This window comes from Lysinibacillus sp. fls2-241-R2A-57, assembly GCF_030209535.1.
GTDB lineage: Bacteria > Bacillota > Bacilli > Bacillales_A > Planococcaceae > Lysinibacillus.
In genome coordinates, this window is the sequence record NZ_JARVRU010000002.1 from 1 (window position 1) to 57,671 (window position 57,671).

General features: G+C 37.3%; 62 protein-coding genes, 1 pseudogene and 2 riboswitches (1 of these 65 running past the window's edge). Of the genes and pseudogenes, 19 read left to right on the forward strand and 44 right to left on the reverse strand.

All coding sequences use genetic code 11. From position 1 onward, the window contains the following. Nucleotides 1–92 precede the first annotated feature (92 nt). Complete coding sequence (locus QRN68_RS00060) at nt 93–359, reverse strand: YqkE family protein (RefSeq protein WP_285394480.1); 267 nt, start codon at nt 357–359, stop codon at nt 93–95. 24 nt (nt 360–383) lie between these two features. Next, a complete protein-coding gene (locus QRN68_RS00065; protein ID WP_285394481.1) occupies nt 384–1,568 on the reverse strand; it encodes an acetyl-CoA C-acetyltransferase in 1,185 nt (394 codons plus the stop codon). A gap of 217 nt (nt 1,569–1,785) precedes the next feature. On the opposite strand from QRN68_RS00065, the gene QRN68_RS00070 reads away from it, so the two are divergent. Further along, nucleotides 1,786–2,757, forward strand: a complete 972-nt coding sequence (locus QRN68_RS00070; RefSeq protein WP_285394483.1) for an alpha/beta hydrolase — start codon at nt 1,786–1,788, stop codon at nt 2,755–2,757. 50 nt (nt 2,758–2,807) lie between these two features. On the opposite strand, the gene QRN68_RS00075 is transcribed toward QRN68_RS00070, so the two are convergent. The 3 genes from QRN68_RS00075 to sirA form a co-directional block, all read right to left on the reverse strand. Then, nucleotides 2,808–3,278 carry an S-ribosylhomocysteine lyase gene (locus tag QRN68_RS00075; protein WP_285394484.1) on the reverse strand — a complete coding sequence of 157 codons (471 nt, stop codon included), beginning with the start codon at nt 3,276–3,278 and terminating at the stop codon, nt 2,808–2,810. A 154-nt stretch (nt 3,279–3,432) separates the two neighbouring features. Continuing rightward, nucleotides 3,433–3,651: a YneF family protein gene (locus QRN68_RS00080; protein WP_068983024.1), complete on the reverse strand. Its 219-nt coding sequence runs from the start codon at nt 3,649–3,651 to the stop codon at nt 3,433–3,435. Nucleotides 3,652–3,751: 100 nt separating this feature from the next. Beyond that, nucleotides 3,752–4,177: a sporulation inhibitor of replication protein SirA gene (gene sirA / locus QRN68_RS00085; RefSeq protein WP_053594363.1), complete on the reverse strand. Its 426-nt coding sequence runs from the start codon at nt 4,175–4,177 to the stop codon at nt 3,752–3,754. Between the two features lie 309 nt (nt 4,178–4,486). On the opposite strand from sirA, the gene QRN68_RS00090 reads away from it, so the two are divergent. From QRN68_RS00090 to QRN68_RS00115, 6 genes are all read left to right on the forward strand, one after another. Continuing rightward, on the forward strand, nt 4,487–4,840 hold the full coding sequence (locus QRN68_RS00090; protein WP_285394485.1) for a lmo0954 family membrane protein: 354 nt from the start codon (nt 4,487–4,489) through the stop codon (nt 4,838–4,840). Nucleotides 4,841–4,855: 15 nt separating this feature from the next. Continuing rightward, a complete protein-coding gene (locus QRN68_RS00095) occupies nt 4,856–5,494 on the forward strand; it encodes a PspA/IM30 family protein (RefSeq protein WP_285394486.1) in 639 nt (212 codons plus the stop codon). A 102-nt stretch (nt 5,495–5,596) separates the two neighbouring features. Beyond that, nucleotides 5,597–6,289 (forward strand): cell wall-active antibiotics response protein LiaF, encoded by a 693-nt coding sequence (gene liaF / locus QRN68_RS00100; RefSeq protein WP_285394488.1) that lies wholly within the window; start codon nt 5,597–5,599, stop codon nt 6,287–6,289. Continuing rightward, complete coding sequence (locus QRN68_RS00105; protein ID WP_285394489.1) at nt 6,286–7,323, forward strand: sensor histidine kinase; 1,038 nt, start codon at nt 6,286–6,288, stop codon at nt 7,321–7,323. Before liaF ends, QRN68_RS00105 begins: the two co-directional genes overlap by 4 nt. Further along, nucleotides 7,298–7,930 (forward strand): response regulator transcription factor, encoded by a 633-nt coding sequence (locus QRN68_RS00110; RefSeq protein ID WP_285394490.1) that lies wholly within the window; start codon nt 7,298–7,300, stop codon nt 7,928–7,930. Before QRN68_RS00105 ends, QRN68_RS00110 begins: the two co-directional genes overlap by 26 nt. 76 nt (nt 7,931–8,006) lie before the next feature. Further along, nucleotides 8,007–8,261, forward strand: coding sequence for a hypothetical protein (locus QRN68_RS00115; RefSeq protein ID WP_285394492.1), 255 nt, complete (start codon nt 8,007–8,009; stop codon nt 8,259–8,261). Here the strand turns inward: QRN68_RS00115 and QRN68_RS00120 are convergent. Together QRN68_RS00120 and QRN68_RS00125 are read right to left on the reverse strand one after the other, a co-directional pair. Continuing rightward, nucleotides 8,245–8,904, reverse strand: coding sequence for an HAD family hydrolase (locus QRN68_RS00120; protein WP_285394493.1), 660 nt, complete (start codon nt 8,902–8,904; stop codon nt 8,245–8,247). The two genes, QRN68_RS00115 and QRN68_RS00120, sit on opposite strands and share 17 nt — an antisense overlap. Nucleotides 8,905–8,917: 13 nt before the next feature. After that, nucleotides 8,918–9,907: a serine hydrolase domain-containing protein gene (locus tag QRN68_RS00125; RefSeq protein ID WP_285394494.1), complete on the reverse strand. Its 990-nt coding sequence runs from the start codon at nt 9,905–9,907 to the stop codon at nt 8,918–8,920. A 133-nt stretch (nt 9,908–10,040) separates the two neighbouring features. Between QRN68_RS00125 and QRN68_RS00130 the strand changes: the two genes are divergently transcribed. Next, the gene (locus QRN68_RS00130; RefSeq protein WP_285394496.1) at nt 10,041–10,388 is read left to right on the forward strand and encodes a hypothetical protein; all 348 of its coding nucleotides are present in this window, start codon (nt 10,041–10,043) and stop codon (nt 10,386–10,388) included. A 30-nt stretch (nt 10,389–10,418) separates the two neighbouring features. Here the strand turns inward: QRN68_RS00130 and tkt are convergent, their stop codons facing one another. The 4 genes and pseudogenes from tkt to QRN68_RS00150 all read right to left on the reverse strand — a co-directional run bounded on the left by tkt (nt 10,419) and on the right by QRN68_RS00150 (nt 14,412). Beyond that, nucleotides 10,419–12,413, reverse strand: a complete 1,995-nt coding sequence (gene tkt / locus QRN68_RS00135) for a transketolase (RefSeq protein ID WP_285394497.1) — start codon at nt 12,411–12,413, stop codon at nt 10,419–10,421. A 126-nt stretch (nt 12,414–12,539) separates the two neighbouring features. Continuing rightward, complete coding sequence (locus tag QRN68_RS00140; RefSeq protein ID WP_285394498.1) at nt 12,540–12,773, reverse strand: DUF896 domain-containing protein; 234 nt, start codon at nt 12,771–12,773, stop codon at nt 12,540–12,542. A gap of 618 nt (nt 12,774–13,391) precedes the next feature. Further along, nucleotides 13,392–13,730: pseudogene (locus QRN68_RS00145) on the reverse strand (metal ABC transporter permease); the annotation flags it as partial. A gap of 58 nt (nt 13,731–13,788) precedes the next feature. Continuing rightward, on the reverse strand, nt 13,789–14,412 hold the full coding sequence (locus tag QRN68_RS00150; RefSeq protein WP_285394499.1) for a CPBP family intramembrane glutamic endopeptidase: 624 nt from the start codon (nt 14,410–14,412) through the stop codon (nt 13,789–13,791). A 182-nt stretch (nt 14,413–14,594) separates the two neighbouring features. Here QRN68_RS00150 and QRN68_RS00155 point away from each other — a divergent pair, with 182 nt between their 5' ends. The 3 genes from QRN68_RS00155 to QRN68_RS00165 all read left to right on the forward strand — a co-directional run bounded on the left by QRN68_RS00155 (nt 14,595) and on the right by QRN68_RS00165 (nt 16,168). Continuing rightward, the gene (locus tag QRN68_RS00155; RefSeq protein WP_285394501.1) at nt 14,595–15,047 is read left to right on the forward strand and encodes a LytTR family DNA-binding domain-containing protein; all 453 of its coding nucleotides are present in this window, start codon (nt 14,595–14,597) and stop codon (nt 15,045–15,047) included. 5 nt (nt 15,048–15,052) lie between these two features. Then, the gene (locus QRN68_RS00160; protein WP_285394502.1) at nt 15,053–15,490 is read left to right on the forward strand and encodes a DUF3021 domain-containing protein; all 438 of its coding nucleotides are present in this window, start codon (nt 15,053–15,055) and stop codon (nt 15,488–15,490) included. Nucleotides 15,491–15,655: 165 nt separating this feature from the next. Beyond that, complete coding sequence (locus QRN68_RS00165; protein WP_285394503.1) at nt 15,656–16,168, forward strand: GNAT family N-acetyltransferase; 513 nt, start codon at nt 15,656–15,658, stop codon at nt 16,166–16,168. A gap of 126 nt (nt 16,169–16,294) precedes the next feature. Here QRN68_RS00165 and QRN68_RS00170 read toward each other — a convergent pair whose 3' ends face one another. Together QRN68_RS00170 and yneA are read right to left on the reverse strand one after the other, a co-directional pair. Continuing rightward, nucleotides 16,295–16,957 carry a YneB family resolvase-like protein gene (locus QRN68_RS00170; RefSeq protein WP_285394504.1) on the reverse strand — a complete coding sequence of 221 codons (663 nt, stop codon included), beginning with the start codon at nt 16,955–16,957 and terminating at the stop codon, nt 16,295–16,297. Next, entirely contained in the window at nt 16,954–17,268 is a 315-nt protein-coding gene (yneA, locus tag QRN68_RS00175; protein WP_285394505.1) for a cell division suppressor protein YneA, read from the reverse strand. The genes QRN68_RS00170 and yneA overlap by 4 nt, the downstream gene beginning before the upstream one ends. A 161-nt stretch (nt 17,269–17,429) precedes the next feature. Here yneA and lexA point away from each other — a divergent pair, with 161 nt between their 5' ends. After that, the gene (gene lexA, locus QRN68_RS00180; RefSeq protein ID WP_285394507.1) at nt 17,430–18,047 is read left to right on the forward strand and encodes a transcriptional repressor LexA; all 618 of its coding nucleotides are present in this window, start codon (nt 17,430–17,432) and stop codon (nt 18,045–18,047) included. A gap of 244 nt (nt 18,048–18,291) precedes the next feature. Here lexA and QRN68_RS00185 read toward each other — a convergent pair whose 3' ends face one another. From QRN68_RS00185 to QRN68_RS00200, 4 genes are all read right to left on the reverse strand, one after another. Then, nucleotides 18,292–19,014: a gamma-glutamyl-gamma-aminobutyrate hydrolase family protein gene (locus tag QRN68_RS00185; protein WP_285394508.1), complete on the reverse strand. Its 723-nt coding sequence runs from the start codon at nt 19,012–19,014 to the stop codon at nt 18,292–18,294. Nucleotides 19,015–19,048: 34 nt separating this feature from the next. Continuing rightward, a complete protein-coding gene (locus QRN68_RS00190) occupies nt 19,049–19,801 on the reverse strand; it encodes a prepilin peptidase (protein WP_285394509.1) in 753 nt (250 codons plus the stop codon). A gap of 336 nt (nt 19,802–20,137) precedes the next feature. Beyond that, nucleotides 20,138–22,255, reverse strand: coding sequence for a DUF2339 domain-containing protein (locus QRN68_RS00195; RefSeq protein WP_285394510.1), 2,118 nt, complete (start codon nt 22,253–22,255; stop codon nt 20,138–20,140). Between the two features lie 91 nt (nt 22,256–22,346). Next, nucleotides 22,347–22,598, reverse strand: coding sequence for a phage holin (locus QRN68_RS00200; protein WP_285394511.1), 252 nt, complete (start codon nt 22,596–22,598; stop codon nt 22,347–22,349). 327 nt (nt 22,599–22,925) lie between these two features. Between QRN68_RS00200 and QRN68_RS00205 the strand changes: the two genes are divergently transcribed. Beyond that, nucleotides 22,926–23,927, forward strand: coding sequence for an acyltransferase family protein (locus QRN68_RS00205; RefSeq protein ID WP_285394512.1), 1,002 nt, complete (start codon nt 22,926–22,928; stop codon nt 23,925–23,927). Here the strand turns inward: QRN68_RS00205 and QRN68_RS00210 are convergent. Then, nucleotides 23,921–24,556: a queuosine precursor transporter gene (locus QRN68_RS00210; RefSeq protein WP_285394513.1), complete on the reverse strand. Its 636-nt coding sequence runs from the start codon at nt 24,554–24,556 to the stop codon at nt 23,921–23,923. The two genes, QRN68_RS00205 and QRN68_RS00210, sit on opposite strands and share 7 nt — an antisense overlap. Next, complete coding sequence (gene queF, locus QRN68_RS00215) at nt 24,556–25,056, reverse strand: preQ(1) synthase (RefSeq protein ID WP_285394514.1); 501 nt, start codon at nt 25,054–25,056, stop codon at nt 24,556–24,558. Before queF ends, QRN68_RS00210 begins: the two co-directional genes overlap by 1 nt. Nucleotides 25,057–25,153: 97 nt before the next feature. Beyond that, a riboswitch (PreQ1 riboswitch) is annotated at nt 25,154–25,200 on the reverse strand. A 135-nt stretch (nt 25,201–25,335) separates the two neighbouring features. On the opposite strand from queF, the gene QRN68_RS00220 reads away from it, so the two are divergent. From QRN68_RS00220 to QRN68_RS00230, 3 genes are read left to right on the forward strand one after another with little or no spacing between them, the layout of a single operon-like run. Next, nucleotides 25,336–25,695 (forward strand): GntR family transcriptional regulator, encoded by a 360-nt coding sequence (locus QRN68_RS00220; protein WP_285394515.1) that lies wholly within the window; start codon nt 25,336–25,338, stop codon nt 25,693–25,695. Between the two features lie 3 nt (nt 25,696–25,698). Beyond that, nucleotides 25,699–26,565 carry an ABC transporter ATP-binding protein gene (locus QRN68_RS00225; protein ID WP_285394516.1) on the forward strand — a complete coding sequence of 289 codons (867 nt, stop codon included), beginning with the start codon at nt 25,699–25,701 and terminating at the stop codon, nt 26,563–26,565. After that, the gene (locus tag QRN68_RS00230; protein WP_285394517.1) at nt 26,562–27,239 is read left to right on the forward strand and encodes a hypothetical protein; all 678 of its coding nucleotides are present in this window, start codon (nt 26,562–26,564) and stop codon (nt 27,237–27,239) included. The genes QRN68_RS00225 and QRN68_RS00230 overlap by 4 nt, the downstream gene beginning before the upstream one ends. 67 nt (nt 27,240–27,306) lie before the next feature. Here the strand turns inward: QRN68_RS00230 and QRN68_RS00235 are convergent, their stop codons facing one another. Continuing rightward, the gene (locus tag QRN68_RS00235) at nt 27,307–27,864 is read right to left on the reverse strand and encodes a hypothetical protein (RefSeq protein WP_285394518.1); all 558 of its coding nucleotides are present in this window, start codon (nt 27,862–27,864) and stop codon (nt 27,307–27,309) included. 284 nt (nt 27,865–28,148) lie between these two features. Beyond that, nucleotides 28,149–29,504 carry a YjiH family protein gene (locus QRN68_RS00240; RefSeq protein ID WP_285394519.1) on the reverse strand — a complete coding sequence of 452 codons (1,356 nt, stop codon included), beginning with the start codon at nt 29,502–29,504 and terminating at the stop codon, nt 28,149–28,151. Nucleotides 29,505–30,142: 638 nt separating this feature from the next. Here QRN68_RS00240 and QRN68_RS00245 point away from each other — a divergent pair. Beyond that, a complete protein-coding gene (locus QRN68_RS00245; RefSeq protein WP_350224321.1) occupies nt 30,143–30,511 on the forward strand; it encodes a CotD family spore coat protein in 369 nt (122 codons plus the stop codon). Nucleotides 30,512–30,655: 144 nt separating this feature from the next. On the opposite strand, the gene glnA is transcribed toward QRN68_RS00245, so the two are convergent. The 3 genes from glnA to QRN68_RS00260 form a co-directional block, all read right to left on the reverse strand. Next, nucleotides 30,656–31,990, reverse strand: a complete 1,335-nt coding sequence (glnA, locus tag QRN68_RS00250) for a type I glutamate--ammonia ligase (RefSeq protein WP_285394521.1) — start codon at nt 31,988–31,990, stop codon at nt 30,656–30,658. A gap of 96 nt (nt 31,991–32,086) precedes the next feature. Next, nucleotides 32,087–32,461, reverse strand: coding sequence for a MerR family transcriptional regulator (locus QRN68_RS00255; protein WP_285394522.1), 375 nt, complete (start codon nt 32,459–32,461; stop codon nt 32,087–32,089). 157 nt (nt 32,462–32,618) lie between these two features. Next, nucleotides 32,619–33,869 carry a methionine gamma-lyase family protein gene (locus QRN68_RS00260; RefSeq protein WP_285394523.1) on the reverse strand — a complete coding sequence of 417 codons (1,251 nt, stop codon included), beginning with the start codon at nt 33,867–33,869 and terminating at the stop codon, nt 32,619–32,621. A 261-nt stretch (nt 33,870–34,130) separates the two neighbouring features. On the opposite strand from QRN68_RS00260, the gene QRN68_RS00265 reads away from it, so the two are divergent. Then, nucleotides 34,131–34,736 (forward strand): trimeric intracellular cation channel family protein, encoded by a 606-nt coding sequence (locus QRN68_RS00265; protein ID WP_285394524.1) that lies wholly within the window; start codon nt 34,131–34,133, stop codon nt 34,734–34,736. A 111-nt stretch (nt 34,737–34,847) separates the two neighbouring features. On the opposite strand, the gene cobT is transcribed toward QRN68_RS00265, so the two are convergent. Both cobT and QRN68_RS00275 read right to left on the reverse strand, forming a co-directional pair. Then, entirely contained in the window at nt 34,848–35,903 is a 1,056-nt protein-coding gene (gene cobT / locus QRN68_RS00270) for a nicotinate-nucleotide--dimethylbenzimidazole phosphoribosyltransferase (protein ID WP_285394526.1), read from the reverse strand. 115 nt (nt 35,904–36,018) lie between these two features. Further along, a riboswitch (cobalamin riboswitch) is annotated at nt 36,019–36,195 on the reverse strand. Between the two features lie 88 nt (nt 36,196–36,283). Next, nucleotides 36,284–37,033, reverse strand: a complete 750-nt coding sequence (locus QRN68_RS00275) for an ABC transporter permease (protein WP_285394528.1) — start codon at nt 37,031–37,033, stop codon at nt 36,284–36,286. A 350-nt stretch (nt 37,034–37,383) separates the two neighbouring features. On the opposite strand from QRN68_RS00275, the gene QRN68_RS00280 reads away from it, so the two are divergent. Further along, a complete protein-coding gene (locus QRN68_RS00280) occupies nt 37,384–37,812 on the forward strand; it encodes a HEAT repeat domain-containing protein (RefSeq protein ID WP_285394529.1) in 429 nt (142 codons plus the stop codon). 376 nt (nt 37,813–38,188) lie between these two features. On the opposite strand, the gene QRN68_RS00285 is transcribed toward QRN68_RS00280, so the two are convergent. The 18 genes from QRN68_RS00285 to QRN68_RS00370 form a co-directional block, all read right to left on the reverse strand. Next, the gene (locus QRN68_RS00285; protein WP_350224322.1) at nt 38,189–39,421 is read right to left on the reverse strand and encodes a M56 family metallopeptidase; all 1,233 of its coding nucleotides are present in this window, start codon (nt 39,419–39,421) and stop codon (nt 38,189–38,191) included. Further along, nucleotides 39,418–39,777 (reverse strand): BlaI/MecI/CopY family transcriptional regulator, encoded by a 360-nt coding sequence (locus QRN68_RS00290; protein WP_285394530.1) that lies wholly within the window; start codon nt 39,775–39,777, stop codon nt 39,418–39,420. The genes QRN68_RS00285 and QRN68_RS00290 overlap by 4 nt, the downstream gene beginning before the upstream one ends. A gap of 544 nt (nt 39,778–40,321) precedes the next feature. Next, entirely contained in the window at nt 40,322–40,624 is a 303-nt protein-coding gene (locus QRN68_RS00295; protein WP_285394531.1) for a rhodanese-like domain-containing protein, read from the reverse strand. Nucleotides 40,625–40,722: 98 nt separating this feature from the next. After that, complete coding sequence (hfq, locus tag QRN68_RS00300) at nt 40,723–40,953, reverse strand: RNA chaperone Hfq (RefSeq protein ID WP_285394533.1); 231 nt, start codon at nt 40,951–40,953, stop codon at nt 40,723–40,725. A 132-nt stretch (nt 40,954–41,085) separates the two neighbouring features. Then, the gene (gene miaA / locus QRN68_RS00305) at nt 41,086–41,988 is read right to left on the reverse strand and encodes a tRNA (adenosine(37)-N6)-dimethylallyltransferase MiaA (RefSeq protein WP_285394534.1); all 903 of its coding nucleotides are present in this window, start codon (nt 41,986–41,988) and stop codon (nt 41,086–41,088) included. Continuing rightward, the gene (locus tag QRN68_RS00310) at nt 41,975–42,892 is read right to left on the reverse strand and encodes an alpha/beta fold hydrolase (protein WP_285394535.1); all 918 of its coding nucleotides are present in this window, start codon (nt 42,890–42,892) and stop codon (nt 41,975–41,977) included. Before QRN68_RS00310 ends, miaA begins: the two co-directional genes overlap by 14 nt. A gap of 15 nt (nt 42,893–42,907) precedes the next feature. After that, nucleotides 42,908–44,542 (reverse strand): glycerol-3-phosphate dehydrogenase/oxidase, encoded by a 1,635-nt coding sequence (locus QRN68_RS00315; RefSeq protein ID WP_285394538.1) that lies wholly within the window; start codon nt 44,540–44,542, stop codon nt 42,908–42,910. Nucleotides 44,543–44,652: 110 nt separating this feature from the next. Continuing rightward, nucleotides 44,653–44,844 (reverse strand): FGGY family carbohydrate kinase, encoded by a 192-nt coding sequence (locus QRN68_RS00320; RefSeq protein WP_285394540.1) that lies wholly within the window; start codon nt 44,842–44,844, stop codon nt 44,653–44,655. Between the two features lie 52 nt (nt 44,845–44,896). Further along, nucleotides 44,897–46,762 carry a DNA mismatch repair endonuclease MutL gene (gene mutL, locus QRN68_RS00325; protein WP_285394542.1) on the reverse strand — a complete coding sequence of 622 codons (1,866 nt, stop codon included), beginning with the start codon at nt 46,760–46,762 and terminating at the stop codon, nt 44,897–44,899. A gap of 14 nt (nt 46,763–46,776) precedes the next feature. Next, nucleotides 46,777–49,344, reverse strand: coding sequence for a DNA mismatch repair protein MutS (gene mutS / locus QRN68_RS00330; RefSeq protein WP_285394544.1), 2,568 nt, complete (start codon nt 49,342–49,344; stop codon nt 46,777–46,779). A 120-nt stretch (nt 49,345–49,464) separates the two neighbouring features. Further along, nucleotides 49,465–50,085: an outer spore coat protein CotE gene (gene cotE, locus QRN68_RS00335; RefSeq protein ID WP_285394546.1), complete on the reverse strand. Its 621-nt coding sequence runs from the start codon at nt 50,083–50,085 to the stop codon at nt 49,465–49,467. 551 nt (nt 50,086–50,636) lie between these two features. Beyond that, complete coding sequence (locus QRN68_RS00340) at nt 50,637–51,074, reverse strand: YlbF/YmcA family competence regulator (protein ID WP_285394548.1); 438 nt, start codon at nt 51,072–51,074, stop codon at nt 50,637–50,639. Beyond that, nucleotides 51,075–52,619: a tRNA (N6-isopentenyl adenosine(37)-C2)-methylthiotransferase MiaB gene (gene miaB / locus QRN68_RS00345; protein WP_285394550.1), complete on the reverse strand. Its 1,545-nt coding sequence runs from the start codon at nt 52,617–52,619 to the stop codon at nt 51,075–51,077. Nucleotides 52,620–52,829: 210 nt separating this feature from the next. Beyond that, a complete protein-coding gene (locus QRN68_RS00350) occupies nt 52,830–54,080 on the reverse strand; it encodes a carboxylate--amine ligase (RefSeq protein WP_285394693.1) in 1,251 nt (416 codons plus the stop codon). A 169-nt stretch (nt 54,081–54,249) separates the two neighbouring features. Next, nucleotides 54,250–55,257, reverse strand: coding sequence for a histidinol phosphate phosphatase domain-containing protein (locus QRN68_RS00355; protein ID WP_285394551.1), 1,008 nt, complete (start codon nt 55,255–55,257; stop codon nt 54,250–54,252). Continuing rightward, nucleotides 55,254–56,039, reverse strand: coding sequence for a DeoR/GlpR family DNA-binding transcription regulator (locus tag QRN68_RS00360; RefSeq protein ID WP_285394552.1), 786 nt, complete (start codon nt 56,037–56,039; stop codon nt 55,254–55,256). Before QRN68_RS00360 ends, QRN68_RS00355 begins: the two co-directional genes overlap by 4 nt. Continuing rightward, complete coding sequence (locus tag QRN68_RS00365; protein ID WP_285394553.1) at nt 56,036–57,037, reverse strand: ABC transporter ATP-binding protein; 1,002 nt, start codon at nt 57,035–57,037, stop codon at nt 56,036–56,038. Before QRN68_RS00365 ends, QRN68_RS00360 begins: the two co-directional genes overlap by 4 nt. Beyond that, nucleotides 57,034–57,671, reverse strand: partial view of an ABC transporter permease gene (locus QRN68_RS00370; RefSeq protein ID WP_285394555.1) — the 3' portion only. 148 nt of this gene lie beyond the right edge of the window; only the last 638 of its 786 coding nucleotides appear in the window; the start codon falls outside the window, past its right edge; the stop codon is at nt 57,034–57,036. Before QRN68_RS00370 ends, QRN68_RS00365 begins: the two co-directional genes overlap by 4 nt.

Genomic DNA, 57,671 nt, shown 5'->3' on the forward strand with positions numbered 1-57,671 from the left:
CGGGGTTCGGGACTTACACCCTATAGTTCATACGCATGCCGGGCGCACCAAAAAAACAGTGAATCCGCAAAATTTGGATTCACTGTTTTTCTTTAAAATTTTGAGCCTTTATCGCCGTATTCGTTTAGAAGTTCTTCAAACGATTTGTTTTTTTCGCGTTGTTTGCGTTCAAAAGCTAGTTTTGCTTGGCGCTCTTCTTCGGCGGCCTGCTCTTTCGCTGTTAAATCTTGTTTTGCAGCTTTTAATTTGGCAAGTACGTCACCGCCAAGCTGATCCGCTAATGTAAGGGCATCCTGCTTTGGTAGGTTGGCTGTCATGCCATCATTTGCGTGTTGCTGCTGTTTGCGTTTCTTTCCCATTTGTAATTCACCTTCTTATCGACTTCACGGGCGCTTGATAACTGTTGCTACGCCTTGCCCTCCACCGATACATAGTGTTGCGAGACCTGTTTTTGCATCACGCTTTTCCATCTCATGTAAAAGCGTTACTAAAATACGTGCTCCACTTGCACCAATTGGGTGACCAAGAGCGATTGCTCCCCCGTTGACATTTAGTTTATCATGATTAAAGCCTAGTTCGCGATCTACAGCAATAGATTGAGCTGCAAATGCTTCATTTGCTTCAATTAAATCTATATTTTCTAACGTCACATCAGCCTTTGCCAATGCTTTCTTTACTGCCGTTACAGGACCAGTTCCCATAATAGCTGGGTCAACACCCGCGCTTGCATTCGCTGTAATTAATGCCATTGGTTGAATGCCGAGCTCTTCCGCTTTTTCTTTCGACATCACAACAACAGCTGCTGCACCATCGTTAATGCCAGATGCATTTGCTGCTGTCACAGAGCCTTCCTTTTTAAAGGCAGGACGTAGTTTAGATAGAGACTCAGCTGTAACGCCTTGACGCGGGAATTCATCTTTTTCGAAAACAATAGGATCTCCCTTGCGCTGAGGAATTTCAACTGCTACGATTTCATCATTAAACTTCCCTGCTGCAATCGCCGCTTCCGCACGCTGTTGTGAACGTGCTGCAAAAGCGTCTTGTTCTTCTCGAGAAACCTCATAGGCATCACATAAATTTTCTGCTGTCATACCCATATGATAATCATTAAATGCACACCACAATCCGTCATGAATCATCGTATCGACTACCTTTTGATCCCCCATGCGGAAGCCTTCTCGTGCATTTTTTAATACATACGGTGCTTGGCTCATATTTTCAAAGCCACCTGCAACGATAATATCCGCATCACCTGCTAAAATAGCCTGTGACGCTAAGTGAACTGCTTTTAGTCCTGAGCCACATACTTTATTAATCGTTAACGCAGATACTTCATGTGGTAAGCCTGCTGTAATCGCTGCTTGACGAGCTGGATTTTGACCAAGTCCAGCCGATAAGACATTCCCCATAATGACCTCGTCGACTTGTTCACCTGCTACGCCAGCACGTGCTAATGCTTCTTTAATAACAATACTCCCTAATTTTGTCGCTGGTACGTCCTTTAATGTTCCTTGGAATGAACCAATAGCTGTACGTACAGCACTCACTATTACAACCTCTTTTGACATCACTTTTCTCCCCTTTTCCCCGTTCAAAATCAACACTGCATGCATATGCTACTAGCAGATATATATATTTTAACAAATATTTTGACGATTTTCGATAGATAGAAATAATCGCACTTTTGCCAAAGATATTGTAAAATGTTGACGTGTTTTAAACAATCTCAGTTGGGAACATTACAAGTAAGAAAAATGGATACACAGGACGTTGGAGGTGTTAATAATGAAAAAGAAAATGCTTTTATTTTCAGGTATAACGACGACGCTTGCCGCAGCAGCAACAGGTCTGTTTGGCTTCGCGCTTTCCAATAAATTAATGTACATTAAGCAAAAGGATCCTGAATTTGTTCGTGAACGTGAAACGACTGCTAAACGTTTTGATGAAGCTTGGTACAATAAAAATTTAAAATGCGAATTAAATATTGACTCTCCTAATGGTTATACGATTCGTGGTATTATGTTTCAACCATTAGAAACAAATAATACAATCATCATTTGCCACGGGGTAACAGAAAATAAAATCAACTCCGTTAAATATGCCCGACTTTTTGAACGACTTGGCTACAATTCCGTTATTTTTGATCATCGTAGACATGGGGAGACAGGTGGGAAAACAACTAGCTACGGCTATTATGAAAAAAATGACCTTGACGCAGTTGTTAAAACTGTAAAAGCTATGATTGGGGAAAACGCCATTCTTGGTATTCATGGTGAATCGATGGGTGCCGCAACAATGCTACTATATGCAGGAACTGTAGAAGACGGTGCGGATTTCTATATTTCTGATTGTGCGTTTTCTGACTTTTCAATGCTGCTTAAACAAATTGCGAAGACAGAATTTAAATATGGCTCGATTATTCCAATTCGATTTGCAGATTTCTTTATTCGTTTGCGTGACGGCTATTCCTTTAAAAGTGTGACACCTGCTGAGGCTGTGACAAATATTGAAAAGCCCGTGCTCTTTATCCATAGTATTCCAGATACATTCATTCCGGCTTCCATGTCACTGGACTTATACCATAAAAAGACTGGACCAAAGAAACTGAAGCTATTTGATAACGGTGCTCATGCACAGTCCTTTAATGAAAATATGGCTGAATACGAGGATTTAATTCATGACTTTTTAGAAAATTTTATCTATCAAAAAATCAGTCGTGATTCTTCTTCGTCCAATGTCATTCCATTTCATTTTTAATGCATATGAAAAACCTTGCGAGCAATGGCGCAAGGTTTTTCCAATTGTTTTTATTCTGCAAAAACGATATGCCATTCATCACGTTTCGCTAAAAATTCTTTGGCCAACGCTTGCGCACCTTCCAGACTATGGCTCGCTGCCCACCCGCATTGAACTTCATTGCACGCAGGTACTGCAGTGGCTTTTGTTACGTCTATAAATGTTTTTTCCAAAATATTTAATAAATCTTCATAATCATTGTGATTTATAAGCGCTACATAGAAGCCTGTTTGGCAACCCATTGGACTGAAATCGACAATATGATCAGAGTAATTACGGATAATATCAGCCGATAAATGCTCTAAGGAATGTAATGCAGGCATTTCCATATGCTCTTTATTGGGCTGTTTAAAGCGAATATCATATTTGTATACTTCATCGCCATTTTTTCCTGTTTTCACACCTGCTAATCGTACATACGGTGCTTTTACTTTCGTATGATCTAAATCAAAGCTTTCAACATTTGTTTTTGCTTTCTGCAATGCACACAACTCCTTTATTTAGATTATTTCCATTATAACGAGTTTTCCGGTGGAATTGTATGATTTTTGCGAATTATTTAAATGGTTCGTAAATTAAAAAATGCAAAAAAACAACTAGCCAAGGCTTGGACTAGTTGCTCTTTAAAAATTCCTACTATTTTTGGAATTTATTCATTTGTGTCATCATTTGACGTACTTGCTTTTCAGACGGCGTACGACCCATTTGCGCCATCATCATACGAATCATTTGTTCGTTAATTGGTGGGTTTTCTTTTAAATATTTCATCATAGCTTTACGTGCGAAATAGAAACCAAGTGCTGCGCCCGCTGCTAACGCGATAATTACAATAATAATCCAGCCCCATGTAGGCATACAACCAACCTCCTCCACTACAATATACCGAGAAAAAAACTCTCCACGCTCCATTATACACCAAATTTTAGCGTGTTACTATATATTGTAGCGAATTTTCCTAATGCATTGTATACTTCATCGGCTTTAACCACCCACACTCATTATCTTGTTTATTAAAAGCAATAAAACGTTCGCTCATTTTCGCAAGCATCTGAAATAGATCCAAATCGAGCATGCGTGATCCTTCGCAATAGACACAAATTTTGCGTTCCACTAAATAAATAGCCATCTTTCCCTTTATAGGATGTTCTAAAAATAAAGCATTACGAGCCCTTTCTAAATGTGCATACTTGGAATCTAGTTGCGCCTCTAGCATAGCAGCAATCTCATCGAAGCGAACGGTTTCACATATATATGCAAGCTCTTTTAAGGATTTCTCGTTAGCATCTTCACAGCCTTGCATCATTTCTAATAACTTTCGCTCTCTGCCAAAAATAAACGTTAAATGCTCTTCTTTTATTTTATATATGGAATAGGTTCTCACTAGAAATCCTCCTTCGCTCATTTCTTTTTCATAAGTATAGCTCATCCAAACTCTTTAATTTGTCAAACGAAGGAGGCCTTCATCTTCTATTTTTGTCGAAAACTTTCTACTTTCGGTTCTATCAATTACTTTATGGCATAATGAGTCCCATTAGACATCACATGTTCTATTTCCCTGAATTTGAACCTCTTTTATAGCAGCTTAGAATATACTCAGCCTCAAGACCTAGAGCAAAATCAATTTCCAGTCCGTTTTAGAAGAGCTTTCTAATAGGTAAAATAAAAGTACAAACGAAAGGAGCTAGAACATATGAGAAAATTTCTTTTATTTACAGGAGGCTTCATCGCAGCATGTGTTGCACTTGCCTTAGTTGGACCACTAGCAGGTTTACTATTTTCTGGTTTATTTGTAGCGCTTGGCATGCACTTCTACATTGCAAGCAAGTCAACATTCGGCAAAATCATTTGGTTTACAGTTGGTCTGATGGGTGTTCTATCAGCAATATCTAATATCCCAGCTATGGTTGGTTTAGCGGCAATCGCTATCATCTATGTTATCTGCAAAAAATGGAATAACGAAGATGTAAAAATTCCAACGATTGAAGCGAAAGAAGAAGATCCGTTTACAAACTTTGAAAAAGAATGGTCAAACTTAACAAAATAAAAGGAGCGAATTTAAATGAACTTATTTCAACGTTTTAAATATACAATAGAGGCAGATTTACATCATGTATTTGATAAGAAGGAACAAAAAAATCCAATTGCGATGTTAAACCAATACATTCGTGAGGCAGAAAAACAAACAGAGCAAACAGGAAAATTATTAGAGCGTCAAGGTCAGCTAAAAGAAAAACTAGAGCAGGAGTTTAAGCAAAACGCAGATTTACTTGCAAAACGTGAGTCTCAATTAAAATTAGCGACTACTAGCGGTGAGCAAGATTTAATCGACTTCGCAACTGACGAAGTAGCTGCTTACACAGCACGTAACAACACATTACAAGCTAGTATTGAAGCAAGCACACGCGAATACTTTGAGCTTGAGCGCAAATTCGAAACAATGAAGCACAAAATTAAAGACATGAAAGTGCGTCAATTACAGCTTATGGGCAAAGAAAACGTGACACGTGCGCACCATCAAATGGACGGCATGATTGCTAAAAATAATAAAACGAACTTCGAGGATTTAGAATCTTATATCGATAAGCTTGCTTATCAAATCGACAAAGATCATGAAGTAACATCTTTCGAGACTCGTCTTGCACAGTTAGAAAAAAATGCAGCAGAAGAAAACGCACCACTGCTAATTGAAAATAAATAACATGTTATAATGAAAGAAATGCGCCATATTTAGAGGCGCATTCTTTCACGTTTTGATATAGAGGGACCCATTCCCTCTCTTATACTCTTAGTAGAAAGAAGGGTGACCCTCTTGCAAAATTTCACAACTAATAAGCTCACATTTTGGGTACTGTGCTTCTTTTTACTCGTTTTTGTGGAGCTCACAATTTTTAACAACGGTGGTGCCTTTTGTTTATTGATTGGAGCCGGACTGCTTTATTTAAGTTTCTCAAAAAAAGTTCGTTTCTTTAAATGGACGGGGATTTTCTTTATCGCAATCGCACTCTTTACAATGTGGAGTTTACGCTTCTTTATCGTCATTATTCTCTTATATATGCTCTATCAATACTTGCAAAGAGAAAACGAACCAAAAGTTGTTGGTTTGGAGCTTTTCGAAAAGCTTCCCGCTACAAAAAACGAATTATTCGGTACAATGCCTGCACCTGTAGAAGCCTATAAATGGCAAGATGTACAAATTCAGCGACTTGCCGGTGACATTACGATTGATACAACACAAACTATTTTACCAGCTGGCACAAGTCTCATTACGATTCGCCAAGGTATTGGTAAGGTGCAAGTTTATATTCCATACGAAATTCCATTCCGTTTACAATACACAACATTGTTTGGTGAATTGAAATGTCTACATGTTGGGCCACAACGCATACTCAATGAAAGTGTAAGTTTCTCAGATGGAAACCCCGAAGATGCGAAGCGTACATTAGTTATACATGTTGCAACATGGCTCGGGGACTTGGAGGTGCTACGTAAATGATTGCCTTTATCTCAAGATTATTTACGCTATTTTTCATTTTATTGAGTGCTGCATTTGGACTCCTTGTCGCTCTCTGGGGCGAGCCGAATGAAAAAATATGGGGGCCATTATGGCAGCAGAATTATAATAATATACCACTTGGCGGTTATATTGCCATCTGTCTTTTTGCGATTAGTTTACTGATTGCAAGCTGGATTAGTATGACTGCCCGCGCAAGAGAAGCTCAGGCAACCCGCATTGTGAAGCAATTAGTTGAACCTGATTTTGTATTACCTAAAAAACAGCCTTTACCAAAACCTTTGAAAAAAGCTTTAGTTCAAACAAGCGAGTTAATCGACACTCAACGCAAAAGCCTACAGCGCTTATCCAATGAACGTGCAGAAGCTAACGATAAAATTATTCAAGAACGAATTATTGCTGAACGACAACGCCTTGCTCGTGAGCTTCATGATTCTGTATCGCAGCAATTATTCGCAGCTTCGATGTTACTTTCCGCTTTAACGGAAACTGATGAAAATGCAACAAGCCTAAAGCAGGTCGAAAAAATTGTGCAACAGGCACAGCTTGAAATGCGCGCATTATTATTACATTTACGACCTGTAGCTTTGCATAATAAAACACTTGCACAAGGTCTTGAGGAGCTAATTATTGAGCTGCAGCAAAAAGTATTTTTTCATATTGAATATGAGCTTGAGGAAATGGCGTTATCTAAAGCGGAGGAGGATCATTTATTCCGTATTGCACAGGAGGCGTTATCGAATACGCTGCGCCATGCCAAAGCGAGCGAAGTTGAATTACTGCTCGTTGCACGCGATGATTTAGCGATTTTACGTATTCAAGACAATGGCCTCGGCTTTGATGTCGAAGCCGATAAATCTACTTCTTATGGACTGCAAAATATCGCTGAACGTGCTGTAGAGATTGGCTGCACATACAAAATTGTATCCGTGCCTGGTGAAGGTACAATTGTAGAGGTGAAAATTCCACTACTTAAGGAGGAAGAAGTGAATGATTCAAGTGTTAATAGTGGATGACCACGAAATGGTGCGTATCGGTGTTTCTGCCTATTTATCAGCACAACCAGATATTACTGTCGTAGGTGAAGCTGAAAATGGTAAAGAGGCAGTAGAACGTGCTCTTGCCCTACGTCCAGACATTATTTTAATGGATAATGTCATGCCAATCATGACAGGAGCTGAGGCGACAGCTGAAATTTTAGCAGCCTGGCCAGAGGCAAAAATTATGATGGTTACAAGTTTTCTAGATGACGACAAAGTCTATCCTGCATTAGAGGCTGGTGCTGTCAGCTATATTTTAAAAACTTCAAATGCAAAGCAAATAGCTGATGCCATTCGCAAAACGATGGGTGGCGAAACTGTTTTAGAGCCAGAAGTAACATCAAAAATGATGCATCGCATGCGCCATGGCAATAGCACCCCACTTTACGAGCAGCTTACCGATCGTGAAATGGAAGTATTACTGCTTATGGCTAAGGGCAAAGCGAATCAGGAAATCGCCGATGACCTATACATTGCCTTAAAGACTGTAAAAACACATGTCAGCAATATTTTAGCGAAGCTTGATGTTCAAGATCGCACACAAGCGGTAGTCTATGCTTTTCAAAATGGGCTAGCGAAGTAAATTTTTAGTGTACTGCTACATTTGATGTGTATGGTTTATCAGCGTTATCAGAGATTCTGCTAGGGTTTCAGCGGTTTTGGCACTTTTATCAGCGATTCTTCCTAGGTTATCAGCGATTTTGGCACTTTTATCAGCGATTCTTCCTGAGTTATCAGCGATTTTGGCACTTTTATCAGCGATTCTTCCTGAGTTATCAGCGATATTTGCACTTTTATCAGCGATTCTTCCTAGGTTATCAGCGGTTTCTGCTCTTTTATCAGCGATTCAAAAAAAATACGAAACTACATTTTCAGACAATGCAGTTTCGTATTTTTTTAACCTAATCTATTAATAATTTCTTTAAGCTCATTTACACTGTTAACTATGTATGTTGCTTTCGCATCAGTTAGTTCTTCAAGCGAGCCATAGCCATATGTCACACCGATTGAAGCAATTTGATTTTCATGTGCCCCAATGATATCGTATTTTCGATCTCCAATCATTATAAATTGATCGATATTCACTTCATTAAAATGTTCGCGTACAAATGCGATTATTTCTCCTTTTGCTGAACGAGTACCATCTAGATTACTACCTGCGACAAAGTCAAAAAATTGTTCAAGATTGAAATATCGTAAAATTTGTTCAGCAAATACGGTTGGCTTAGATGTCGCAATTGCTAATATGTATCCCTGCTCCTTTAAATTGGCTAACAAGGCTGGGATATTTTCGTACAGTTTATTCTCAAACATCCCTCTTTCCGTGAATCGTTCTCGGTAATCGCTAATAGCTTGCTTAATTTGCGCATCATTAAATCCATAAATTTCATGAAAAGATACTTGTAATGGTGGTCCTATAAAACTTTCAAGTTCATCTAAATTACTTACTTCGATACCTGCCTTTTGTAATGCGTATTGAACCGATTTCGTTATCCCTATTTTCGGATCAGATAATGTTCCGTCTAAATCAAATAAAACAACGCTATATTTTTTCATAACTAGCTCTCCTTTAATTGTTAAAGTATTGATATACTGTTGAACCAAAATCGTGAATATCTTTGATGTAATCAAACCCTTCTGGTGAACCAAAGCTATTAAACCCTCGAACTGCTACAATATTTTCTTCCGGAATTACCAATAATGCAACACTTGTATAACCTAGTAGTTGAAAACTCCCTCTTGGTAATAATGGACTTATTTCTGTAATCCCTTCTCTCTGTTGAGGCTGAATAAACCAGAAAAAGCCGTTAGTTGGCAAGTTTTTTGGTTTAGAATCCGGGGATTGAATTGTCGTTAATAACTGTATGATTTCTTCAGGTATCATTTGTTTCCCATGTATTTTCCCTTTATCAAGATGCACTTGCCCCCACTTAGCTAGCTCTCTTAATGAGCAATACATATTCATTTTGCTGCCATCACATACATCACTTTCATACCAAAACGGACTATCATTATGTATTACTTCTATATGCTGTTCGGTTTTTTCACTGAACCAATTTGTTTCAGTAAAAGACAATATCTGAAATATTTGCTCATCTACAATTTCTGCAATAGTTTTTCCAGTTACTTTTATTATAACTTTGGCAAGTAAATCTATATTGATATCTCGATATGCCCAATTACAGCCTGCTTTAAATTCTCTAATTATTTTTTCATTTTGCCAACGTAAACCGTGTGTATGTGTTAGTAAATGTCTAATTGAAACGTTCCCAAAAATTTCTTCATTCCCCAAATAATCACTTAGTTTATCATCTATCGAGGCAATACAGTTATGATAAATCGCATATGCTACAGCAAAACCAACATAACTCTTACGAACAGAAGCAAGATGAAAAAGAGTATGTGGTCCAACCTTTTTTTCTCCTTTTTGTTGTCCTTGTACACCAAAATATTCTTCTAGTACGGTTTGACCATGTTTATTAATAATAACTCCGCCACCTGTACAATCTAATTCTGAGAAAGTTTTCTTTACTTGTGCAAGTATAGTTTGTAGCTTCATCTTAAATACCCCTTGTCTACTCTATAAATACTCATTACTATAGTATATCAAATGGAAATTAATACTATATAAGTTTTTTAATCCACGTAACCTTTTATTACCAAAAACGTTATTATTTTTAAGGAGGGGTTGTGTGGATACTCGATTTACTTATAAGCATTTCGTAAATGAAAATACGTTTTCACTTCTTGATCCGATTTTTGAAGCTACTCTACTTTTCGCTGTTTTACTACTTATTATTGTGATTATAAAAAAAGTATCTATTTGGTTTTGTTTACTTTTTGCAAGCCTATCAGTCATTGTCACTGGTCAGCTTCTTTGGTTTAGTGGGATTATTGTTGAAGAGCTAAACATTGGAGGAAGTTCCAAGGACTTTTACTATTTTGTTGCTATACTCCTCATTCATTGTGCAGCAATTTGGATTTCTTTAATGAAGTCTTCTAAACGTGAAAAAATACCGCAGCACTCAGTGGAGATTTAATTCCCACTGAGTATTGCGGCATTTTATTAATTATAGAGCTTTTACTTTCGCTACAACATTTTCTACTGTAAATCCGTATTTTTCCATTACTAATTCACCTGGTGCAGAAGCGCCGAACTTGTCAATTGCAAGAACGTCCCCTTGAAAACCAGTGTATTTATGCCAGCCGAATGACGCGCCCATTTCAATTGCAAGACGTTTTGTTACAGCTTTTGGAAGAACAGATTCTTTGTAAGCTGCGTCTTGTTTTTCGAAGCGATCCATAGATGGCATTGAAACAACTGCCACATCCATGCCTTCCGCTTTTAGTGCTTTTTGTGCTTCAACTGCAAGTGAAACCTCAGAGCCTGTTGCAATTAAAATGGCATCTGCCACTTCTTTTGTAGCAGGAGATACTGTATAAGCACCTTTTGTAACACCTTCACGTACTGTATCAATAGATGCGTCAAGAACAGGTAAGTTTTGACGAGATAATACTAAAACAGTTGGTGTTTTTTCAGATGCTACTGCCAGCTCCCATGCAACTGCTGATTCATTTGCATCAGCTGGACGAACAACAGATAAATTTGGCATTGCACGTAAAGATGCAAGGTGTTCGATTGGTTCATGCGTTGGACCATCTTCCCCTACAGCAATTGAGTCATGTGTAAATACATAAGTAACAGGAAGACCCATTAATGCAGAAAGACGTACAGCTGGACGAACATAATCAGAGAATACGAAGAATGTACCACCGAATACGTTTAGACCACCGTGAAGTGCCATACCGTTCATAGCAGCACCCATTGCAAATTCACGTACACCGAACCAAATATTACGGCCAGCATAATCATCTGCAGAGAAATCTCCAGCGTCTTTCATCGTTGTTTTGTTTGAGCCAGCCAGGTCAGCTGAACCACCGAAGAATGATGGTGTTTTCTTCGCAATTGCATTGATTGCATCTCCAGAAGAAGAACGAGTTGCTACTGATTTACCTACTTCATAAACTGGTAATTCTGAAGCGAAATCTTCCGGTAATTGACCATTCATCGCGTTTTCAAATTGCGCTGCTAATTCTGGGAACTCTTGCTTATATGCTTCAAACTTAGCATTCCAAGCTTCTTCTGGTTGTGCTCCTTGAGCTTCAGCAGCAGTATTAAATGTATCGTATACTTCAGCAGGAATTTGGAATGGCTCGTGCGCCCATTCATAAGTTGCTTTTGTTAAAACGACCTCATCTTGACCTAGTGGTGCACCGTGAGAAGCAGCTTTACCTGATTTATTTGGTGAACCAAAACCGATAACAGTTTTCACTTCGATAAGTGTTGGCTTGCCAGTTGATTTTTTAGCTTCTTCGATAGCTGCGTTAATTGCTTCAACATCTGTACCATCAGCAACTTTTAAATAGTTCCAGCCATAAGATTCAAAACGTTTTTGTACGTTTTCTGAGAATGACTTTTCTAAGTCACCATCTAAAGAAATATCATTAGAATCGTAAAGCACGATTAATTTTTCAAGCTTTAAGTGACCTGCTAAAGAGATAGCCTCAGCTGCCACACCTTCCATTAAATCGCCATCGCCACAAAGTGCGAATGTATAGTGATCAACGATGTCATGTCCTGGTTTATTGTAAGTAGCTGCTAAATGACGTTCAGCCATTGCCATACCAACTGTCATAGCAATACCTTGACCTAGAGGACCTGTTGTTGCCTCTACCCCAACAGTATGACCATATTCAGGATGTCCTGGAGTTAATGAATCCCATTGACGGAAGTTTTGAATTTCTTCCATTGGTAAGCCGTAGCCACCAAGATGAAGTAGGCTATATAGAAGCATAGAGCCGTGACCTGCAGAAAGTACAAAACGATCGCGGTTATACCATTTTGGATTTGCCGGATTATGGCGAAGTTGTTTTGTCCAAAGCGTATAAGCCATTGGCGCTGCCCCCATCGGTAAACCTGGGTGACCTGAATTTGCTTTTTCAATTGCATCGATTGACAAAGTTCGGATAGCATTAATCGCTAGTTGATCCGCATGTTGAGTCATTATGTTGTGACATCCTTTCTCGTCCTATATATTGTTCTTCTACAGTTTAGTCAACATTGCTTCAGAAAACAATGTTTTTGTTATACTATTAACGTTTTATTACATACTTTATGGAAATGTGTCACATTAATTTAGAAATTTATTTTTTTTCGCTTGTTTTACTTTTTCTGGTGTTACATCATTTCCTTCAGGATCTACCACTTTGACGTTTTCAATTGTATCACGCATCGTTGCTCTAAATGTATCTAGATATTCCTTACGAAGCGCTGTTCGTTCTTTAGCTTCTGCCTCTGTTAATGTACCATTTTTAGACTTAGCAGAAAGTTCATTGATTCGGTTAATTTTTTCCTTTGATAACATAGTTACACACCTTTCAGTACATATCTTAATGAATATGGTATGCAAAGTATAGCATGTATTCCCTTAAAATGCAGTTATACCAACCTTTCTAGCATCAGTTTATTCTTAAAGATACTACAAGGCAATGAATGAAAAAGTATGTTTTTGGGGCTAATTGGAACTGTTGCTGAATTAATAGCTGTTTCATTAATGTTTAAAATACTTTTTTATTAAACAAAAACCACCCATCACGGAGTAGTCATTTTTATGGATTATTTAACGAAAGCACCAGATAGTTTTTAATCCCATTATTGCTTATAAATGAAGAAAATATTTTATATAGGAGCATTGTCTACATTAATACTAACTGCATGTAGTGAGGATGAAGCTGTGTGTCTAAAGAAGAAGCTCCAGCTAGTGAGCAAAAAGAAGCTAAAGAAAAAACTGTAAATGCTTATACTGATGAGGTTTCTGAGAAAAAAACCTATCGATGAAGCAGCTAAGGAGCTTCATACAAAATATAGACCGTATGATGAATAAACAAAAAAACAAGCACCCACTTTTTAACGGGCGCCTGGTCAATTATTTTATATGGTTAACACGCTGTTGATTTCTTTTCCATCAAACGATGTTTCTATTTTACATAATTTCTAATTTACTTACGAGTGATTTTCTTCGACGCTCGGCGATTTTTTGACCTACTACTGTTGTTTCCATCATCCCTGCAATGGACGTATCCCAAAGCTTCGCTAAATAATAACCTATTACCGAAGCTGAAGCCCCAAACAGCATGCTATACAAAAACATTTGTTTAATCGTTTTGCTTATTAAATAGGAAGTAGCAGCTGGCCCTATTAACATAGCGACAACTAAAATCGCACCAACACTATCAAATGCAGCAACAGTTGTAAAGGAAATCGTTGTCATGAAGCCATAATGTAGAAAAATAACAGGAATGCCGATAGAGGCGGCATAAACTAGGATTCGATAACTTTCTATACTGATCTACTAACCTTCCCCTTACCAATAGGACAAATTACTTTAGTTTACTATCCCATTTTCCAGATACAGCAGATAACATTAACCATGGTTCAATCACCATATTAATTAACATATGAGCTACGATTGGAGCGAAGGTACTTCTTCCAGTCATAATATAAAGCATCGCGAGAAGACTTCCTAAAATTGTAGTAGATAGTATAACAGGTAAGGCAATCTTCCAATCCCCTCTCAAAAGTACCCATACACCGTGAGCAATTCCAAATACTATCCCAGAAATTAGTATTTGCGTTAAATCTGAAAATGCATTCGTTAATAAGTATTCCATAAGTAAATGTCTAAAAATCACTTCTTCTACGATCCCCGTCACAATAGCGATCCATATACCGATTACTTTTAGCCAAGACATAGTAAATACATGTGCTTTTACAAAAGGTAATGCAATAATTGTATAGGCAATGTATCCCACTATAATAAAAAGCGTAAAAATCCATAAAAATATGTTTGAAAACACATCTCTCTTATAACCAATTAGATTTTCAATAAAACCTTCAGGATTATTGAAAAACCAAAAAATTATACTGGCTGTCAGCATAGTTGCAATAGTTATTAATATCCAACCAGTTTTATTTCTTTCACTTGAAGTAGTTAACTCACTCATAATAGCCCTAGCCTCCTAATCATGAACTTCCAAATACTTGTTTTCTGAACTCAATATAACGATTGAAAAGTATGCCAACAACATGTTTGGAGTAACATGTCGTTATGGTTGTGTAAGATGCCTTTTCCAAAGAATAACCTGCCTTTTCCAAAACGCTGTATATGCTATAATTTTTTTGAGAGGTGATAAATCTGAAAATAGAAATAAAAATAGATTCAGAGTATGAAGAGCCACACGTAACAATATATACAGCTGAACTTACGCCTACGATACAAGCTGCTATTTCTTTATTACAACAAGAAAAAGAAGAGCAAATTTTAACAGGAATCGCAAATAATAAAACATATATCATTGATCCAAATTCAATAATTGTTATTCGAACGGAAGGAAGAGAATTAGCTTTATATGATGAAGATGATCATCGTCTTATTTTGAGTAAACCTTTATATGAATTAGAGCGACAATTAGGGAGTAATTTTATACGGATTTCTAAATCAGCCATTATAAATCTCACAAAAATTAAAAATATTGAAGCTTCATTTAATGGAACAATGGAAATTGAGCTAGCTTTGGGAATTAAAGAAGTGATTTCTCGCAATTATCGAAAGCAATTTAAAAAGCGTTTGGGGGTCTAGGATAGATGCATTTTTTAAAAAATGTCGCATTTGGTGTAAGTATGGGCTGTACAGTTTTTGTTTTTATTAATCTTTTAGGTTATTGGACTCTTGGAAATATTTTTTTGGAAGCTGTTATGGCTAATTTTACACAACACGTTTTAGGTTCAATTATTGTAGGAATTGCTTGTGCATTACCTTCATATTTCTATCAAGTGGAACGTTTAACATTTTTACAACAAATAGCTATCCATTTTGCAATTTCTGTAAGTACATTTATTGTTGTTGCTTTATTTTTAAATTGGCTCCCAACATCATCTATCGGAATGACTCTGTTCACATTATTGCTTGGTGTTTTACTTTTCACTCTTATTTGGCTGCTATTTTATGTTTATAACCTATCTGAAGCGAAAAAAATGAATATTAAAATTGATGAGCTGATAAATAAGGATAATGCCCAATAATATTTTTATAAATCCGATCGATTCAAAACTCCTCCCATCATAGCCTCAAATGCTCCAAATAAACATTTACAATAAATACCACATAATACATGATTTTTTGAAGTCAGAAGTGTAAACTAATTTATAGGGGTCAAAAGATCAATTTACGCTTGGGGGAAAATGAAATTGTTTATTAAAACGAAAAGATTAATTATAAGAGAATTTGAGGTTCAAGATTGGCAAGCTGTCTATGAATATACTTCAGATTCAAATGTGATGAAATACATTCCAGAGGGAGTTTTTAATGAGGAGGAAGCAAGAAAGTTTGTTTCAGAAAATAGCGGTGATAAAGCAAAATACTTCCCTGTTGTTTTACTAAATAACAATATTGTCATTGGTCATATTGTTTTCCATCCATGTTTTGGTGACCATACGTATGAAATTGGTTGGGTATTTAATCCGAACTATTACAATAATGGATATGCCTCTGAAGCTGCAGAAGCTGTACTGGACTATGGATTCAAGGAAATGAAGCTTCATAGAATTATTGCAACATGCCAGCCAGAAAATATCGGATCCTATCGAGTGATGGAAAAAATCGGTATGAGACGCGAAGGTTATTTTAAAAAATGTATTCCTAACGGAGATGAGTGGTGGGATGAATACTACTATGCTGTCTTAGATGAGGAATGGGCATAACTAGTTCTTTATACTATAGTTAATTGATTATGGTGGAATCCGCCACTTCTCTGCATTACCTCAATCTTAGCTATTTAAAGTAAAAATCAGTGGGATGACTAAGCTCCCACTGATTGATACGTCACTTTATTTGCTATTAATCTCTTGATGTTCCCGATATCTCCTATGGACAGTTGCTTTGCTTACATCAAAGCCTAGACCTCTTAGTGTTACGGCAATTTCCTCAAAAGTGAAGCCTCGGTTACGTAGCTTAATAATCTCTTCTACAGGTACATCCTTACGTTCTTGACCATTAGGATTTCCACGATTTGATAAATTGTTTTCAGGACGATAGCCATTTTCAACGGCACGACGCATGCCACGACGTATTTTAGCATTATGAATTCTGCGTTGGTACTCCTCTACGATCGCTAAAATTTCTAGGAGCATCGTATCCATTTCATTTAATTGTACAGGGCCCTCGTCTCGCATAGAAAAAACATCCGTTTCAGTTTTTTGTAATAAATGCAATACTGCCATTCTAGCATTTCCACGTCCTAAGCGTGTCTCATCCTGTACAAATAATGCTTTAACTTCTTTTTCTTTAATAAAGTCGAGCATTTCAAGTAAGCCATCACGTTCCACATCATAGCCACTATGCTTATCCCTAAAAACGTTCTTCACTTCGTAGCCCTGCTCTTTAGCATAGCGCATCAACTCCTCTTGTTGACGTTCAAGCGAGGAACTTTGTGTCTCTTTTTCTGTACTCACACGGCAATAGACAACAGCCGATTGTAGTGTATTTATCATTTTTCATTTCTCGCAATTTCAATTGAATTTATGGGTTTGGACTGGTCACCCACTACTGGAATCACTAGGGATTTACCTGCAATAATATCAACGTTTGATAATTCATTTTCTGCTTTCACAAGCTTAATCCAATCATCCGTTTTCATTTTACCAGAGTATTGTTCAGCTAACGACCATAAACTATCACCATGTTCGATTTCAATTTCAGTGTAAGTAACATTGCCTGGATCTGTTATAAAAAGATATGCTGCAAATAGTAGACTTGCCCCTAATAAAGTAGTAATATGTGGATTTTTCTTTAACCAGTTCATAATCATAACCCCTTTTAGAATATTTGTTCGGAATATATGTTCTCATAATAATGCGAACAAACGTTTTTGTCAAACACTTTTCGAACCTATGTTTGCTTAAGTGTTCGCATTCTGTTATACTACTAATAAGTAGAATGATTAGAAAAAAGAGGTGAGCAATCATGAAAAAAGTTTCGAAAAGACAAGAAGCCATATTAGAGTTCATCAAAGAAGAAGTGCGCACAAAGGGGTATCCACCATCAGTACGTGAGATTGGTGAAGCAGTTGGACTTGCTTCAAGCTCAACAGTTCATGGACATTTAGCTCGTTTAGAACAAAAGGGCTTCATTCGTCGAGACCCAACTAAACCACGGGCTATTGAAATCCTAGAGCCAGAGGATTCTATTCAAAAGCAACATGTTATACATGTCCCACTTGTTGGGAAGGTTACAGCAGGTTCTCCGATAACTGCTATTGAAAATATCGATGAGTATTTCCCACTTCCAGATATTTATGGTACAAGTGAAGATCAGTTATTTATGCTAGAAATTATGGGTGAATCAATGATTGAAGCTGGCATCTTAGATGGAGATTTAGTCATTGTTAAACAAAGAGCAACGGCTAATAATGGTGATATTGTCGTAGCAATGACTGCAGAGGATGAAGCCACTGTAAAGCGTTTCTTCAAGGAAAAAAATCATTTTCGTTTACAGCCTGAAAACGCAACAATGGAGCCGATTATCGTAGACCAAGTTTCTATTTTGGGGCAAGTTGTTGGTCTCTATCGTCGTGTACACTAAAAGCATCTCCATTTTCAAGTATTAAAAGAGGATTTTATGTTCATAAAAGAGCATATACCTCTTTTTCTTATCCATTTTTTTAATGGAACAAAACTAAAAAAGAATCCACTTTAAAATGGATTCCTTACTCTTTGCAATATCTTTAGTTAAGCCTATCCCCATAATGTAGTGTTGATTTCTTCTTGGCGTAATTGCGTTCGGATTTTGAATTGTACCCGCAAATTCATTCCTTCAATATAAAGCTTTATGCCTCTACCTTGAATTTCAAGCTTGCCTTTACAAATGCAGAGAATAATTTCTTCGATGCTTCATCTCCTGCCATAGCTAGCTCTTCTGGATGCCACTGTACGCCCAAACAAAATGGTAAATCTTCGTGTACTACCGCTTCAACGATACCATCGCTTGATTTTGCCACCACTTTCAATTTTTCCGCTACTATATTTAAGGCCTGATGATGAAATGAATTCACAGCAATTTTCTCTTCCTCAATAATCGTTGTTAATAAAGTATCAGGTGTAACATGAACATAATGTGTAGCAACGCCTCGAGCCGCTTGTTGCATGTGCTTTAATAATTTACGACTATGATATTCGCTCTCAATATCCTGATAGATCGTACCTCCAAACGCAACATTGAGCATTTGAATCCCTCGACAGATACCAAAAATCGGCATTTTCCGAATATAGGCCGCTTCAATTAAGGCAAGCTCCACTGAATCTCTTTCCGGATGAACTTTCCCTAATTTTGGTGTAGGTTCTGCACCAAAGCGAAATGGATGCACATCATGTCCACCCGAAAGTAATAATCCGTCTGTCAATGATAAAATTTGTGCTACATCCTCTTCTACGCCAAGCGGAATTATAAGTGGAATACCGCCAGCTTCAATGACACTTTTGCTGTAGGCGGCATTCAATCTTGAGGACAAATCATCCTCCGCAAAGGCCGTTATACCAATAACTGATTTCACATTATCCCCTCCAAAAATCCACAAAATTTACTACTTACCAAAATTCAAGATACCAATTCATCAACGCAGCTCCATAAAAATAGACAATGATAGCTGCTAGCGCAATAGATGGTCCAAATGGTATAGGCGTTTTCCTTCCCTGCCCGCGTACCTTTAACACCACTATCCCAACAATCATGCCAATCACGGCTGCTAAAAATAGTGTCAGAAGTGTATGTATTGTGCCAAGTACGAGACCAAGTAAAAAGAATAATTTAATATCGCCCCCGCCCATACCACCTCTTGATAAGGCAGCAATACTATATAATATGCCAAAACCTACGACAGCACCAACGAAACTATCCCACCACGGAGACAAAGGCGATATTAAGCGTCCAATAATTAGTAATGGTAAAAAGAATAAAAGTATTTTATCGGGAATAAGCATATACGCAAAATCCGATACGACAATAATCACTAATAATGAAATCAATAATAGTGCTACGAAAAATTCTATACTAAAGCCTAATTTCCAATAAGCCAAGGCAAATAATATGCCTGTTATAAGTTCCATCAACGGGTAAATCCAAGAAATTTTTTGACCACAGCTACGGCATTTCCCACCTAAAAATACGTAAGACAAAACAGGTACCAAATCAAGCGCGGTCAACTGTCTCTTACAATGAGTGCAATGCGAGGGTGGACGGACAATGGACTCCTTTAATGGTACTCGTAAGCCAACTACATTAAAAAAAGAGCCAAGAACGAACCCAAAAAGTAAAACGATAATTGTATAAGCCATCTCCATTTTTAAGTCCTCCTATACCAATAGACGCCCATACATTTGAAGTATGCGCGCCATCTAAATTATTGTTGTCCTTCTAAAACAGTTCCTGTTCTTCTAGTATTGATAAAGTTAATTATATCAGTTTTCATCACACGCTCCACGCTCTAATTTTTCGATTTCTTATCCGCCGGAGGTTTTAGGCCAACACTCAGTCGTTGCCATAGGACGTGGCGTTCTTTGACTGAGTTCCTCTATTTCAGCGGATGTTTGGTACACCCGCTTTCTAACAACTTCACATATTCATAATGAAAATAGCCTATTAGAAAATGCTTCTAACAGGCTATTTTTCCATCTCTATTATTTTTTCAACAACCGTCCCGACAGTAGCAACCCAATTCCACCAACCGTTATAAACAGTATTGCTCTGATTAGTAAATCAAGGGCTGACAAATCGAAGAATATAAGCTTTATAAAAGCAAAAACTAAGATGATAAAGCCAGTTATGCGTAGTACTCGTAAGTGACGAGCTGAGCTAAGCCATAGCGAAACGCTTGCTGTAAGGAATAATGTGATAGTAGAGAGCGCAATACTTAGCTTCCAATCAAGTATACTGTTGTATGAAAGCTGGAATAGTATACTCCTAACAACTAACATCGTAAGCACTACGCCTGTAGTTACAATTGGGTCTAAAAGTTTCTCCATTTGACCTTGATAGATTTGATAAATGCGCCCCTTCATTAGTAAATCGACGGTAATTGCTACGATAACAGCAAGATACACGATTTTTGTCACTATATTTAACCATTCGATACCATGCATATTGTACGGCATAGCTGTAAGCATTAGTGTGAATAGAAGGAAAAATACACTAAGGGCTGGCGTTAATGCACGCCCTTTATATTTTATTGGTACTAGAAGCGATCCGACAAATAATAAAGCGAGAACTATACACGTCAGATGCGTAATATTACTAACACCTGCAAAATACGTGACATCAATCTTTCCAATATAAGCTAAGAAATAACCAGTTGTGATAACAGCTAACATATCGATCACATACATATCTTTCATAAACTGTTCAAATACAGTCAGTGTTTCTTTTGGACGTCTCGCATATATATAAATAATCAGGAGATATATTCCAGGCATCATCAAGCTCGCATGACCTATGCTGAAAAAAGGTGATGGCTCATGAATAAGAAAGCTTACAGCGAGTGCAATCATAAATAAAAATGAGCTGATAACCTTCATTATATTTGCTCGTAAACGTAAACTCATCATAACGCCTGCAAAGGTAATGAACGGGATCAATAAATGATCCACTGTCCCTGGTAAATTCATAACTAGTAGCGTATTAAATAGTGTAATAAATGCGAGTGTTACGGCACTATCAAATGCCTCCTGCCATTTTTGCTTATAGCCATAACCCGCTAAAACTGCAAATAAGCCAACTAACACGAGTAATAATGCTTCTCCATGCTCAATGGGTCTAATGATAAAGTTCATGAGCAATAAACTAAATGCTCCAAGACTAAATTTGAATCCAACATGAATATATTTCCACGAAGACTCTACATCATATAAACGGCACCAGCTCGTGTAAAAAATAGATAGAACAATAAGCAAACCTATTGCAAAAACAGCTTGATTGTCATTATTCATAAACGCTTCAATACTGATAGCTAACACAGAGAAAAAGGTTGCAATATATAATGCCAATCTTTGTTTGTGTTGATAGATGACAAACTGTAGCATCGTAAACAGTACGATTACATAAATTAAGATAATAACAGGACTAAAATCCATATATTCTAGTAAATAAGGTAGAAATAGTGAGGTGAACGCTACAAATACTGTTAGTACCTCATTTTTCTTTAAATAGCTTATAGCAATACCATAACCAATATAAACAACGGCAATAATAAGTGCCGACGTTAAACCTATGATTTCATATAATATCGCACTTGCGGCTGTTGTTAATATTCCAACAATAAATGCCCCGCCGTATAAAGAAATTGTTATGGCTGGTGATCCTACTTTTCTATGCTCCAACACATAAGCTATTGCAGCTAAGGCAAGCGATAATGCATAGGCGAGGATGATTTTAACTTCGTTCGATAAATAGCCATAATCACTCACAAGCTTGAGACCCCAAAGCACCCCCATCACTAAAATTACCATAAATACTTTTGGTAATGCCCACATAATTCGCTCCTCTAGCGTTCGCTGTGGCTGTACCTTTTTTTCTGGAGCTTGCATTGTTTTGGGCTTTGGATTCGGATCTGGCTTTGGAATCGAATTTGGCTTTAGGTTTTGCGCTGGTTTTGGCGTAGATTGCTCAATTATGGATTTTTCGACATTCAGTGTACTTGCTTTTCCAACAGATTGTTGACGCTTTAAGTCCTCTAACTCCTGCCGTAAATCCATCATTTCGTGCTCGAGTTTAGCAATCCTCTGCTCCATTTCAAGCGACATTCAATCATCCTCCCCACTTTGTTATTTTTTCAATATTATAACATATTTCTTGTTGTTGTAAAATTACACTTTTGATTTATTTTTACCTTCTTTATCTAGGTCTTCGATACATTAAAGCACGTTCACTATCACTGGTTCCCCGTGTAGTCGGATCTACGACAACCCCCATTAAAACGAAAATTGATAAAACGGTATTTAAGATGGTTGTTAGCTGTTCACTCATCGCACTCATTAAATCATAGCCAAATATAGCTGCTACTTGTTGTGCGAGTAAAAAAATCAATGAAAATAGAGACAGTAAAAATGGTTTATGCATAAGACGGATCTTCCAGTTAATTCTCATAAACGCTCACCTCCCCCCTTCTCACCCACAGTATATGCTCCGTGATTGCATGGCACATATGCAAAAATGGAGCTATAGACATGGAATTGGAGGGATTTTTTTTAATATTTTTTGATGTAAGAGTTTCATCAAAGATTGTCTTTATTCCCACTGAGATTACCCGTGAAAAGTGATATTCTCACCTATAAAATACTCATATGATATAAGGTAAAAATTTTCAATCTTATAAATCAATGAGTTTTACTACGAATGCGATACTCATATAAATAGTTAGGGTCAATCTTGCTAATTGTTGCATTCAAATTTGCGGAAATGTGGGTGATAGAAATGGTGTATGAGTGGAATGTTTTGAGGGCAATTGCCTGCTTATCTATTGTATTATTACACGCTACAACTAATACGGAAATTATTAACGGGTATATCGAAAATCCGTACTATCAATTTTTTAGATTATTATTATGTTTCGCGACACCAACATTTATTTTACTATCTATTATTATTTTAGCAAAACGCTATCAAGTTGAGCTGCCTGCTAAATTTTTATGGCGGCGTTTCCAATTTGTTTATATTCCATTTGTTGCAGCTAGTGTTTTGTATGCAGTAAACGCATTACTTCATTATGATGAAAGCTTTTGGAATTCGCTGTATCGTCATATTGTTTTAGGAGATTTTTCTGGATGGTTTGTCATGACAATCTTCCAGTTATACATTCTGTTCTTTATCATAAAAAAATACCAGCTATCAAGCATATGGCTAACTCCAATTATGTTAGCACTTGGTATTTTATATATGACTCTTGTAAAGCTAAATATTGAATTCTTTATAGAAAATGATAATCTTGTTCGTTTACTATTTGTTGGCTGGCTTCCTTACTTTGCAATTGCTTATTTAATCGGTATGCATTATCGATGGGTTGCATCAAATATTAGTAAGTACAAATTGGCTACGCTAGTTTTCGTTGTTCTTTCAACATCAATACTGGCGATAAACTATTATTTGGGAGCCACTGAAATCACATCTAGACGATTAGATATGATGTTATTTATTTTTTCAATAACTTTATGCATTTTAGCATTTGGTCAAATTGTGCCGAAGCTAAAAATCATTAATTTAGTAAGTCAATATTCATTTGGTATATTTTTGATTCATTGGCTTGTTCAAGAATATTTAGTTCCATATACGGTACAATTACCGACAACCTTTCTCCAAGTCCTCACTCTATTCCTATCGAGCTTGATTGTCTGTATGTTTATTATAAAACTCATTTCGTTTTTACCTTATAGTGCTTATCTAATTGGCAAGGCACACATCAAAAAGCCATCTCAGTAATGAGATGGCTCAAAGCTTTTGCGTTTATCAAATTTTCGCGCAACGTAAACTAGCCCATAAACAAGTGGCGTTGCTACAATCGACGCTAAAAATTTAAACATATACTGTGTTATAAACAACGTTAATAATACTTTAAATGGCATTACTCCATAAAAGGCTATCGTAATAAATAGTGCCGTATCGATGAGTTGGCTTACCATCGTAGACGCATTGTTTCGTAGCCAAAGCTTACCGTTTCCATGCTTTTCCTTAAATTTACTAAATATCATGACATCCAAATTTACACTAACCGTATACGCTACAAGGCTTGCAATAATGACACGCATGCTGCCACCAAGAATTATCTCAAACTCCTTCTGATGAGCAAAGGCTTGTGCAGGTGGTAGCGCAATGGCAATAGCAATAAAGCATGCCGCAAACACTTGCGCCATAAGCCCCGTTCTAACCGTTCGACTGCCCGCTTCCCTACCGTACACCTCACAAATTACATCAATAAGAGGATAGGTGAAAATAATAAGTATCGCTGCTGCCGGAAGTATCATCCATTCGCCTATACTAAACACTTTAACGGCTAAAACATTTGCCAAAATTAAAAAGCCAACAAACAACCCATTTAAATAATACAGCATCAACGATTATCCACTTTTTCAGGATACATGTCGTGGTTCATCAAACGATGCTCCGCCATTTTTTCATATTTTGTGCCTGGGCGTCCATAGTTACACCAAGGATCAATGGACAAGCCACCACGCGGCGTAAACTTACCCCATACCTCGATATAACGAGGCTCGATTAGCTTAATTAGATCATTCATGATGATGTTGACACAGTCCTCATGAAAGTCACCGTGATTACGGAAGCTAAATAAATAGAGCTTTAGTGATTTACTCTCTACTAGCTTTTTATCTGGAATAAAAGAAATATACATTGTCGCAAAGTCAGGCTGCCCTGTCATTGGACAAAGACTTGTAAATTCTGGGCAATTAAATTTCACAAAAAAATCGTTTCCTGTATGCAAATTATCGACTGCTTCAAGTACTTCCGGTGAGTACTCAAATAAATACTTTGTGTTTTGGTTGCCAAGGAGTGTTAAATCCTGTAAGCCTTGGTCATCTGTTCTACCTGCCATAAAAATGCCTCCTCAAGTTGTGAGAAGTCCATTATGCATGAAACCTAATAAAAAAAAATAGCCATATCCGCATTTTTGGGACATGGCGTAAATGACGTCATCCATAGTTTTTTATAGAGGGTATGCGCTATGAACCTCTTTCGTATTCGCTAGTTATCTTAACTTAATGAATGCATTCAGTCAACTAATTTTTTTCACATCATAAACATTGACAAAAATACCCTGACATTATATGGTTAGTTACATAAGTAATTAACCAATTAACCAAGGAGGTGGATCGTGATTCATTCTTTAAACAATGAAAAGCCTATTTTCCAACAAATACGCGAACGAATAGAGGATGGAATTTTAGATGGCCACCTACAACCCGAAGATCGCATTCCGTCCACAAATGAATTTGCAAAGGAATATCAAATTAATCCTGCAACAGCTGGAAAGGGCGTGAACGAATTAGTGGATAAAGGCGTAATTTATAAAAAACGCGGTGTTGGCATGTTTGTTAGTACTGATGCTCGCGAGATATTAATTGCAGAGCGGAAGGAAAATTTCTTTAAGCAACATATAGAGCCATTGAAGAAAGAAGCAATTAGATTAGGTATTTCAGATGAAGAATTACAAAATATGTTACAAGGGAGTTAACGAATGAAAATCGAAGTGAAAAATGTTAGTAAATCATATAGACAAAAGGAAGCTTTAAAAAATGTCACTTTTACAATTGAAGGGCCGAAAATCATTGGATTTTTAGGTCATAATGGTGCTGGCAAAACAACATTCTTAAATTTATTATCAGGACTTATCGCTACAACTAAAGGAAACATCTCTGTTAATGGAGAAAATGTTTTCAATGTACCTTTAACGCTACGTGATATTTGTTTTGTTGCAGAGAGCGGAAACTTTCAAGAGGAAATGACAATTGCACAATCATTAAAGGCAAATAGCTTCTTTTATCCAAAGTGGGATCAGCGTCTCGCAATGGAGCTACTCGACGTTTTTGCTCTAAATCCAAAGGATAAGGTTCGCAGTTTATCAAAAGGAATGGTGTCTGCGTTAGGCATTATCACAGGCTTTGCTAGTAATGCAGGGATTACAATCTTTGACGAACCCTATATCGGACTTGATGTAGCTGCCCGAAATACTTTCTATGATTTATTAATTGAACAACAAACCGAAAACCCAAGACTTTTTATTTTGTCTACACATTTAATTGATGAGGCAAGTGAGCTATTTGAAGAAATACTTATTTTACATGAAGGGCAATTACTGCTTCAGAAAACAGCGGAGGAATGGCATGAGCATATTGTTGCTGTAAAAGGTAGTGCTTCTGATGTCGAGCAGGCAATTAACGGGTTAGAGATTATGTATAAGCATATGTTTATGCAGGAGCTAACTGCAATTGTCTACGCTAACGGTCAATCCATCGAAGGACAGAATATTATCCTTGAGCGTGTTTCATTACAGGATATGCTCGTGTATTTAAGTAAACAGCAGAAAGTGGGGACTAATAAATGAAAACAGTTAAGGGTAGCTTTTATATATTATTTCAAAGCTATAAAAAACAGATTATAACTTTTTGGTGTATTTTATTTTCAATCGTTCTATTTTCGTTATTCTTAGATAATTTCATTGGACAAAATCTTTTCATTGCACTCTCCATTTCTATACCTGTCTATATTTTTTACGGGGTGATGGCGACAAAGCTATTAAATAAAACATTTCCCTATTTTTTAAAACTTGGATTAAGCCGCTTGCAATATATATTCAATGTGGGGCTCTATTTCATCTGTTGGAGCTTAATAAGCGCCTTCATTATTGCCTGTACACAAAAAATAATTACTTACGTTTCTAACCTATTCATTATCCATCCTATTTTTCTTTTCGATAATACTCCCTCATTTTTACAAACGATGGTACTTGATACTGTTTTACTGCTCTTCTTCCTAATCTTTGGACTTTTGTTGAATCTTGTTTTTTATCGCTTAGGAACTATCGGCGGTTACAGTTTTATAGGGTTACTTTGCTTAATTCCAATTGTTGTGATCATTTTTGAGTTGTATTCTTCTTTGTTTGACCTACTATCAAATATGACTACCTTTACTCTATTAAGTAGTTTTTTTGTTTTTAGTGTAATACTCTTCACTATCATAACAATGACGATACGAAATGCTTCCGTCAATCCAGCATAATTCTAAAGGCTATTTGGAATACAAAAAAATGATGCCAAGCCCCAATTAAAGGACTTGGCATTTTTTATTAATCACGCTTATCTTCTTGCGTTGTATAGTCAATGGAATTAGCGATGTCAACTAAAACTTCAGGTGTCACCTTATTTGAAACTCTTTTATCAATCCACAGCATATATTGCCAATCTCCTCTTTCATAAGCAAGAACATTGAAACCCGAGATTTCCATATAGGTTGAAGTCGTCCCGTTTTTCAATCTGAATGTCTTTACTATATATTCCTTTTTAGACGGCAACTCGAAATGATTAGGACGAACAGTTATTTTATAATGATGCTCAGGAAGTTGATCGTTAACAAATGTGACTTCAAAAAAATCATTCATGTCACCATCCAGATTATTAAACCGACCAAAATGATGTGTAAAACTAATAGGAGGTACTCGAAGTGGTAGCTTTAGTTCTTGATGAAAGTGCCGTTCAAAATCTGAAGTAGCTGATTCAACCGTTTTATAGCCTATTTCAGGATAAATTTCTTCGTAAAGACTGAGCGAATCATTAATATAGGCATCACTTGGTTGGGAAAATAATAAACAACAAGAACTTAAGCAGAGAGAAAAAATTCTATCCATTTTATCACCCCTCGTATCACTTTAGGTGTAGTTTTTCCCAATTCAATGAATTTATGTGGCCCGTTGTATTATGTTCACTGTTATTTATTCATTTTTTTCATGACTAAGTCCAACTTGTTTTAAAGCGTGGTGAAATAGATTTTTTTTTACGCCAGACGTCTATATTTCTCCTCTGGCGCGTTGGTATTACCTTGCTTCCGCGGGTATTCTCCTCTGTCACTCGGATTTAAATAAAGAAAAAGCAATTATTCGCACTCATTAAATGCGAACAATTGCTTTTTAGATTAGAAAAGTAAATGTGCAACTATTGCTGCGATTGGTAGTGAAATAATTGTACGTAGTAAGAAAATAACGACTAAATCCAAAAATTTAAGTGGAATTTTCGTACCTAAAATTAGGCCACCGACTTCTGACATATAGATAAGCTGTGTAACAGATACGACAGCAATGACAAATCGTGTAGTTTCAGCTTCAATTCCTTCTCCTAAAATTGAAGGTAAGAACATGTCTGCAAAACCAACCACCATCGTTTGTGCTGCTTCAGCTGCCTCTGGTAAACCGAGCACTGTTAAAATAGGCTCAAATGGCTTCCCTAAAACTGCGAAAATACTAGTGAATTCAGCAAGCATTAAAGCTATAGTACCAAATGCCATAACAATGGGCGCTACACCAATCCATAAATCCAGCACATTTCTAGACCCATCTTTAATAAATTGGCGAGGATCACGATTTGCATGTGCGACTGCTAAAGCATTTTCCAAGCCGTGTGTCACAGAGTTATAGCCTTTAGGTAATTCCTCACGTGATAAATCTACTGGAGTACCATCGATATAAGTATCTTCCTTGTTAGCAAGCGGATAAATTCGCGGCATAATGATCGCTAACACTAGACCGCAAAGTAAAACCGTTAAATAATATGGGATAAAATAGCGTGACAAGTGCACTGTATCTAATACTACAATACAGAATGTGATGGACACTACAGAAAAGCTAGTTGCAATAATAGCAGACTCTTTTTTCGTATAGTTCCCCATTTCATATTGTTTACTCGTCATTAGAACACCAATTGTTCCATCCCCAACCCATGACGTAAGTGCGTCGACCGATGAACGACCAGGACTTTTAAAGAGAGGACGCATGATTTTCACCATCATTGTTCCAAAAAATTCAAGTAAGCCGAAGTTTGTTAAAAATGGTAAAAGCACACCCGCAAATAAGAAAATCGTAAATAAAAATGTTACCAAACCATCGTCCGGGTTCATTAATAGCCCACCAGTATTTTCATTGTTAATCGCTGATGGTCCAAAATCAAATACAACCATTGATGCAAATACTAAACCAATAACTCGGACAATTGTCCAAAACCAATTGACATAAAATAATGTATCTAAAATATTTGGATTCTTTGTATTATTGCGTGGAATGAATTTGGCAATGAGTGAACCAATAGCAGAAATCGCAAATATAATTATAGTAAAGTAACTAATAACAGGTGCAACAACACCTGCTAATAACTTTGCTAAAATAGCAATTGGAACTTTCCATCCCTCATCTGTTAATACAGGTGTCATGAATAATAGAACACCAATAAGAGAAGGGATTATGAAGTAAAAGTATGAAGAAGTAGGATATTTTTTCATAATTAAAAGCCTCATTTCTCTAATTTTATCGAAGTTGTATACATCAGGCTTGTTAGTTATGTACTGTTAAACCGCCAAAAAATGTATATCTGTATAAAGTGAAACTTTAATCAGTGGAAATTTATTCATTCTCGCTGATTACTAGTCTTCAGCAATTGGGCATTTACGAGCGGTTAATGAGGGACAAAATAAAAAAAGCATTCCTCTAAAAAGTAATAAAGGAACACCCAAACACTACTTTTTTTATAATTAACATCCGCAATGCAAAAATTCTATGCATTAATTCTTTTAGAATAATCACTATCATTCATTTTTATGAACTTAAAAAATATCGTAAACCTACAATACAACGGTTAATTCTACAACAAAATGAATTTTTATTCAATCTAAATTTTAATATTATTATTATTCTCTGCTAATATTATCTGCATTTTTTCTTTGTACCATTACCTTTCTACAAAGCTCAATTTTACAATAGCTGAGTCAGTTGAAATTTGGTGAAACTCTCCATGAATCCTACCTATTTTGATTGCCTAAGAGATTTAACCAGCCCTTAATAGGCATACAAATAGACCACATTGTCTTTCATCTCATATGTTAGTTATGAACCACAACTTATCAAAACAGGAGGTTTTACCATGGATAGACGTATGCATCATATGCAGCATATGCAACATATGCAACATATGCATCACCATCATCATGCAAAAGGTCCACATTGTTGTCCACCGATAACATGTCCAACTCAATTTGAGCCACCATATTGTTGTCCACCAGAAGAATTTGTACGCACTAACTACATCCATACAGTTGTACCACATGTACAGCCAGCACATGTAACAACAGTTAATAAACATATAATTGATCATCAGTATCATTTCCCTTGCACTGAGTCTGTAGTGAATGAATGTTGCGAAACTCATACACTTTGTGAAATGCCACCGGATCCTTGCCATATGCCGCATCATCATCACCATCACATGAACCGTCATCATATGGGCTATTAATAAATATGCGATGAGGTTAAAAATACCTCATCGCATATTTTTCAATAGCACTCTCTTTTGAAAATGCCTATTACTATCGTTTACTATTTACTCTCATTTCATAAGAAAAACCGAGCACCTATATAAGGTACTCGGTTACTATTTTTAGTACATTTTTAAATATTGGTCGCGTTCCCATTGGTGTACTGTTGTACGGTACATGTCGAACTCGATTTCTTTTGCTTCTTTAAAGTTTGCATAGATATGCTCACCTAAAGCTTCTTGCGCTACTTTATCATTAGCAAGTAATGCTAAAGCATCGTCAAGTGCTGGTGGTAAGTTTACTATGCCGTTCGCTTTACGCTCTTCTTCAGTCATTACATAGATGTTACGATTAATCGCAGCTGGTGGCGTTAATTGTTGACGAATACCTTCAAGACCAGCTTCTAAAATAACAGCCATTGCTAAATATGGATTTGCAGATGGGTCCACAGAACGTACTTCTACACGAGTTGAAAGACCACGTGCTGATGGAATACGGATAAGTGGTGAACGGTTTTGAGCTGACCATGCTACATAACATGGTGCTTCGTAACCAGGTACAAGACGTTTATAAGAGTTAACTGTTGGGTTTGTTACAGCTGTGAAACCTTGAACGTGAGCAAGGACACCCGCCATGAATTGCATTGCTGTTTCAGAAAGACCTAGTTCAGTAGATTCATCGTAGAATGAATTCTCTTTACCTTTAAATAATGAAACATTGAAATGCATACCAGAGCCAGCTTCACCGAATAATGGTTTTGGCATGAATGTAGCATGTAAGCCATGTTTACGTGCAATTGTTTTAACTACTAATTTGAACGTTTGGATGTTGTCACAAGCTGTGATTGCATCTGCATATTTAAAGTCGATTTCATGTTGTCCAGGAGCTACCTCATGGTGAGATGCTTCGATTTCAAAGCCCATCTCTTCTAGCTCTAAAACGATATCACGACGGCAGTTTTCGCCAAGATCCGTAGGTGCTAAATCGAAGTAACCACCATGGTCGTTTACTTCTAATGTTGGTTCACCTTTTGCATCTAATTTGAATAAGAAGAATTCTGGCTCAGGCCCTAAATTGAAGCTTGAGAAGCCCATCTCTTCCATTTTCTTAAGGATACGTTTTAAGTTGTTACGTGGGTCACCAGCAAATGGCTCGCCTTTAGCAGTGTATACATCACAGATGAAACGTGCTACTTTACCTTTTTCAGAAGTCCAAGGGAACACTACGAAAGAATCTAAATCCGGATGTAAATACATGTCCGATTCTTCGATACGAACGAAGCCTTCAATAGAAGAGCCATCAAACATCATTTTATTTTCTAGAGCTTTGTCTAATTGGCTTACAGGAATCTCAACGTTTTTGATTGTGCCAAGAATATCTGTAAATTGTAAACGAATAAAGTTTACGTTTTTTTCCTCGATAAGACGTTTAATGTCCTCTTTTGTGTATTTACCCACAGTTTTCCACACTCCTATAAATTGTCTAGCTTTTATTATTACCCTATCCTATTAAAATAATCTAAACTGTTCACCAAAAGCGTACGTTTACTTTAATTAATAGAATCGAGATAAATCCCCTTGTCGGATGGATGATTTTTGCATGCGCTGTGCTTGACGCATTTCTTCACGCATGATGCGACGTAATTCTGAGTCACTTAAATTTGGTTCTTCTGTTGCAACAGCGTCATTCTTTTTAGCGAATAGTTTTTTAATCTTCGCCATATTCATGCCCTGTTCCAAGTAATCTTTAATTTCAAGCAGTATGTCGACGTCATTTAATGAAAACATTCGACGATTGCCTTCTGTTCGGTGCGGCTCAATTAAATGGTGTTCTTCATAATAACGAATTTGACGTGCCGAAAGCTCAGTTAATTGCATCACAATATTCATGGATAATAACGGCATATTTCGTCTAATTTCACGACTCATTTAAGTCCCTCCAATACCCGCTAATCATATAACGAAATTTTTACACTGTCAACTAGTCATGTAAGGTTTCCTTACATGGATTAAAATATTTTTTTCGAATTGATGAAAAATTGTAAAAAACTATTCAAAACGGATGTATTGAATAGTTTTTTATCTCCTATTTTCGGATTTTTTGTACTGCACTACAAATAGCAAATTTCACATGTTCGTATGTTAACCCACCTTGAATAAATGCTGTAAACGGTGGACGAATAGGACCGTCTGCTGTGAGTTCAATACTGGAACCTTGAATAAATGTTCCTGCCGCCATTATGACATCATCCTCATAACCAGGCATATACGCTGGCTCTGGTGCATAATGCGCATTAATCGGCGAGTTCGCTTGTATTTCACGACAAAAGGCAATCATCTGCTCCGCTGTTTGGAAAGAAACAGCTTGAATTAAATCCGTACGATCAGCCTCATAGCTTGGCGATGTATTCATCCCAATTTCCTCAAGCATTGCTGCTGTGAAAATGGCACCTTTTAATGCTTGCGCGACAACATGTGGTGCTAGGAAAAAGCCTTGATAGAAATCACCGAGTGTATTTAATGTAGCACCAGCTTCAGCACCAATACCTGGTGATGTCATACGATAAGCACATTTTTCTACTAAATCTGCACGACCAGCAATATAACCTCCAATTTTCGCAAGGCCTCCTCCTGGATTTTTGATCAGTGAGCCTGCCATTAAATCAGCACCAATCTCCGTTGGTTCCTGTGCTTCCACAAATTCACCATAGCAATTATCAACAAAAATAACAGCATCTGGTGCTAATTCGCGGATTTTTGCACACATTTCTGCAATCTGCGAAACGGTAAAGGATGGTCGTGTTGCATAACCCTTCGAGCGTTGAATAGCAATCATTTTTGTATTTGGCGTAATTGCAGCTGCAACACCTTCCCAATCAATCGTTTTGTTATCGATTAAATCTACATGTCGATACCCGATTTTATAATCCTTTAAAGAGCCCGTGTCCTTGTCGCCGCCATCGACTATTGACTGCAATGTATCATACGGTTGACCCGAAATATAAAGTAATTCATCACCAGGACGTAACACGCCGAATAAACTAAGCGTAATTGCATGTGTACCTGAAATAATTTGCGGACGTACAATGGCAGCCTCCGCTCCAAAGACCTCTGCATATACACGCTCTAGATTGTCACGCCCTTCATCATCATAGCCATAACCATTAGACGGGTGTAGATGATAATCGCTTACTTGATGCTTTCGGAACGCAGCGAGCACTTTTTGTTGGTTGAAGAACGCCATGTCCTCTACCTTTGCATGAAAAGGACGCACCTTTTCTTCTATTTTAGTAGCTAACGCTAGTGTTTCTTCCATTAAATTGGTTGTAAAAGTCATTTTATTCTTCTCCATTTCACTTTTGTTCAAATCTTATCTTAACAATTTGTGAGCTTGCCTGCAAAATTTGCTATTGTTTCTAATTGCATTTTACGCTAATCTAAATTGCGGAATTAATCTATTACGTCCTGCTATAATAGGATATTTAATATCTGATAATTCCAAAGCATTAGTTGATACTTTTCTTAGTAGAAACTTCTACGCTACAAAAAAGTGTTTGTAACTAATAGAAAAGATCAATTCATATAGGGAGTGAAAGTGTTGGCTTGGGAGGTTTTTAGTATTATTGGAACAATTGCCTTTGCTATTTCCGGGGCAATAATTGCAATGGAGGAAGAATACGATTTATTCGGTGTATATATACTCGGAATTGTAACCGCTTTTGGCGGAGGAGCTATACGAAATTTGCTCATAGGATTACCTGTAACAACGCTGTGGGGGCAGGATATGATGTTCCAAATTGCCATTGCAGCAATTACAATTTTTTTCTTATTTCCACATCGCCTCATTCAACATTGGCATCGCTGGGGCAATTTCACTGATGCTATTGGTTTATCAGCATTTGCGATTCAAGGTGCCCTCTATGCCGTGAAGCTCGACATGTCCATTAGTGCCGTTATTGTAGCTGCTGTCTTAACAGGGTCAGGTGGTGGAATTGTTCGAGATTTATTAGCTAGACGACAACCACTAGTCCTCCGTGATGAAGTCTATGGTGTTTGGGCAGCACTAGCCGGGCTTATCATCGGGCTTGAATTATTTTCAGGGGATTTCTTTTTATATGTATTATTTGGTGTAATTACAGCACTAAGAGTTCTTTCATATATGAAAAAATGGCGTTTACCGTTACGGAAGTTGCAGCGGGCATAGCCACGTTTCCTTACATCACTGCATAACAACAAGCCCAAATAGCTGTTATTTGGGCTTGTTTTTTTAATCCTGTAAATAAAAAACTTATTTGAGAACCTCATAATCTTTAAATTACTTTTCTAACAGCAGTATAGATTCCTCTAATGTAACCATGTTTTTCATCATGGAGCTTGCTGCATCCAAAATAGGAAACGCTAAAGCTGCACCAGAGCCTTCGCCCAATCGCATATTCATCTGTAGCATCGGTTCAACCCCGAGCAATTCAGCTGCAATTTTAGCACCTGGTTCTTCAGAAGCATGAGAAGGAATGATATAGTCTTTTACTTTTGGTTCAAGTTCGTATGCAATAAGTGCAGCAATAGTAGAAATAAAGCCATCGATCACAACAGGTTTGCGATTGACAGCTGCAGCAAGTATAACCCCAGCCATAGCGCCTATTTCTAACCCACCAACTTTTGCAAGAATATCAATCGCATCGTCTCGATTTGGTTTATTTAATGCAATGGCATTGTGAATGACTGCTACTTTATGTGCCAGCCCCCCCGGTCCAACACCTGCACCGAATCCTGTTACTTCACTTGGATGACACTCATGAAGAACCGATAATATTGCAGCACTCGGTGTTGTATTAGCTATCCCCATTTCACCTGTCCCGAGTACATTGATCCCTTTTTTTATTTCCTCCGTAGCTACTTCAATTCCTACTTCAATTGATTGAATGGCTTCTTCCCTTGACATAGCAGGACCTTTTGCCATATTGTCCGTTCCGTATTTAATTTTTTTAATGATGACACCAGCATCAAGTGGAATATCCTCTTTAACACCAACGTCTACTGTGACTATTTTGGCATTTGTTATTTTCGCTACAGCGCAGACACCTGTTCCTCCTCTAGGAAAATTTAATGTTTGAAAGACCGTTACATTTTGCGGATTTGACGTTACCCCTTCATCATAAACACCATGATCTGCTGCACAGACAATAATTGCTTTACTATCAATCGCCGGAAATAGTTCTCCAGTAATTCCTGATAGTTGCACTGCTAAAGACTCAAGTTTCCCCAAGCTTCCTGGAGGCTTGCTAAGTGCATCTATGTACTCCCTTGCTGTCTCCATCATTTTGTTGTCCACACTTTGAATGTTTTGAATCGTTTGTTGTAATAATTGCATGAAAATTTCCCCTTTCTTTTTTGCCCTTGTTACTCGAAGATTGATCTAGAGAAAAAAATAAAAAGCCTGTAGTTTATTTCATAACAAATAAACTACAGACTTTTCCATCGTCTATAAAATACGAAGCAGTTAGGCAGGTCTCCTGGCTCAATTTCAACATTTCATAGAACCTTCCCAGAACATTGCTAGTGGCATTCTCTATGAAACTCCCTTTTACAGTGGTGGGACCGCTAAAGCTTTTCACTTTATTCCCTATTCTCCCGCAATGGGCACCTAAAGCTTTTATGCAATTATTTTAAATTTACGATAAAGTGTTTTTAGTGTCAATATTTAAAGTTGTTGAGCATTGTTGACATTTTGAAGTGAACGAATATACTTGATTATTCATATTTAAAAACTTTAACACAAAATACTAACGTAATTACTGCTATAGCAGTTAATACTGATAACTCGGTTAGATAAGTATTAAGATTTTGAGTCTCGAAGATAAGTGTTTTTCTTATAGCTTCAATAATATAATTAAGTGGATTAATATAAACAAATGGCATTAAAAATTTTGGCCACACATCACTCGGGAAGAAAGTACCACCTAAAAAAATGAATACAAGATTTGAAAGGTTTCCCATAGTAGTGGCGTTTTTTGCGTTATTAGCATATATTCCGATTATTAAACCTACACCTAATAAACTAAGACCACCCATCAATAACAACGGAATCAATAAAAGAGTATAAATAGAACTAAAATTTAATTGGACATTAAAAATAAAAACACTGATGCCCAATATAATAACTGTTTGTATAGCCATAATGAAAAGCTGTGTACTAAAAATTGATACCATTATTTTTGATGTAGAAATTGGCGTAACTTTAGTTTTTTTTAAAATACCCCTTTCCCTATATGAAACGATCATCACAGGTAAAGCTATTAGACCGATAGCTCCATAAGCCATTCCTAGAATACCTGGAAAGATATAGTTCATATATGACATACCATCTCTTGCCGCATCTTTTCCTGCTGTACCCATTAAAGCCATCATTAAAATAGGGAACACAGTACTCATAATAGCCGCTTGTTTACTTCTTAATTCCATTTTTAAAAATATAGAAGACAAATTCACAAAACTATTCATACTTTCAAAACACTTCCAGTCATATTTAAGAATACATCTTCTAAATTTGCTTTTTGAATATTAATACTAGTTGTTGTTATTTGTTTTTCATCTTCTGAAGTTCAAAAATCAGCACTTCACCACAGAAAATGAAAGATGATTACGTTCTTTCATGGGAGTTTAATAAGAAAAGCAAATCTAATAAAGAATAGTACATACTTATGATACGGTTCACCTTAATGTAGTTAGTTTCCATTTTCTATATATTTCCTTACCAGCGATTCATCGCTATTTTCACCCAGACAACGTATAATAAGAGAAGCAGAAGAAGAATTCATTTTTCCTCTAGTTAAAAAAAGAGGTGCAATTACTTGAAACAGTTTGAAACAGCATTACCGGAGCAGTATGAAACATTAAAAAAACAGGCCAATTATACGTCTAGCTGGCGAGAGCGTTTAGACGCAGTCGAAATGTTATCGGCTTATCAACATGACAAAATCATTGATTTATTAAAAAATCGTATGCAGCATGATACTGTCAACAAGGTGCAATTAGCAGCCTATGAAGCACTCGTGGCGTTTGGTGAGGACGTAGAGAAGCCATCACCTGCACGTTTTGATATTATCAAAGGCACAGACAAAATTTTCCTGAGGGTGAAAAAGAGCTTGCCAAAGGACCATACAGTGGCAGACTTTGCGGATAAACTAAAACGTATGCGTTTAGATGTCTTTGATGCGTATGAAGGCGACAAAGGTGTACAATTTATGAACTGGTTAGAGGAACGTTGGGCAAAACTATAATCAGTAGTTTTGCGATTTATGAAGGAAAGTCATTCTCTCCACTTGTGGAGGGAATGGCTTTTTCTTATCTTTCGCTGCGGTTCATCGAAACTAATATTAAATTGTATTACTTCTTTTCTTTGATCATCTAACTTTATTGTTTAATAAGAAATCCTATTAACTTTAAAGCTAATAGGATTTCTCATCAAACTTTATTTTAAAACCACACCAACAAAGTGGGAAGAAATTGAGTTTATTATGAAAAAATGATGGAGTAAATGAAAACTAGTCCCGGATTTCAGGACTAGTCTTTGGAGCAACTTATTTATTCTTCATTTGTTGCGATTAAACGCTATTCCGTCGTACTATTTGATGCATCAGTAACAATAATTACATTTCATTTTTCGCCTTTATTTGTTGCGATTACATGTGGTTCCGTCGTACTATTTGAAGCCTCGGTAACAATAACTGCATTTCGTTCTTTGCCTTTATTTGTTGCAATTACATGTGGTTCCGTCGTACTATTTGAAGCATCAGTAACAATAACTGCATTTCGTTCTTTGCCTTTATTTGTTGCGATTACATGTGGTTCCATCGTACTATTTGAAGCATCAGTAACAATAACTGCATTTCGTTCTTTGCCTTCTTTCAGCGTTGGTGGCTCTTGGCCAGTTGCCGCAAAGACGGTCATACCTCCAATGACTAATGTACACGCTAATACTGTTCCTAAAACCGACTTTTTCTTTAAGGTCATAATGGACACTATCCTTTCTTCAATCCCGTTTTTACTAAAATGATTACAAAGCGGCGTAACCGTATAGGTTTCATCTGCCATATTGATGAGAGATAGTGCATATGCTGACTTTGCCTTATCTCCAAACTGTCTAATAACCCTTTCGTCGCAAGACAATTCAATGTCTCTGTTTACTAAAAAATACATAAACCAAACTAATGGATTAAACCAATGCAAAGCTACCATAATCGTTAAAATTACTTTCCACAAAACGTCAAAACGTTTAATATGAATTAATTCATGCGTGAGAATAAACTGAATATTTGTAGCGTCTTCCCAATTTGTTGATTTCGGCAATAAGATGACTGGTTTAAAGATTCCATATGTTAATGGGGTTTTTATTCTATCTGATACTGCAATTTGAATAGTTCTTTTTAACTTATGATCTTTTAGCCATTGATCTAGATACTCATTATTCTTCACTGGGATGGCTGTTTGAAATTCTTTATAAAATCTAACATAGGCCACTATAAAGAATAGCAAAACCACGATACCCCCACATGCCCAAATGTACTGAACGAAATCGCTTGTCATCACAAGCAAAAGCTGGTGATAGAACGTGTTTGATGTTTGTGCGATTTCGATTGTATTGTGCATACTTTCCGAATCATTTGAGTAAGTGAGCGTAACAAATAAGTTTTTCAGCATAGGCTGTATGCTCAACTTTGAATAAAAAGAGTAGGGGATGAGTAGTTTAAATGCAACGATTCCCCAAAGAATTAAAAATGTTTGTTTTGGCACTTTATTTCTTACTAACATCCTCATCAATATCACAATGATGAGGAGGAGAGATGCGTCTACACTCATGTTGAGGATACTCATATCATAATTCCTCATTCAAGATCTTTAACAATTTGCTTTAATTTATCGATCTCACTCGCGGACATTTTTTTCTTGTCTAGTAGGGATGCGAATAGTAAAGTTTTAGAACCATTAAATATTTTATCAATCAATTCCGTCGTTTCTTGTTCTTGTATCTGTTCTTTTCTGATGATTGGATGACAGATAAAGTTAGGTTCAATTCTTTCAATGGCCTCTTTTTTTATACATTTTTTTATGACGGTATAGGTGGTATTTTTATTCCACCCTATTCGTTCGTTTAACATTTGTGAGAGCTGTTTAGCTGTCAAATCGCCTTCTTCCCATAAAATATTCATGACTTGTAATTCCGAATCAAACAATTTAACTTGCATACGCGCATGCTCCTTTTCTTAAGTGGACTATTGCAATAGTTTGCCACACACTAATACTACTGCGATAGTCTGCGGTTGTCAAGACTATTGAGATAGTCTGTTGAAGAGAATCCATTTTAAAGGCATAATTATACGGATAAATTAACCTTTGCATATTCAATTATCATTGCTTTAGTTTTTGATAAAACGCCAAAAAGAGAAATGGCAATAATTAATATAAGAACTTTTTTCATAAGAAAACACCTCATGGTAAGCCTTTGAAATTATCGCCAGCTTTTCCCCCTGTCCACATCGTACGTGCGACTTTCACCGCAGCTCTACACCACAGAAAATGAAAGGTGATTACATTCTTTTGTGGGAGTTTAAGTAAAATTTTCCACAAGATAAACATCGATATTAACGTAAATATCCAAACCAGGTGCGATTACTGAGCAAGAAGTAAAAGGGTGATACATATTATATATGACTAATATGTATCACCCTTTATATTTTATGACTTTTACAATTTAGGTCTTGATAAAACCACGAGGGTTTAAATCGACCATTATTTAAATTCTAACTCTCCATCATAAGCAAGCATGCCGCCTTCAAGGTTTGTTACGTCAAAGCCTTGAGCGTCTAGATATCCACAAGCATTTGCTGAACGAGCGCCAGCCTTGCAAACGATAACGTATGGCTTAGAAGAATCTAATTCGTCTAAGCGATCAGGGATTGTCCCAAGAGCAATATGCTGAGCACCAGGAATCATGCCTTGTGCCACTTCATCATCTTCACGTACATCAATAATGTATAGGTCTTTGTTTGCATCTAATAGTTCTAATAATTGTGTTGTATCCATAGATTTCATATGTGTAGTCCTCCAATATGTCGATTTCCTCTTACATTATAGCCCGAAGGCAAAAAAACAGCTAGTGTCGACAACACTAACTGTTTAAATATAGTTATTTATTCTTCTGTCTCTAAAAAATCGACTTGCTTTGCTGGAACAAATGTAGAAATAGCGTGTTTGTAAATAAGATGCTGTTTGCTATCAACATCTACTAATAACACTGTAAAATTATCATAGGATTTCACAGTCCCTTTTAACTGGAATCCGTTTAACAGAAACACAGTTACAAAAACACTGTTTTTACGTAGATGGTTCAAGAACGTATCTTGCAAGTTAATTGATTTCATCAAATATGCCTCCCCCTACTCTCTTTCTACCTCTTCATTCCTATAGTAGCATGTTCTACCAATTTAGCAATTAGTAATTTTTAGAAATTTATCAAAAGTATAAAAACAAAATCTACGATAAGGCGAGATCAATTAAAGTTGTTCGTCATTTTTAAGGAAGTATATATCCATTTTATTGCGGAAATATGTTAGCTGTCTTTTCGCATAGCGGCGAGAATTTTGTTTCAAACTGTCAATGGCTTCTTCTAAAGAACATTTGCCATCTAGGTAGTCATATAATTCCTTGTAGCCGATTGCTTGGATTGATTGCACACCACGTATATTTTGTTGCCATAAACCCTTTACTTCTTCCAAAAGCCCCTTTTCCATCATTAAATCGACACGGCGGTTAATTCGATCATAGAGCTCTTCGCGTGACATATTTTGCCCTAGCCCTAAAATTACATGATTGTAAAGTGGGACTTCTCCACGATTTTGTGCTTCTGCTGCCTTTGAAACGCCACTAAGTTCAATCATTTCTAACGCGCGTATGACACGACGAGTATTATTTGGATGAATTGTTTCTGCTGTTTGTGGATCAAGTTTTTTAAGCTTAGCATGCATAGCCTCTGGACCTAATTTCTCAAGTTCCTCATAATAGGCTTTCCGTGCCACCTCATCTACCTGCTCCTCTGTAAATTGAAAGTCATAGAGCACTGCCTGTACATATAAGCCTGAGCCACCTACAATAATCGGTAGCTTGCCACTTGCTTGAATTTCTGCAATCTTAGCTCGCACTAATTTTTGATAGTCAGCTACTGAGAAAGGCTCCGTTGGCTCTTTAAAGCTAATTAAATGATGTGGCACACCTTCCATCTCTTCTTCAGTAATTTTCGCTGTACCAATATCTAAACCTTTATAGATTTGCATAGAGTCACCATTAATGATTTCGCCATTATATTTTTTCGCTAACTCAATGCTTAGTGCTGTTTTACCAGAAGCAGTAGGTCCTACGATTGCTACGACCTCTGCTTGCTGTATTTTATCTTGTATCATATTTTTCTAACCACCGTAATAAAACTTGATAGACTGCCTCTTGATTATCCTCGTTCAAGATTTCATGACGTTTATCCTCAAATAAGTAAACCGTCACATCCTGTATGCCTGCTGCTGCAAATTGTTCTGCCACAGCATATATGCCTTGACCTTGTTCTCCAACTGGATCCTTGCTACCACTTATCAATAATATCGGTAACTCTTGCTTTATTTTAGCTATCTCTTTTTTACGATTTAACGACATAAAACCAGATGTTAAATCCACAAAAAATTGATTTGTTGGTATAAAGCCGCAATACGGATCATCTATATATTTTTGGACCTCGTCCTCTGCCGAACATAACCAGTCATACGCAGTCTTCGAACTTGGGAACTGCTTATTAAAACTACCAAAGCTAAGCTTATTTAATATTTTGCTCTGTGTCTCTTTACCAAATTGCTTGGCCAATGCTTTTGCTACAAAATTTCCCATCGTATGCAATGCTGTCACATTCCCGGTTCCACAAAGAATCGCATTATCTACATGATCGCTATACAACTGTATATATCTTCTAGTAATGAACGACCCCATACTATGACCAAATAAAATCAAAGGCACATCTGCAAACTGTGCATGTAAAGACGTAACGACTTCATGAGCATCCTCTACTACACGGTCAAACCCATTTTGTTCAGCAAAAAAACCTAGTGTGCCATTATAGGCGGCTGTTTCTCCATGCCCTCGGTGATCATGCATTGTCACCGCATAGCCAGCTTCATTTAGAGTACGAGCCAATTTTACATAACGTCCACTATGCTCCGCCATACCATGTAAAATATGAATATGACCAATACATGGATTCGACGGCTTGAATGTTCGAGTAAACAGAAAATGACCATCTGACATTTCAATATAGCGCTCCATTATTTGCACTCCTTCCTATACAAAACTTGTTGCATCTAAAATAGCTTGCTCTAGTTGAGCGATATACGTATTTCTTTGTGACTCTGTATAGTGAAAACGGTGTTGCATAACTTGAATGACCTGCTGTTTATAACGTTTTACCGCATCAATATCGAAGTATAATAAGCCTGTACGTCGAATAAAGAAATCACTTGGTGTGTACACCATTTCTGCTTCTATACCATAAAGTAGCATTGCATGTAAGGCAAGAGGCATCGTACTTCCATGTTCATGCAAATATTTCACTTGGTTAAATAACGCATCTACATTTGTGCCATATTTTTGTACGAGCTGTTTTGCTTCATCATAATTAAGGCCATAATGAACGCCCTCTCTTGCTTTATAGGTACTATAATCAGGGAAATTGATAGCGTTAATACCTTTTGCCCCGGAAAGTGATAACTCGCGCGTGATACATGGACCTGCGTGCTTATAATTATGTGTTTTCACAATTTTATCAACGATTGTTTCTGCCATTTGACGGTAGCCTGTTAGTTTGCCACCTGCAATTGTCATTAGTCCACTTGGAGCTGTCCATATTTCATCTTTTCGTGAAATTTCAGATGGATCCTTTCCTTTTTCATAAATAAGTGGACGTACACCTGCCCACGACGATTCAATTGTTTCTCTTGAAATATTTGCTGTTGGAAAAACAGTTTTTGCAGCAGCAATTAAATAATCAACATCCTCTTTGCTAGCGACAGGATGTACAGGATCTCCCTCGTAAACTGTATCTGTTGTTCCTACATAGGTTTTGCCATCACGTGGAATTGCAAAGGCCATACGCCCATCTACTATATCAAAATACACCGCTTGCCTTAATGGAAAATCCTTTTGATCAAGAACGATATGAACTCCTTTTGTGAGACGTAATTGCTTTTTGTCTGCTACTTTATCCTTTTGACGAACCTCATCTACCCAAGGTCCAGTAGCATTGATGATTTGCGCAGCGTGCACTTCGATCTCTTTCCCCGTCACATGATCCTGTACTTTTATGCCTACAAGCTTTTTCTTTTGATATAAAAACTCTGTCATTTCCGCATAATTTAGACATAGTGCCCCGTATTCCACTGCTTTTTTCAGCACTTCTATTGTCAGACGGGCATCATCCGTACGATATTCAACGTAATAACCACCACCGACAAGCTCATCTCGATTAAGTAAAGGCTCTAGTGCTGCCGTTTCCTGAGCGTTCAGCATTGTTCTACGTTCATGCTTTTTGACACCCGCTAATCGATCATATACTTTCAACGCAAATGATGTTGTAAATGGTCCGAGTGAGCCTTTTTTATATAATGGTAAGAGCATTTTTTCAGGTGTTGTAACGTGAACAGCATTGCCATAAACAATTTCACGCTCACGACCAACCTCAGCTACTACACCTACATCAAATTGCTTTAAATAACGAAGTCCACCATGAATAAGCTTTGTTGAACGGCTTGATGTGCCAGCAGAAAAATCCTGCTTCTCAATCAAAGCGACTGATAACCCTCTAGATGCAGCATCAAGCGCAATGCCAGCGCCAGTAATCCCGCCACCAATGACTAATACGTCAAAGCTATATTGCTCTAAAAAATGCATAATTTTTGGACGATGCTCAAATGAAAACATACCTTTTTCCCCCATTAGCTATGATTTGAAAATACATGTAACCTCTACAATTTTTTGCTAGATCGCTTAAAGAGCCAGTCCTTGTTGTGTTTCTATTTTGGATTGATAAGTTAGGTCAACCAAAAATTCGGTGCAAGACCTACTATACCTGCAAACAGAATTTCCCCAGTAAAGAATATCCTTGGCGCAGTTTTTATATAAATCTCTGATGAATTTTTCATCTCTGGCAACATTGACATTGGAATATTTAATAGCGTACAAATTTCTTCATTCCACTTCAAGTTGTAGATATTATACAGCAATGTATGAGAGGCAATACATTGTCACCCTTTCAAAAATGTCAGGCGTTAACAACTACATTACCCGTTTAAACATTTTTTCCACTTCATAAGTTGTAAAATGAATAAGTACTGGACGTCCGTGTGGGCATGTAAATGGATTATCAGCATTACGTAAATCTTGTAATAACGTTTCCATTTGCTCTTTCGTTAAATAATAATTGGCCTTTATCGATTTTTTACAGCTCATCATAATGGCTGCCGCCTCACGTAATTTTTTGACGTCAGCCTTTTTAGTTGTCAGCACCTGTTCAATTAAGTCCTCAATAATTTCTTGTTCTTCTCCTTTAGGAAACCAGCTAGGATGCTCTCTCACGACAAATGATGATTGTCCAAACTCCTCTAAAAATACACCGACAGCTTCTAACTCCTGCCTATTTTCTCTTAGAATAAGCGCCTCATCAGCTGCATAATGGAAAGTCAATGGAAGCAATAAAGTCTGACGTTCATTCGGGTTCACCTGACCGACCTTTTCACGGAAAAATTCATATTTAATACGCTCCTGAGCCGCGTGCTGATCGATTAAATAAAAGCCATCCTCCATCTGTGCAACAATGTACGTACCGTGAATTTGCCCAACTACTTCAAGTGCAGGGAATGGTTCTTTCTTAGGCTCATCCTCCAAAACTTCCATTGGCTCTTCTAGTGTCACTTCTTCTTCAGGACGATTCACTTCCATCACTGGTGTTGGTTGCCAGCTATCTTCAATAACAGTAGGGACGGGCTCTGGTACTATAGGATCTAATTTGCTTTGTTCCTGAACAGTTTGCACATCATAAAGCTTTTCTACAATGGCATTCATTTTCCCCACATCAAGCTTTGGTGCCGGCTTCCATATATTTAACTGCTCGGTTGTAGGCTTTGGAACTTTTTCCTTCTTTTCCATTTGCGGCACTCGAATAATATTGCGTATTTGCTCCCGTATTGTTTCCTCAATTAGTTTAAGAAGCTCTGGTTCTTTACTTAAACGTATTTGATGCTTAGCAGGATGAACGTTGACATCTGTTAAATAAGGATCACCCTCTATAAAGAGTGCCACAATCGGAAAACGCTCAATTGGTAAATACGTATGATAGGCATCTACAATCGCTTTTTGTACCAAATAATGCTTTACCCACCGACCATTAACAAACAACGACATATAGTTTTTCGAGGCACGAGTAACCTCTGGTAGTGACACGAAGCCAGAAATTTTGTAATCGTGTGACTCACCATTGAAGGACACCATTTTCTTGGCATTATGCACACCGTAAATGGCAGCTAGTACTTGCTGCACGTCACCCCGTCCATTGGTTTGTAACAATTGCTGACCGTTATGTAGCAATCTAAACGCAATTTGTGGATTTCCAAGCGCAAGACGGTTCATTAGGTCAATTGTGTGCCCAAGCTCGGTCTGTATTGTTTTCATATATTTTAAACGTGCAGGTGTATTGAAAAATAACTGTGCCACTGTAATATCTGTTCCTTTACGTAAAGGCCCAGGTTTATGTGTAGCGACGTGGCCACCTTCAAGCTCTAAATAAGTACCTGATTCCCCATTTGACGTAATGAGTGTCATTTTAGACACCGATGCAATAGAAGCTAATGCCTCACCGCGGAAGCCAAGTGTACGAATTCGAAATAAATCATGCTCCTGATGGATTTTACTTGTTGCATGGCGAGAGTATGATATTAGTGCATCCTCATCATCCATGCCACTACCATTATCAATTACCTGAATTGAAGTGAGGCCCGCTTCTAGTAAAAAAACATCAATGGACGTACTTCCGGCATCAATGGCATTTTCAACAAGCTCTTTAACTACAGAGGCTGGCCTTTCAACTACTTCCCCTGCAGCAATTTTATTGGACAGCCACTCGTCCATAATTTGTATTTTTCCCATAGCGCATCACTCCTTTACTTTTTTGCGTTTAATAGCTGCTGTTGTAATTCGTATAAAATATTCATCGCTTGCATTGGTGAAGTCCCAAGAATATTTACTTTTTCTAAGTTTTTAAGCACCTTTGCCTCTGATGGAGAGATTGATTCTCCCTCTGTAAATAGTGACATTTGCACTGGCTGCTCAGCAACCTCCTCTGACACCGCAACTACCTTGCCAGCCTCGAAGTTTTCAAGCAGAACTTGTGCTCTTGTTAAAATCTCCTCTGGCAATTGTGCAAGCTGTGCTACATGAATTCCGTAAGATTTATCGGCAGCTCCCTTTTTCACCTTGTGTAAAAAGACAACTGTGCCATTTTTTTCGGTAGCAGATACGTGTACATTTTGCAGTCGAGAAAGTTCTTTTTCAAGTGCTGTTAATTCATGATAATGAGTTGAAAATAGCGTATTTGCCCCTATTTTATCATGGATATATTCCATCATCGATTGAGCAAGACTCATACCATCATAAGTTGATGTCCCACGACCAATTTCGTCAAACAACATCAAACTATTTTTCGTAGCATGCATAATAGCGTGCTGAGATTCTAACATCTCCACCATAAACGTTGATTGTCCAGCAGCTAAATCATCTGCTGCACCAATACGTGTAAAGATCTGATCTGTAATTGGTAATCTAGCCTTTTCAGCAGGCACATAACAGCCCATTTGTGCCATGACAACGATCAGTGCAACCTGGCGCATATACGTACTTTTACCAGACATATTCGGTCCTGTAATAAGCATCATATTGTTATTTTTCTCAAGTACACAATCGTTCGGCACATACATTTGCTTATTGAGCATCTTTTCTACAACCGGATGGCGCCCCTCAATAATTTCAAGGGCACGACCTTCATGAAATTCAGGCTTCGTAAAACGATATTTCTCTGAAACGCTCGCAAAGCTTAGCAGCACATCTAACTCACTAATACTTGCCGCTAACGCCTGTACACGTGGAATAAATGCCTTTAACTCATCGCGTATTTCTACAAACAAGTTGTACTCTAACGTTAAACTTTCTTCTTCAGCATTTAAAATTAATGCTTCTTTTTCCTTAAGCTCCTGTGTAATATAACGCTCGGCATTCGCCAAAGTTTGCTTACGTTCATAGCGTGTTAAATCAGCTAGATGGATGTTCGATTTTGTAATTTCAATATAATAGCCGAAAATTCGATTATAGCCTATTTTTAAGTTTTTAATGCCCGTTTTCGTCCGTTCTTCTTGCTCTAGCTGCGCGATCCAATCCTTCCCATTTCGAGAGGCATAGCGTAGCTCATCTAATCGCTCATTATAGCCATCACGTATGACGTCGCCCTCTTTAATCGTAATTGGTGGATTGTCTGTAATAGCACGGGCTAATAGCGCCTCTACATCCGCACATGTATCCAGTGCTGCACCAAGCTTTTCTAATGTTTCTTTATTGACACCGAGTAATTGTTGCTGAATTGCAGGCACCTGACGTAACGAATCACGTAGCTGCGCTAAATCACGTCCGCCTACATTACCGAAAGCTACTCGCCCAGCTAAACGCTCTAAATCATAAACTTGTTTTAAAGAGTCTTGCAGCTCTGTTCTTACAAAATACTCCTCCAATAAATCTGTCACGATTGCTAGTCTTGCTTCAATGGCAGAGCGTGTTGCAAGAGGCTGATGTAGCCACTGTTTTAACTTTCGCCCACCCATTGCTGTCACTGTGTCATCTAATAGCCATAAGAGGGTACCTTTTTGATCGCCACCGCGTATGGATTGAATAAGCTCTAAATTACGCTTTGAGCTAGAGTCAATGCGTAAATAATTTTTCATTTCATTGTACGTAAATGTTTGAATATGAGATAAAGAGCGCATTTGTGTTTTATCGATATAAGTAAGCAAACGAAGGCAAGCAGCTTGTAACTCATTTGGCACTGCTTCTAAATAGCTTGCCGCCTTGTCCATTGCCATTTCATCCATTTCAACAGAAAGTACGATACTAGCATTGACTGCATGCTCCGCTAACATTAGCTGTAAACTATCCGTTACAATCAGTTCACGAATACCATAGGCTTGCATTTGCATTAAAAGTGCCTTACCATCGCCCTCAATTGAGGAGGCTATAGCTTCACCTGTAGATAAATCTAAATAAGCGTAGCCAAATGTCGTATCATCAAGTTGCTCCACAGCACCAATAAAATGATTGGTTTTACCATCAAGCGACTTCCCTTCCATAATCGTACCTGGTGTAATAAGCTGTACGACTTCACGCTTCACTACACCCTTTGCTTGCTTCGGATCTTCTGTTTGCTCACAAACTGCAACCTTATAGCCCTTTTGCACAAGTGTTTCAATATAATTTTTCGCCGAATGATGAGGCACTCCGCACATTGGAATACGCTCTTTTGCGCCTGCATCCCGGCTTGTTAATGTTATTTCTAAAATTTGTGAAGCATTAATTGCGTCCTCAAAAAACATCTCGTAAAAGTCGCCTAATCTAAAAAATAAAAAGGCATCCTTGTAATCTTCTTTTACCTGCAAATACTGTTGCATCATTGGTGTATAAGTAGTCATATTAATATTTCCCTCGCTCTTGCCATATAGATATATTTATTATAACAAAAGATACATGCGAAACGCCTCATTCATCTTTTTTTAAGATGCTAGCGTTTCGCATGTATCAAACTTTTAGTATTATCTTGGTCTTTCACCAGGAAACGATGAGGACTCTAAAACAAACCTTTCTCCGCTGGAGCTAGACGAGGAGCTTGAACTAGAGCTTGAGCTAGATGAAGACGAGGATGAGCTCTCATCTTTAAAGTTCCATTCCTCTTCGAAATCTAGTGGATGTACACTAATGCAAATCGTCGTTTCACCCATTACCTCTACAACGACTTCGCGTTCTACTACGATCTCAAATTTCGTGCCGCATGGAGAAATAATTGCCTCGATGCAGTTTGGCTCTTGAACTACACGCACTCGAACATCATCACCAACACTCACTTCGCCATCTCTAAAATGAAGCTTCACTTTGTCTTTATAGTGAATCGTTTCAGAAAACACCGCTGTTTTCGAATGATTACTATAGGCATACCATACATTGACATCAAATTTCCCTGATACTTCTACAAATTTACCGACTTTTTTTGCGGAGCAAGTATGATTGATGACCCAGCAACCAAGAATACTCGTCGGTTTATTCGATGGACATAATGTTACACGTTCTTCCGTTCTCTTCTTCCCTTTGGCAACTACTGCTTTCGTCACGATTTGTCGTAAACGTTTCAGCGCAATTCCTCCTTCGACTCTTTTCACTCCATCATATGCAGGTAGCGCCTATTGGGTGAACATATATTTTTATTGAATTAAATTGCGTCCGGAGGCTTTGGGCCAACACGACGTTGGTCACTCAGTCATTACCACAGGACGTGGCGTTCTTAGACTGAGTTCCTCTATTTCAGTGTTGTTTGGGCACCCATTGAATAAAGATAAAATTCTTTTTTCATATTGCAAGTATTCACTTTAGCGTAACGGCAGCGACAAAATCTTTAATAAGCTGCGGTTTTGAGATTTATCGAGAACTTTTGATTGTTTATCGACCAACTTTTTTAATTTATCAACCAACTTTTTTAATTTATCAACCAACTTTTTTAATTTATCAACCAACTTTCAAAAAATATCGACCTCTACCTTCATGCAACACTACCTGATCGCACTGATAATTTGCGTCGCTTATGACATAAGCATATTTCCAAGGCAAAATTCAACATCAAAAAAAGCGCAAGAAATCAACTTTTCTAAATTGATTTCTTGCGCTTTTTAAGGTTTTGACCAGTTTGTCCCAGCCACTATTTCTTCTATTATTTTTATGAGCAGCTGCCTGGTGTTGTATTGGCTACATATGAGCCAGTTTCTCCGCGTAGTACATCGCCGCCTGTTGAGCGAACAATTTCATTTGTGACATTGTTAGCGATTGTATTCGATACTAATTGTAACAAATCATTTACATCACCTTGAGATTCTTTAAATTGTTGTACTACTGGAATTGCATTGATTTCCTCTTCGATTTTAGCAATTTTGTCTTCAATTAATTTCAGCGCTTTTTCTTTTCCTAAGTGCTGGAAGTTAACAGCTTGTTTTTGTAGGCTTTTTAGACTTGCAATACGCTCACGTACTTGTTGGTTTTCATTAATTTGTGCTTCTGCCTTTTTGAAAAATTCAACTTCTGGCGTATTAGCAATCATATGCGCAATTTCATGTGACTTCTTGATTAAATCTTCTTTTGTATATAATACTTGTGTCATTTACGCTTCCACCTTTTCATTTTTTACTACTTCTACGAATTCACCACTTAATGAATAGGAAGTAGCTTCAACTATTTTTACTTTCACTAATTGACCAATTAGATCTGCCGGGGCTTTAAAGTTTACAAGACGATTTTTACGAGTATAACCAGCTAACACATCATCGCGTTTTTTACTTGTACCTTCGACTAATACTTCTACTATTTCACCCTTCAAGCTCTCTAATGCTTTGCGAGAATATTCCCCTACAACCTCATTTAATCGATGAAGACGTTCTTTTTTCACTTCTTCAGGTACATTATCCACCATTTTAGCAGCAGGTGTACCCTCACGAGGAGAGTAAATATACGTAAAGGCCATTTCAAAGCCTACTTCACGGTACAAGGCTAACGTCTCTTCAAATTGCTCCTCTGTTTCATTCGGATAGCCAACAATAATATCAGTCGTTAGTGTTACTTCAGGAATAGCCGCTTTAATTTTTGCTACTAGTCCAAGGAAATGCTCACGTGTATATTTACGTGCCATAATTTTCAACACTTCATTTGAACCAGATTGTACTGGTAAGTGAATATGCTCAACTAAGTTACCACGTTTGGCAAGCACTTCGATTAAATGATCATCGAAGTCGCGTGGATGACTTGTTGTAAAGCGAATACGTGGAATATCAATTTTTCGTAATTCGTCCATTAAATCACCAAGTCGGTAATCAAGATCCTCGAAATCCTTACCGTAAGCGTTGACATTTTGTCCAAGCAGCATAATTTCTTTATAGCCCGAAGCTGCTAGTTCACGAACTTCAGCAATGATTTCTTCCGGACGACGACTACGCTCCTTACCACGCGTATAAGGTACGATACAATACGTACAAAACTTATCACAGCCATACATAATATTTACCCAAGCTTTGATAGAGCCAAGACGTTTTTTCGGCAGATTTTCAATAACATCGCCTTCTTTAGACCAAACCTCAATGACCATTTCCTTTGACATATATGCTTCTTTTAAAACGTTTGGTAAACGGTGAATATTATGTGTACCAAACACCATATCGACATGAGGATAGCTTCTTAAAATTTTATTGACAACGGATTCTTCCTGCGACATACAGCCACAAACCCCGATAAGCATTTCTGGATTTTTACGTTTATATTTCAGCAGGAAACCAAGTTCTCCAAATACTTTATTTTCTGCATTTTCACGGATAGCACACGTATTCAGTAGCACGACGTCAGCTTCATCAATCACATCTGTAGGCGTATAGCCAAGCTGCATAAAAATCCCGGCCATTACTTCTGTATCATGCTCATTCATTTGGCAGCCATAGGTACGAATATAAAATGTACGTCCTATGCCCATACCTGCAAACTCTTCCGCAATGTCAAAGTCCTTATGGTACTTAATATCTTCTTTCCCACGTTTTTTGGCATCTTTTAATGAAGGTGCCGTGAAAACCGTTTCAAAATATTTACTATAATCCTTTTCAGGCTTGTCTTCTTTTTTTGGTTGATTGACTTGTTGATTAGCTAAGCGTTGTTCCTCATTCATTGCAATCAGGTAACTCCTTTCAAACGAATTCCATACAGTCGAATTCCCATTTTACTATTATACTTAATAATTGCTACATCCTACAAGGTTTGCGTACTAAATGTCGTGGTTTAGACTTAATTACTCTTAACTACCTTAATTCCCAAAAAAATAATAGGACACCTTTGATAGGATTCAGCATCAAAGGGTGTCCGTGCACTTGGCTCGACCTTATTTGTAGTACTTTTTATATTTTAGATTCAAATAATAATTATATAGTTTTAGCTTTGTCCATCGCTTGACGTTCATATCTTCTCTAAAATATAGGGCATTCGAATATTTGCCCTGTTTTATTAATCGCTTTGTTTCTATTTTTAGTTTTTCATTTTTTAAACCTTTAAATAGCGTTTTTTCTGGAATAAGTGACCACAAATGCCTCGTCTGTACATACGTTAGCTCTTGATTTACATTGAAGACATAATCATTAGCAACATACTGCATTAAATTATGACCACTCGCTGTCACGAAATAGCTTGAAGCCCCAGTTCGTAAGTTCATTTCAAATATTTTATATTCCCCGTCACGAACATCGAATTTCATGTCAAAATTTGCAAATCCATTATAGCCAATGTCTTCTAAAAAATAACGTATTTTGTCCATTAGCTGTTCATCGAAATCCGTCATAATCGCCAAAGAAGTGCCAATATTATGTGGTGAAGGATCTTCGAGAAGCTTGTTACCTAAACACATCAATTTAACCTTCTTATCCTTTCCTACGTAAACATCTAATACACGAATATAAGAATCATCGCCTGGAATAAATTCTTGAAGAATTAAAGAATCTTTATACGTAGAGCGATAAATACTGCTAATAATTTGCTTTTGCTCTTCTTCATTTTTTGCAAGAAATACTTTTTTCTTCTCAGGGAAGGAACAACTCGTATATTCAACGGCATTCGATGGTTTGATAATCATCGGAAAATCGAATGGAACATCACTTATTGCATGATGTTCCTTTGTCACTACCACCGTTTTTGGATATTTAATATTATATAAATTACAACACTTATAAAACTCTTCCTTTGTTCGAATCCGCTTCATTAAATCCTCATTTATATAAGGCAAAATAAAATATTGTTGTAGCGTCTGTTTATTGATAATGATAAGCTCCGCATAGTAACAATCACATACAAGTAAAATCAATTTCTTATTTTTGAACTGCATCGCGATGTCGATTAAAGCTTGTACAAAATAAGCGGGTTCATCTAAACGGTCCACATATTGAAAGTCGATGATTTGACTATTTTGAGTTGCTATTCCTCGTGCCCCACCTAGTAAGAGTGCTCGAATGTTTTTTGTTTTCAAAGCTGGTTCTAATACAAGGCTTTTTATTCGATACGCTTCGTAAAAGGAGCGGGCTACCCCATAAGCATTGTGGCCCGATTGTATGATAACTGGCAAAAAAGTTTGATCTACTGTTATTGACAATTTTACTCGCCTCTCATTTAAAAAATGAATTTAATCATATGTATGCAATCTGTCTTGTACTTATGTACTAATATAAATAAATTAAAGGCACTGAAACAAAAATGAATTTCCTAAGAAACCTCATTTTTGTTTCAGTGCCTATATATCTATGAACAACAGTGCGCTATATCTCAATTAATTTTCTCATACGCTGTTCAAAGCCGACAATTGATTGAACACCAAAGCTCTTAAGCAGATTGGCATTGGCAAATGTATACTTACCTAAATCGTCTGGGAAATGCGCATCTGAGGAAACTGTAAAGGCTACATCATGGTCAATTAAAATTTGCAAGAAACGAGGTCCTGGGCACATTTCCTTTACTGGGTAGCGATAATATAAGCCGGCATTTATTTCAGTGGCAGTTTGTGTTGTCACAAGAGCCTTAGCGATTCTTTCATACCAAGTATCCAGAAAAGCCGCATCTTCCACTTGATAGTCAAATACTTTAAAGTTGTCCAAATGTGCCACAAAATCAAACATATTCGAGAGGATCATTTTTTCTACTGTGGTAAAAAAACGAGTATAGTTCTGCTGTAAAGCTGCAGCGTCCATATCCTCAAAAATATATTGTGTCTGAGGGTTATCAAAGCCCCAGCCATCCACAAAATGGACAGATCCGATAACATAATCCCACTGATATCGTTCTAATAATGATGCTAATTCTTCCTCACCACCGACAAAATAATCGGCCTCGATGCCAAGCTTTAAGGAAATACCATGACAACTCCACTTTTCCTTTGCTCGATTAATGGCTGACACAAAATCATCCATACTTTCCGTCATGACACGATCAAGCCAATAACGCTGCAATTTACCAACTTCATTGTCACCCAACTGCATATAATTCTCAAAGTATGTTCGCGTCTCCTTAAAACGATATAGATGATCAACAATACCAACCTCGCGCAAACCAAGCTGTTTAGCCTGTTGTAGATATAAATCTAACCATTCCTCACTATAGCAACCGCTTTGTAATCGCTGTGACAACTGCTGCATTTGTAACTCAACATATGCTCTAGTACCTTTTGCTGCCGCTTCGTCTTCATTAAAAAAACGAATCGCCTGAGAAGTCCGCTCTAACCAACGAAATGAATATGGGCCCTCCTCTAAATGTACATGATAATCAATCATTCACTTTTCCCTCCATTACATACCGTCCACTTTTCCTCATATGCTTGCCACTCCACTGGGCAAACTACATCACAAAGAATATCTGAGCACTCCTCTAAGTGACAAATTTGATAAAAGGATTTACCATTTATTTTAGATGCATCTGCTAGCAAAAAGTTCATTTTACTATGCTCAATCATTTTTTTAGAAATTAACGATTCATCCAAATCGTAATCGTAAACGATCCCTTCGCTAATACCACCACATGATATAAATGCTTTATCAAAATTCATATTGCCTAACACTTCCATTGTCATAGCTCCTGCTACTGAGGATTGTTTTGGATTTGTCGTTCCTCCGAGTAAAATAACCTTCCCAGTCATTCGTCGCTCTTCAATAGCCAAATTAAATTGTACTGCAGCAGCTATGGAATTCGTTACGACCGTTATATCATCGATTGCCAATAAAAAATCTGCGATATGCACTGTTGTTGTACCGGTATCAACAGCAATTGTATCCCCATCACATATACGTCTAGCTGCCAAACGAGCTATATTGCGTTTTGCCTCTTTTTGCATTTGAAGCTTTCGCAAAAATACTGGTTCATTTCTAACGTGTGTATACTTCACAGCTCCACCGTGTACTCTCGTTAATAAACGCTGTTGCTCAAGCTCATCAAAATCTCTTCGAATCGTTTCAGGTGCCACTTGTAATTCTTCCGCAATATTGGCAACAATAATTTTCTCATCAATCTCTAATTGCTTTAAAATAAACTCGAATCGTTCAATTTTTGCATACGTCATGATAATGCAATCACATCTTCCCTTGCTACATAGCACGTATATTTTTTGCCCAGCTCAAACAAATAGCCTCGTTGATGCAGCTGCTCCATTGTAAAGAGACATTCGCCCTCAAATGTTGTTCGAATAACATTGCCACTCATTAACGACTGCTTCGCCTCTCCAGTAATACAAATATCCCCCTGTCTCTGATCGAGATGAATGGCTTCTGGTCGAATCGCAAATTTTGAGCATTCTTTTGGTAACGTCTCGCCAATCATTTTCTCTAAAGCTTGGCGCGTAAAGACATTGTAATGACCGATAAAATTAGCAATAAATTCACTTTCAGGGCTTGTATAAATTGCAGTAGGTGTTCCACTTTGAGCAATCATCCCATTATTCATAACAAATATTCTGTCAGAAACAGCCATTGCTTCCTCTTGGTCATGCGTTACTAAAATCATCGTTATGCCTAGCTTTTGTTGGATGGCTCGTAAGTCGGCTTGTAGCTTTTTACGAATTTGGGCATCTAACGCACTAAGCGGCTCATCTAACAGCAACACCTTTGGACGTACAATTAAAGCACGAGCAAGAGCAACACGCTGCTGCTGACCACCCGACAATTCTTTCGGATAAGCGTTTGCTTTTTCAGATAAATGAACAATCGCAAGCATTTCTTGAACACGCTTGTCAACTTCAGCCGTATTTACTTTTTGCATGCGTAATCCAAAAGCTACATTTTCTTTCACCGTCATATTTGGGAATAGTGCATATGATTGAAACACCATGCCAACTTGACGATCCTTTGGTGGAACACCCATCATATCCTTGCCCTCAATGACAATTTGGCCAGCCGATGCATCTGTTAAGCCTGCTACAATTCGTAAAATTGTACTCTTACCACAGCCACTCGGACCTAAAAGAGTTATAAATTCACCTTTTTCAATCTTCATATCTATATTTGATAAAACCGTCGTTAATCCATATTTTTTATGAAGTCCTTCAATCACAATATAACTCATAGATTTGTAGCACCTTTCGATTGTTTCGTTAATCTTGCAATAACGAACGTTAATAAGCCCATAAGAACGATATAAACAAAGACAACTGCACTGGCAATATGTCCACTTGCACTTAGCTTTTTCATTAAATAAATTTGCACCGTTTCAAAGCGAGAACCTACCACAAGATTTATCAGTACAAATTCTCCAAAAAGCACTGAAAATGATAATAATGCACCTGCAAATAAACCTGGATAAACAGTAGGTAACAATATTTTTGTAAATGCCTGCATTTTAGATGCTCCAAGTAATTGGGCTGCATCTAAAAGCTGCCGTGCGTCTACATTCCGTAAACTATTGCGCGTCCCTTGGTAAATGTATGGTAGGATACTGATGACATAGGCCCCTAAAACGACTAAAATCATCGGCACGCCGAATTTGCTATAAACACGAATGAGCCCGACTGCTAAAATAATTCCAGGGAATGAATACACCATAACAACTGCCGTCTGAATCCATTTTTCGTATTTTGGAAAATACAACACGATAACGAAAATGGCCGGTACGATAACGAGCAATGCGATCAATACTGCCCCACTCGACAATAAGACAGAACGTCCAAAAGCCTGTATAAATTCTGCATCCTGAAATAATG

Excerpts from the sequence above, each read along its gene's own strand:
- QRN68_RS00160 (WP_285394502.1), top strand. The coding sequence starts at position 15,053 with ATGCATTTTTTAAAAAATGTCGCATTTGGTGTAAGTATGGGCTGTACA.
- QRN68_RS00095 (WP_285394486.1), top strand. The coding sequence starts at position 4,856 with ATGAACTTATTTCAACGTTTTAAATATACAATAGAGGCAGATTTACAT.
- QRN68_RS00105 (WP_285394489.1), top strand. The coding sequence starts at position 6,286 with ATGATTGCCTTTATCTCAAGATTATTTACGCTATTTTTCATTTTATTG.
- QRN68_RS00310 (WP_285394535.1), bottom strand. The coding sequence starts at position 42,892 with ATGGAGCGCTATATTGAAATGTCAGATGGTCATTTTCTGTTTACTCGA.
- mutS (WP_285394544.1), bottom strand. The coding sequence starts at position 49,344 with ATGACTACTTATACACCAATGATGCAACAGTATTTGCAGGTAAAAGAA.
- queF (WP_285394514.1), bottom strand. The coding sequence starts at position 25,056 with ATGGCAGGTAGAACAGATGACCAAGGCTTACAGGATTTAACACTCCTT.
- QRN68_RS00150 (WP_285394499.1), bottom strand. The coding sequence starts at position 14,412 with ATGAGTGAGTTAACTACTTCAAGTGAAAGAAATAAAACTGGTTGGATA.
- QRN68_RS00125 (WP_285394494.1), bottom strand. The coding sequence starts at position 9,907 with ATGAAGCTACAAACTATACTTGCACAAGTAAAGAAAACTTTCTCAGAA.
- lexA (WP_285394507.1), top strand. The coding sequence starts at position 17,430 with ATGAAAAAAGTTTCGAAAAGACAAGAAGCCATATTAGAGTTCATCAAA.
- QRN68_RS00285 (WP_350224322.1), bottom strand. The coding sequence starts at position 39,421 with ATGAGGAATTATGATATGAGTATCCTCAACATGAGTGTAGACGCATCT.
- QRN68_RS00200 (WP_285394511.1), bottom strand. The coding sequence starts at position 22,598 with ATGAGAATTAACTGGAAGATCCGTCTTATGCATAAACCATTTTTACTG.
- QRN68_RS00080 (WP_068983024.1), bottom strand. The coding sequence starts at position 3,651 with ATGCCTACATGGGGCTGGATTATTATTGTAATTATCGCGTTAGCAGCG.
- QRN68_RS00355 (WP_285394551.1), bottom strand. The coding sequence starts at position 55,257 with ATGATTGATTATCATGTACATTTAGAGGAGGGCCCATATTCATTTCGT.
- miaB (WP_285394550.1), bottom strand. The coding sequence starts at position 52,619 with ATGAATGAGGAACAACGCTTAGCTAATCAACAAGTCAATCAACCAAAA.
- QRN68_RS00365 (WP_285394553.1), bottom strand. The coding sequence starts at position 57,037 with ATGAGTTATATTGTGATTGAAGGACTTCATAAAAAATATGGATTAACG.
- QRN68_RS00065 (WP_285394481.1), bottom strand. The coding sequence starts at position 1,568 with ATGTCAAAAGAGGTTGTAATAGTGAGTGCTGTACGTACAGCTATTGGT.
- cobT (WP_285394526.1), bottom strand. The coding sequence starts at position 35,903 with ATGCAATTATTACAACAAACGATTCAAAACATTCAAAGTGTGGACAAC.
- yneA (WP_285394505.1), bottom strand. The coding sequence starts at position 17,268 with ATGAACTGGTTAAAGAAAAATCCACATATTACTACTTTATTAGGGGCA.
- QRN68_RS00360 (WP_285394552.1), bottom strand. The coding sequence starts at position 56,039 with ATGACGTATGCAAAAATTGAACGATTCGAGTTTATTTTAAAGCAATTA.
- QRN68_RS00110 (WP_285394490.1), top strand. The coding sequence starts at position 7,298 with ATGATTCAAGTGTTAATAGTGGATGACCACGAAATGGTGCGTATCGGT.
- QRN68_RS00210 (WP_285394513.1), bottom strand. The coding sequence starts at position 24,556 with ATGCTGTATTATTTAAATGGGTTGTTTGTTGGCTTTTTAATTTTGGCA.
- miaA (WP_285394534.1), bottom strand. The coding sequence starts at position 41,988 with ATGATACAAGATAAAATACAGCAAGCAGAGGTCGTAGCAATCGTAGGA.
- QRN68_RS00230 (WP_285394517.1), top strand. The coding sequence starts at position 26,562 with ATGAAAACAGTTAAGGGTAGCTTTTATATATTATTTCAAAGCTATAAA.
- QRN68_RS00315 (WP_285394538.1), bottom strand. The coding sequence starts at position 44,542 with ATGTTTTCATTTGAGCATCGTCCAAAAATTATGCATTTTTTAGAGCAA.
- QRN68_RS00205 (WP_285394512.1), top strand. The coding sequence starts at position 22,926 with ATGGTGTATGAGTGGAATGTTTTGAGGGCAATTGCCTGCTTATCTATT.
- QRN68_RS00090 (WP_285394485.1), top strand. The coding sequence starts at position 4,487 with ATGAGAAAATTTCTTTTATTTACAGGAGGCTTCATCGCAGCATGTGTT.
- hfq (WP_285394533.1), bottom strand. The coding sequence starts at position 40,953 with ATGAAATCAATTAACTTGCAAGATACGTTCTTGAACCATCTACGTAAA.
- QRN68_RS00120 (WP_285394493.1), bottom strand. The coding sequence starts at position 8,904 with ATGAAAAAATATAGCGTTGTTTTATTTGATTTAGACGGAACATTATCT.
- QRN68_RS00195 (WP_285394510.1), bottom strand. The coding sequence starts at position 22,255 with ATGTCGCTTGAAATGGAGCAGAGGATTGCTAAACTCGAGCACGAAATG.
- QRN68_RS00225 (WP_285394516.1), top strand. The coding sequence starts at position 25,699 with ATGAAAATCGAAGTGAAAAATGTTAGTAAATCATATAGACAAAAGGAA.
- QRN68_RS00260 (WP_285394523.1), bottom strand. The coding sequence starts at position 33,869 with ATGACTTTTACAACCAATTTAATGGAAGAAACACTAGCGTTAGCTACT.
- QRN68_RS00140 (WP_285394498.1), bottom strand. The coding sequence starts at position 12,773 with ATGTTATCAAAGGAAAAAATTAACCGAATCAATGAACTTTCTGCTAAG.
- QRN68_RS00060 (WP_285394480.1), bottom strand. The coding sequence starts at position 359 with ATGGGAAAGAAACGCAAACAGCAGCAACACGCAAATGATGGCATGACA.
- QRN68_RS00255 (WP_285394522.1), bottom strand. The coding sequence starts at position 32,461 with ATGAGTCGTGAAATTAGACGAAATATGCCGTTATTATCCATGAATATT.
- QRN68_RS00340 (WP_285394548.1), bottom strand. The coding sequence starts at position 51,074 with ATGACACAAGTATTATATACAAAAGAAGATTTAATCAAGAAGTCACAT.
- QRN68_RS00245 (WP_350224321.1), top strand. The coding sequence starts at position 30,143 with ATGGATAGACGTATGCATCATATGCAGCATATGCAACATATGCAACAT.
- tkt (WP_285394497.1), bottom strand. The coding sequence starts at position 12,413 with ATGACTCAACATGCGGATCAACTAGCGATTAATGCTATCCGAACTTTG.
- QRN68_RS00170 (WP_285394504.1), bottom strand. The coding sequence starts at position 16,957 with ATGATAAATACACTACAATCGGCTGTTGTCTATTGCCGTGTGAGTACA.
- QRN68_RS00290 (WP_285394530.1), bottom strand. The coding sequence starts at position 39,777 with ATGCAAGTTAAATTGTTTGATTCGGAATTACAAGTCATGAATATTTTA.
- QRN68_RS00295 (WP_285394531.1), bottom strand. The coding sequence starts at position 40,624 with ATGAAATCTATGGATACAACACAATTATTAGAACTATTAGATGCAAAC.
- QRN68_RS00190 (WP_285394509.1), bottom strand. The coding sequence starts at position 19,801 with ATGGAGATGGCTTATACAATTATCGTTTTACTTTTTGGGTTCGTTCTT.
- QRN68_RS00235 (WP_285394518.1), bottom strand. The coding sequence starts at position 27,864 with ATGGATAGAATTTTTTCTCTCTGCTTAAGTTCTTGTTGTTTATTATTT.
- QRN68_RS00070 (WP_285394483.1), top strand. The coding sequence starts at position 1,786 with ATGAAAAAGAAAATGCTTTTATTTTCAGGTATAACGACGACGCTTGCC.
- QRN68_RS00240 (WP_285394519.1), bottom strand. The coding sequence starts at position 29,504 with ATGAAAAAATATCCTACTTCTTCATACTTTTACTTCATAATCCCTTCT.
- QRN68_RS00275 (WP_285394528.1), bottom strand. The coding sequence starts at position 37,033 with ATGAATAGTTTTGTGAATTTGTCTTCTATATTTTTAAAAATGGAATTA.
- mutL (WP_285394542.1), bottom strand. The coding sequence starts at position 46,762 with ATGGGAAAAATACAAATTATGGACGAGTGGCTGTCCAATAAAATTGCT.